This is a genomic window from Rhodococcus sp. UFZ-B548, assembly GCF_903819475.1.
In the GTDB taxonomy this organism is placed as follows: domain Bacteria; phylum Actinomycetota; class Actinomycetes; order Mycobacteriales; family Mycobacteriaceae; genus Rhodococcus_F; species Rhodococcus_F erythropolis.
The window spans coordinates 1-52,272 of the sequence record NZ_CAIJDS010000055.1; the positions used below are offsets into that span (position 1 = coordinate 1).

The following is a 52,272-nucleotide window of genomic DNA, read 5'->3' on the forward strand; positions in this document are numbered from 1 at the left end:
TCGGAATCGCAGATCAACTGAACGTCACTGTCTCACTTGACTTGACACATAGCGAGGAGGTGGAGGCGTGGGCCGCTCCGACGGTGCTGGCGCACAAGTTCCAGGCGAGTCGATGTGTGGTGGGGGTGTCGGGGATTTCGCCTGTGCTGATGGCGGTGTCGACGATTTCACTGATGGTGTTCACCCAGTGTGCAAAGCCGTCGGTGTTGTCGATGGAGGGTTCGAGAGTGAGCTTCATGCCAGCACGTAGGTTGATGTCCTCGGTGATCTGTCGTGCGAGGGACGTGAAGATCGCTGTCAGTTGCTCTGGTGATGTACTGCTCGGACCGGCCGTTGCGTCAGTGACGGTTTCGTCGACGGTGCGTTTCCAGTCGGAGAGGAGTTGGTTGCCGATCGCGTCTTTGGATGGAAAGTGGTAGTACATCGCGCCTTTGGCGAATTTTCCAGCGCGGGCGATGGTGTTCATGCTGGTGTGGCCGTACCCGTCGGTGTCGAAGTGACGGGCCGCAACGGTGATGATCGCGTCCCGTGTTCGCACTGCGCGAGCCTGGGGCTCCGCGTTCTTGCTGCCGGGGGCACGGCCGATCCGGGGGCGGGTTCTCGCGGCGGTGTCTTCCGGCGTGTTCGCTGCCTCGATGGGGCTGGTCATCGTGATGTTCCTTCGATCATGCGGACGGTAACCGGATCAGGTGTGCACCACATCAGCAGCCGTTCGTCGACGTGCAGGTGCGAAGGTCGGCGATAACGTGGAGTCGTTCCGGTTCGCTGAGTAGAACCGGCAAGGGTGAGAGGTTGCGCATTTCACGGGCAGTCTCGGTGTCGGAGGCTTCGATCTCTCGGACGGCGTCGATGTCGTTGTTGCTCACGATGTGTTCCCACTGGTCGAGGCATCGGGTCAGTGAGGCGCCGGTGACGTGCTGGCGCAGTCGGTGCAGGCTGTGGTGGACCTGATCGGTGTCGAGGTTGAGGTGTTCGCGTTCTATTTTGTCGAGGACGGCGGTGTGCAGGAGCTTCTTGCGGATGACTTTGCGTGGGACTACGGACATCGTCAGCTCCTTTCACGATGCTGCGGTGATTGCCTACGACCTGGTAAAACCGCGTTCAATGTAGCGGATGCCCGCCACTGTCGGCGTCTACACTTGATTGGGGTTCTTCGTAGAATACGATGGTGTGATGTTGATTGGTTACGCACGGTGCGCATCGTCTGGTGACGATGAGCAGGTCGAGCGTGACCAACTCGTGAAACTCGGGGTCGAGCCAAGTCGGATTCATGTCGATCATGGTTTGAGCGGTATTGATCGGCCGCGGCCGGCACTTGCAGCGGCACTCGGCGCGGTGTCTGCGCGTGACACGTTGGTGGTCACCTCGCTCGACCGGTTGGCGCGTTCGGTGCCGGATCTTTCGGATATCACTTCTGACTTGTCGCGTCGGGACGTGTTGTTGATGTTCGACGGTGTCGTGCACGATCCGAAGGACCCGATCGGTGAGACCGTGTTTTCGATGCTGTCGACGACGTTCGCGCAGTTCGAGTCCGGTCTACTGCGGTTGCGGCTACATGAGAGTGTTGCCCAGAGGAAAGCATCGGGTGCGTTCAAGGGACGTAAGCCGAAACTCACTCCGGAGCAGCAAGCGGAGATGTTCGACTTGTACGAACGGCATGAATCGTCCGTCCCCGAATTGATGAAACGCTTTTCTCTCTCTCAACCTGCGGTCTACCAGTACCTCGCACGCGAGAGAACCCTTCGATCCTCACCTGATCCAACTCCCGACCACTGACTGACGCACCCAGAATCCTTTAGAGGGCAAGGCATCACGAAGTGGTGTCGCGGCAGACCGTTTGTGCGCTGTTCGCTTTGTCTGGTGTTCAGGCGTTGCGGTGTGGGCCGATGAGACTGTCGAGGTAAGCGACCTGGGCGTCGAGACCGGCGCGGACGTCGTCGATGTCGTCTCGCATGGCGGTGGTGTGCCCGGCGGCGTATTCGGAGCCGGTGATTTGCCTGAAGACTCGGTCCACGTCCCCTCCCCCGGCTGCCAGCTCGGTCACTGCCTGCAGATTGTGCAGTGCGGCCCCGATCGGGGTGAGGGCTTGTTCGTAGGCGCGTAGCGCGGCGATCCGGTCGACGAGTGCAGCTTCTGCTTGTGCGGCAACGACGTGCCGTCTGTCCCACTCGGCCCGTGCTCGGGCGAGTTGGTCGGTGCCGTCGTCTATCGGCAGCGTCGGCGTATTGGATCGCACACGGAGTAGTTCATGAGCGGCGGCCGCGATCATGTGCAGTTCCATGGTGAAACCGAGAACGGAACGGTGCCCGTCGAGCATGGGGTGCGCCCAGGCTGGGTCGAAGATGATCCGTGCGACAACATTTTCCGCAACTGCAACGAGCCGGATCTCGGGGCCTTCCCCGCGCAACGGCCAATGCAACGAGGAGTACGCACTGCGCAGTTCCTCACGCTGCTGCGTGGTCAGTTGTGTGAAGCCGCGAGGTTTCCCTGTGAGAGTGCGTCACCAGCTCGGTTGGGCGACAAGTTCGTTCGGGTCGACGATCGTGGTCGAGAGTGCCGCGGCGGTGGACTGCGTGGAAGCACTGACGACTGCCCAGTCGAAGACTGCGGTGGTGAGTGGGGATCGGCGAGGGAAACCGAGTCGCCACCATCGACCCGGCGACCAGATGGCACCGATTCCTCCCGAGCCAACGAACCGATGAAATCGCTCATGCACTGCGCAAACACACCGAGGCCGTGGTGTGCCAAATTCCGGTCCGGATCGATCCGGCTCACCGCGATCCCGCCCTACGCGCGTGAGCCGACGCTCAGAGCGAGGTCCCGAACAACATGCCGAGCAGATACGTCGCGCCGGCAGCGCCATAGCCGATCGTAAGTTGGCGTAGGGCCCTCTTGAACGGCGACCCGCCCGACAGCAACCCGACCACAACGCCCGTCGTCAGCAACGCGATCCCCACGAGTACGGACGCGACGATCAGAGCCGTCATGCCTTCCAGGCCGAACAGATACGGCAGCACCGGAATGATGGCGCCCGAGGCGAAGAAGCAAAAACTTGCCGCCGCTGCGCCCAACCCGGTTCCGACGGCTTCATGGTCGTCGACAACGTCAGCGGCGCCGAAGGTGCTGTTCGCGAGGACCTCGGCGGCGCGCTGGTCCGCTTCCTCGGCGGACATGCCGCGGGCCCGGTAGACCAGGGACAATTCGTTGGCGTCGACGTCGAGCAGTCCGACGGCTTCGCTGGCCGCGGGACCAGGATTGGACGCTTCCAACAACTCTCGCTGCGAGCGGACTGAAACGTACTCGCCGGCTCCCATCGACAGGGCGCCGGCCAGAAGCCCGGCCATGCCGGTGATCAGAACGATCTGGTTGGAGACGCCGCTACCGCTGATGCCGAGCACGAGAGCGAGATTGCTGACGAGGCCGTCGTTGGCTCCGAAGACGGCGGCACGAAACGTCCCCGAAAGTCTGTTCCGACCCCGAGTGGCCAAGGCTCGCACCACTTCTTCGTGGATCTTCTCATCCGCGCCCATCGATGCGGTCGCGTCGGCGTCGTTCGGATACGGGGATCGCGTCTCCGCGCGCTGGGCAAGAGCGAGCACGAACACGGAACCGAAACGCCTGGCCAGAAAGCCCAGTATCCGAGTGCGGATATCGCCGCGTAGTGGTTTGCCGACGTGATCGCCGAGAAGCGCTCGCCAGTGCGCCTCGTGTCGGCCCTCCGCGTCGGCCAGGGCGAGAAGGATTTCGCGTTCCTCGCCGCTGCGCCTACTCGCGAGGTCGCGGTAGACGGCGGCCTCGGCTTGTTCGTCGGCGAGGTATCGTCTCCAGCGCTTGACATCTCGCGGGTCTGGATCGGGTCGTGCGGCCGGAACTGTGGACATCGTGTTCCCCTTCCGGTGAGGCGGTCACGCTTCAAGTACGCGATCCATCCACGTCGTCAGATCATTGATGACGTCGTCGCGGTTGGTCTCGTTGAAGATCTCGTGCCTGGCGCCCGGATAGGTGTAATAGGTGACGTCTTCGATCCCCGCCGAGTTGTACCGTTCGACTGCGACGTCGGTACGGCTCAGCGCGGCGTTGAGAGGATCCGAGGTGCCGACGAAGACCAGGATCGGAAGGTCTTGTCGCACACCCTCGACGTCGACGAACCTCGGTCCCGCTGCGATAAGTCCGCCCATGCCTGCGTCGTCCAGGCTGAAACCGCACAGCGGATCGTTGATGTACAAATCCACCTGCGCTTCGTCACGGCTGAGCCAGTCGTGCGGAGTGCGGGCCGGTTCGAATTCGGCGTTGAACTGGGCGAGGACGTCCGGGCCGTCGTTGACGAGGCTCTCGATCAGTTGATCGACCGCGGTAGTCCCCGACAGTGCGACGGCGTCGATCAGGTGCGAATGATCGAGGATGTACTGCTGCGAAGCGAACGAACCGAGGCTGTGGCTGAGCAGTACGACGGGCAGGCCGGGGTGTTTGTCGCGGATGATGCCCGTGAGGGTCACCATGTCTGCCACCAAGCGGTTCCAGCCGTCGTCGCCGATGTTGCCTGGGCCGGCGTGCATGCTCTCACCGTGGCCGCGGTGGTCCGCCGCGTAGACGTGGAAACCGCGAGCATTCAGGGCTTCGGCGACGTGTGCGTAGCGTTTTGCGTGCTCACCCATACCGTGCGCGAGTTGAACAACCCCTCGAGGTTCCTGCTCGGTGGGCCATTCGTGGACATGAATGACCACTCCGTCGTCGCTGGTGAAGGTGAACATGCGCTACTCCCGGTGGTCGCGATCCGGACAGGTTATTTCTCATGCTAGATCCGCAGCGGCAATCCATCCGGGAAGTAGGTCCTGATCACCGGCGAGCCTGATTCGTTTCTGCACATCCGGCCTCGGATTCGGATATACCGGACACGGATGTTCCGGAGCCAGTTGTCGACCAGCTTGAGGAGTACAGAGCGATGAATCCCAACCGCATGCGCAACGTCGGCTTGTTGGCGGCTCCACTTGCTGCTCTCGCCCTTCTCAGCGGTTGCGGCTCGGACGAAACGGGAACGGCCGAGAGTTCACCGGCACCCGCCTCAACCACGAGCGCCTCTGCGCCGACGACCCAGACCGGTACTGCCGCACCTTCGACGACCCATACCGACCACACCCAAACCACAACCTCGACGGCACCCAATCCCGAAGGCTGCGCGATCGGGGAGCTGAACGTCACCCTCGGCGAGTCGAGTGGCGCCGCCGGTTCTGTGGAGCTTCCGGTGGTCTTCACCAACACGGGCGGTCGCACGTGCACGCTCGACGGTTTCCCCGGCGTCTCGTATGTCACGGGAGCGTCCGGAAGCGAAGTGGGTGCTGCAGCCGGCCGCTCCGGATCCGGTTCACTCGTCTCCCTTGCCCCTGGCTCTGCCGCAACGTCTTTGGTGCGCGCCACGAATGTCGAGAACTACCCGGCAGATCAGTGCGGCGTGACCGACGTTGCGGGACTGAGGGTTTACCCGCCCAACAGCTACGACTCGGTCTTCCTTGCCTACCCCACCAAGGGTTGCTCGATGACCGGCGCGAACATCAATCAGCTGACGGTCGCGCCGGTCGCCCGCTGAGTCACGGCTTGAGGCGTCGTAGGCCCCAGAGCGCCGGCAGGAGGAACAATCCCGAAAGGATCAGGACGAGTGCAGCTTCCGTGAACTGGAAACGCCAGAACCGATCAGCTGAGTGGTAGCGAACTTCGTAGTGGTCGACGCCGTGTTCCCGCAAACAGATCTCCATCTCTCTGTTCTGCTGCGCTGAGAGCACATCCATGCGGAGGCTGTACTCGGCGCCGGTCTCCTCCGGGCGCTGGTCGTATGGGTTCTCGCCGCCTGATCCACCCCACGTGCACTCGTCGTATTTGATGTCGACCCAGTTACCGCGGAGGTCGACATATCCCTGCGCGAGTTCCCAATTGACCGCGGGAATACTGGTATCGCTCGAATAGTAGGAACTGAATCCGGCGACGGGTGACGTTCGGACACTCGGCTCGGCGTAATCGGGTCGTGCAACCAACTGAAATGCTGCCAGGATCGCAACAACACCGACCATCGTGATCGCCATTGCGCCGATCGAACTACGCACCAGCAAAGCCAGAGCTGCTCCGAGCATGAGTGCCATGAATGTGTATGCACCCAAGACCAGTCCGCTGGATTGAAAGAGCGGATACGACAGGTTCGATATCTCGACGAAAGTCGAACGCCCGGCAACAAATCCATACCGGGAGTTGTCCGGGAGGGATCGAGCCCATTGCAATGCAAATCCGAGCAATGCGGAAGCCACAGAAATCGGCAGGAAGACGATCAACACACGGGTCCAGAACCACCGAGTCCGACTGACCGATTGAGTAAGCCCCAGTACGTGTGTTCCTTGTTCGACATCCCGCGAAAACACGGTTACCCCGATCAACACGCCGAGGAACACCGGCAGAGCAGTAGCAACCACTGTCGTCAGGGTGAGAGCCGTCTCTGCCGTGCAGATCGCGGTGATGTCGTCGAAGCAACTGAGTGGCGATCCGAAGCGTTGGGTTTGTCCGCTGCTCTTGATGATCGCACCACTCGACAAGACAATGACTGCTAGTGCCGCGATGAATCCCAATGACACAATGAGCGATGTCCGGTGGTGCCGCCACGTAACCCAGATCATGCCGCCACCATCGTTTCTGCGCTCAGGTGCCCGAGCACCACGTCGTCGAGAGTTGCGTCGTCGATCACCCAGCCGGCCCGAGGGCTCGGACGGATTCCCTCCACCACATGAGAATTCGACCGCATCCCCTTGTCGGTATGAATGACCGCACCGCCACCGACCACGTCCGAAGGATCGCCGTCCCCGATCAATACGTAATGGGCAGCGATCAATTCATCCAACGGACCGGATAATCTCGCGTTTCCGCCGCCCAGCAGAAGAAGTCGATCCGAGACGTCTGCCAATTCGGAAACGATGTGTGAAGACAACAGAACCGTGGTGCCGTACTCGGCAACGTCTTCGAGCAGAGTGGTCGCGACGGACCGCCGCGCCACGGGATCAAGATCCGCCAAGGGCTCGTCGAGTAGAAGCAACTGCGGTCTGCGCCCGAGCGCCAAAGCCAGTGCAACCCTGGTTCGTTGACCTGGTGACAGAGTCTTCGCCTTTGCATCGAGAGCAATCCCAGCGCGCTCCACCAGATCCAGAGCGTACTTCGCATCCCACTCGTCGTTGGTGTATGCGCCGAATCGAAGAAGTTCTGCAACAGTGAATTTGGGATACAGCGGCTTGTGCTGAGCGAGGTACGACAGGCCTGGGCAGATGCCGTCCTGATCCGGCGTGCTGCCCAGGACGGAGATCGAACCGTGGTCAGGCATCGTCAACCCGACCGCCAAGGACATCAGTGTGGACTTGCCCGCTCCGTTCACCCCGACCAGGGCAGTGATGCTTCCTGTCGCGACCTCGAATGTGCAGGCGTCGAGCACCTTCTTCTTGCCGAAGCGCTTGTCCACGTCCTGCATCGTGAGCGCCGATTCTTGCGCAGTCATGATGTCTCCCCCTGCTTTCCGGACGGATCCGATTCGATGAACGTCTTCTCGAGCTCCAAACTCACCAATGCTTCGATGTCCGTGCGCTCGAGTCCGGCGGCCACGGCATCTGCAACCCAACGCGCCAACTCACGACGTAGCGCAGAGCTTTCCGCCATACCGGGCTTGGCCAGGGACTTCACGACGAACGTGCCCAATCCGGGTCTCGGGGCGACAAGTCCGTCGCGCTCGAGTTCCTTGTAGGCCTTCAGGACTGTGTTCGGGTTGATCGCGAGCGCTCCCACGACGTCCTTGGCTGTGGGCAGCCGATCCCCGACTTGGAGATCACCGAGCCTGAGCGCCTGCTTCACCTGAAGGACCAATTGCACGTAAGTGGGAATGCCGGATCGGCGGTCGATACGGAAGTCGATCATCCGAACCCTTTCACTAGTTCATTAGTGGAATAGATATTTACCCTGCCTTGACCTCCCGGGTCAAGCCAGACGACCCCTGTAAAGTGCAGATGCCCCGGTTCACCGGGGTGCCACGCTGCTCGTGTGAAGTTCGGTGAAACCCCGGCACTGTCGACGCAACTGTGAATTCGCCCGTCACTACTCGCGGCGAACGAGTCAGGTCACCGGCCTCGTGGCGACACGATGGTTCTCGGACGAAGGACCGCTCGTGGCGCTTCGCCTCGCGGCCGCGCTGCTCGCGACCCTTCACCACTAGCGGAGGGGTGGCTGTGAGTACTCGGCCGACACATAGATTCAGATCTGTACTTGCAGCACTGACGGTGAGCACCGCACTGCTTGCCGGTGCCTGCAGTAGCTCGACGTCCGATGCACCCGCAACCACAGCCGCCTCGGACGGCTCGTTCCCGGTGACTGTTGTTTCCGGTCCCACGGATTCCGGCACGGACATCACCATCGAGTCACGTCCGCAGTCGATCGTGTCACTCAGTCCCAGCGCCACCGAGACCCTGTGGGCCGTCGGCGCGGGCGATCAGGTGAAGGCCGTCGACAATCAGTCCGACTACCCGGCCGGTATCCCGGTCACCGATCTCTCGGGCTTTCAACCGAACGTCGAAGCCATCCTCGGCTACGCACCGGATCTGGTGATCGCATCGGATGACATGAACGATCTTGTCTCCGGGCTGCAAAAGGCGAAGGTGCCGACACTCCTACTACCGGCAGCCACAAGCATCGACGACGTCTACGCCCAGATCGAGCGCGTCGCGAAGGCCACCGGCCACGAGGACAAGGGCACCGAAGTTGTCGACACCATGCGCTCGGACATCGACGCCGCTGTCGCCAGTGTTCCTGCGCGCCAACAGCCGCTGACGTACTTCCACGAACTCGACTCCTCGCTCTACACCGTCACGAGCTCGAGCTTCGTCGGGCAGATCTACTCGCTGTTCGGAATGAAGAGCATCGCCGACGCCGCGGGGCAGGGCGACTATCCGCAGCTGTCCGCCGAATTCGTGGTGCAGGCCAATCCCGATCTCATCTTTCTCGCAGACTCCCAATGCTGTGGAGTGACAGCAGAATCCGTCGCCGCCCGGCCCGGGTGGAGCGGCATGAAAGCGGTTACCGGCAACCAGATCCATGTGCTCGACGAAGACCTTTCCAGCCGCTGGGGACCTCGTGTCGCCGATCAGGTGAAGGCCGTCGCGGCCATCGTTGCCCAAGTTCCCGCGGCCTGAGCACTCGATGATCAAAGCCGGTATCTCCCAACATCGGACCGTCGTTCTGCTCGGCGCCGCGCTGATTCTGTGCGCTGCCTTGCTGATCGGTGTTCTGGTGGGGCCGGCCGGATTGACGCCTGATCGGACCATTCTCGAACTTCTGGACGGAATACCCGGCATCCATATAGATTCCGGCCTCACCGCAACACAGCAGGCGATTCTCTGGCAGATCCGGCTTCCGCGAGTAGTCCTGGGCGCGTTGGTCGGAGCAATGTTGGCCGTTGCCGGTGCCGCCTACCAGGGCGTGTTTCGAAATCCCTTGGCAGATCCGTATCTCCTCGGCGTTTCCAGCGGAGCCGGACTGGGCGCAACCCTCGCCATCGTTTCGGGTGGAGCGCTGGGCATGTTCGGAATTCCCATGGCCGCCTTCGTCGGTGGTGTGCTGGCCGTGTTCGCAACTTATTCGCTCGGCCGAAGCATAGGCGGGCCGCAGAACGCGGTAGTCATCATCCTCGCCGGTGTCGCAGTCGCAGCGTTCACGAATGCAGCGCAGACTTTTGTCCAGCAGCGGTTCGACGATTCACTCCGCGAGGTCTATTCCTGGCTGCTCGGCGGATTGTCCACCGACGGTTGGTCGGAAGTTCTGGTTGTCCTGCCGTACGTCGCGCTGGCATCTGCCGTCATCCTGGTACATCGACGCGTACTCGACGTGATGGCCGTAGGTGACGTCGAAGCCGCCAGCCTCGGCGTCGACCCGGCCAGATCACGCCTGGTACTGGTGCTCGCCGCAACTCTGGGAACGGCGGCGGTCGTGAGTGCAAGTGGACTGATCGGCTTTGTCGGAATCGTTGTTCCCCATGCGGTTCGACTGGTCGTCGGCCCGTCGCATCGACTGCTTCTCCCCCTGTCACTCATGCTCGGAGCGGCGTTTCTCGTCCTCACCGACGTCGCCGCCCGCACGGTCATGGCACCGGCCGAACTCCCCATCGGGGTTGTGACCGCGATGATCGGCGCTCCGTTCTTCCTTCTGGTTCTGCGCCGCAGCCGGGTCTCGGCATGACCGACAGCGCAGTGCGGTGCCGCGACCTCCGAGTCAACCTCGGCGGCAAAGACGTCGTCGACGGCATCGATCTCGATGTGGCACCCGGCGATTGGGTTGCCGTGGTCGGGCCGAACGGCGCCGGCAAGACAACCTTGATGCATGCCCTCGCTGGATTGATTCCGTCTACCGGTGAGCTCTCGGTCGGGGGACTGAGTCCTCGCAATTCCAGCCGCAAGGCGATGTCCGCCGTAGTCGCGTTGATGCCTCAGCGTCCGGTAGTACCCGAGGGCTCAACGGTTAAGGAACTGGTTGCGCTCGGCCGCACTCCCTATCTACGACGCTTCGGAACCGAAACCGCTACTGACCGTTCGGTGATCTCTTCGGTGATCGAGAGGCTCGACCTCGCCGAGTTCGCAGATCGACGAGCCACCGAACTTTCCGGCGGCGAATTGCAGCGCGTGGTCCTGGCTCGGGCATTGGCTCAAGAACCTCAGGTACTGCTCCTGGACGAACCCACCAGCGCGCTCGACATCGGTCACCAGCAGCAGGTTCTCGACTTGGTGGAGGAACTGCGTGAGGCGGACAACATCACGGTCATCGCCGCGATGCACGACCTCACTCTCGCGGGTCAGTACGGTCGACGAATCGTGCTGCTGGACAAGGGCAGCGTGGTTGCCGACGGCACTCCCTCAGCGGTGCTGGAGGCAGACCTCCTCGGCCGCGTGTACGGCGCCCGGGTCGAAATCCTGGACCGGCCCAGCGGTCCCATAGTTGTTCCGATTCGGCAGGAAGGCACCCGCTGATGGAATTGGTGATGCTCGGCACCGGTGCTGCCGACGGTTGGCCGAACCCGTTCTGTACTTGCCCTTCCTGCCTGGCTGCCCTGTCGAGTGAAACCATTCGCGGGCACACTGCCGCCCTGGTGGACAACAGAATTCTGTTAGACTGTGGACCCGAAGTACCGCGTGCCGCATCGCGATTCGGTCGCACGCTGGCACACGTCGAACACATCCTGCTGACGCATTCTCATCCCGATCACCTCGGCCCGATGGCATTGCTGTTCCGGTCCTGGGCATCGCGCACCGAACCACTACAGGTTCTCGGACCACCCGACGCGCTCGCTCTCTGCCGAGACTGGGTGGGCCCGGATGACTCGGTGACTTTCACACCGCTCGAGACCGGCCAGTCGATCATGTTGGGCACCTATCGTGTTCGCGCACTCGAAGCCGCGCACGAAGTACCCACCCTTCTCTACGACATCACCGACGCATCCGGAACCCGAATCTTCTGGGCCACCGACACCGGGCCTCTGCCCGAATCCACAGTCGACGCCCTTGCCGACGCCCGTTTCGACGCCGTCTTTCTCGAAGAGACCTTCGGCTACAAAACTGACCACGGCACCGGGCACCATGATCTGCCGAATTTCGCGGAGACGGTGTCGCGACTACGCAACTGCGACGCGATCGCCGATCGAACCGATGTGGTCGCCGTACACCTCGGACACCACAACCCAATCGAAAACGAACTCTCGGAAGCACTTCGCGTGTCCGGGGCGCGAGCGGTTCCGGATGGAGCTGTGCTCGAGATCGGGGTAGGACAGAGCCATCGAACTCTGGTCACCGGTGGCGCCCGCTCGGGCAAGTCCACTTACGCGGAGGGCCTGCTTGCCGGCTACCGGAACGTCACGTACATCGCCACCGGGGATCCGCAGGACGACGATCCCGACTGGATCGAACGAATTGCGTCGCATCGCGCGCGGAGGCCGTCGACGTGGACGACGGTAGAGACCTCCGAAGTCGCCGAGATTCTCGCGGCCGCAACAACACCGATACTGCTCGATTGCCTCGGCACGTGGTTGACCGCACGTCTGGACCGACATCAGGCGTGGGCGACAAAAGATCTCAGCGCCGTCCACGCAGATATCGACCGGTTGGCCGACGCCTGGACCGCCTGTCCGGTTCCGATTGTCGCCGTCACGAACGAAGTGGGAAGCGGCGTCGTCCCGGACACGAAGTCCGGGAGGCTGTTCCGCGATCTACTCGGTCTGGTGAACAGCCGAATCGCCAGTGAATCGGAGTCCGTGGTCCTGATGACCGCCGGGCTCCCACTGAGCCTGCGCGTGTGACGTCAGAGCAATCCGGTGAGCTGACGCGCACAATCGAGTAGAAAACCGACCAACTCTCGATCCTCATCCGTCACTCGCCCGCTCGCTCCTTGAACACACAACCCGCCGGCCACCTGGTCTGCGTGATCTCGAACCGGTACTGCTACCGCGGATCGACCCAGGCGGCATTCCTGGTTCTCGAATGCAAAACCCTGCAGGCGAACAGACCTCAGCTGCTCATACAACGCATCGAAATCATCGAGGGTGAACTCCGTGACCCGGCGAAGTTCCAAACCCGAAAGCAACCGCTCGTCGTGCGCCAACAGAACCTTCCCCAGCGCATTCGCGTGAAGGTTCTTGGCCAGTGCCGCTATTCCAATGATCTCGTGATCCGGATCCTTGTCGACGAACCGCAAGCGCCCACCGGCGAATGACGCGACGTGCAATCCGAACCTCGTGTGTGTCCGCATGTCCTCGACGCGCTCGTGCAGCGTCGGCGCCGGACCACTCGACGACGCCGCATGCGAGAGCTCGGCAGTCCGACGTCCCAACGCGAACCCTGACAGGTCCGGCACCCGCACGAGAAAGCCCTCCGCCACCAGCAGATTCAGCATCCGGTACGCCGTGGCCGATGGAACGCCTGCAAAAGTGGCGATCTCCTTCGCGGTTGTTCCCGGTCCCAGATGAGCCACCGCCTCGAGCATCCCCAGCGCCTTCTGAACCGCACGCGGTTGTTGTCCACTGAAGTGGGTCTCTTCGCCGATCTGTTTTCCTGATCGTGGACCAGCGGTTGCACGGTCCGTGGTCACCGCCCATGCTCGGGCGAGTCACCCTCGACGGTCCCACGATCCGGAACGAGTCGCCTTCGCCCGTCACCGTCGATCAGCAGAGTGCCAGCACCGGGCAACAGGTCCGCCGTCTCGACGCTGTCGAAAGCGCCAACCATCAGAAGGCTTTCAGGTCTGGCTCTACGGAGCAATGCGCTCCACACTGTCCCCGACACCACAACAGCAAGAGCAGCGATCGGCAGTGCCCACATCCCGTGAACCGCACCGTCGAGAACGATGTAGACCAGTAGACCAGCACCGGCGGTACTCACGGACAGGGTGCATATCCGGGTCAGCGACGTATGTTCCCCGATTCGGCGCAAGAACTTCCACGAAGCAAAGGCCACCAGCGTGTAAGCGCAGACCAACGCGGTCTCCACCACGCCGTCGAAGGATCCCGAATCGTCGCGAACCGTATCCGAATAGATGAATACTCCCGCCGCACTTACCGCGACGAACACAAGTACCGCAACGTACGGGGTACGGAACCGTCTGTGCACGCGAGCGAGCGGCGCAGGCAGTACCCGTTCGATCCCCATCGAGTACAACAACCGCGAACCCGCCTGCGCACAACCGAGAGTGGATGCGAACCAGGAACACGTCATTCCGATCTTGACTGCCAGAACCACCTCCGCGCTGGCCCCGGATGCCGTTCCCTCGAAGTACGCTCCGACGATCGTCGCGCCGTGGCCGGTCATCGCCGCCCAGGCCGCAAAAACGAAGAGGACCCCGCAGATGATCGGCGAAATGAGAACCGTGCGTGTGACGCTGATGAGTGGTCGCTTCGCTTCCGGGCCGAAGAAGGCCGAACTTTCGAAGCCCGCCATGCTGAGCACCGTCAGCATCGCGAGAAACGGAACTGCACTCAGCGACGGATTCGGCAGGGCAACAGCAGTTGTCGTGTCACTGTGCGTCGCCAGCATGACCACGACGATGAGAATCAACGAGCACGCTTCGACGACCAGGATCGCTCGGGTGGCGAACCGGACGCCGCGCACTGCAATCCACGCGACGGCCAGGGCAATCGCCACCGTCGTGATCACCGTCGCGGCAGTTCCTCGCACGTCGGGGCCGACAATGGCGATGGTATCGAGCAGACTCGGAACTGCCTGCGAGAAAACCGAAACCGAGATTCCGAGATACCCGAGTACCAGTGCGGCACCCGCCGTCAGTGTCGCCCGGATACCGGCGCCCGCCGTCAGGGTCGCCCGGATACCGGAGCCTTGGAAGACGAAGCTGTACAACGATCCTGCTGCGGCCAGTCTCCGCGTGAACTGAGTGATGCAGAACGCGACGAGAAACACCGCCGAAGTTGTCGCAGCAATCGCAGCCAACCCGACGTAGCCGGGACTGTAGGTGATCATCCACAGGGCGATGAACACCATTCCCGTTGCCGGCGCGATCGTGGAGAGTGATTGCCCCAACAGGTCGATCGGGGTCAGACGTCCTCGTCCGAGACCACGGAGCGGGGAGAACACGGGCTCACTGTGTTGATCCGCATTCTGCGCTCGCGTGATCGCTGCACGCAGTGCCGCACTCACGGCCATGTGTCACCGTCCGTCGCGTCCAGGCCCGAACCTACGAGCGAATTGTCAGAATTCGGTCAAGTTAGTCCGCTTATGTTTCCGCGCAGTTTCCACGATGGCGCGCACAGAACTTTCAAGTGAGAATCCGACTCTGTTTCCCACCCAGCGTCATGCCGGATCAAGGGCGGCCGACGGTATCCGGCCCCTCCGGGAGCACCTTGACCTGCGAGTTCTCCGATTCTCACACGACAGCTGCTCTCTCAGTTGCACCTCGTCCAGGCGTAGCGCGGTCGACGCGGGTTCGCAGCATCGCCCGTACAGGATGTGTCCCACACACCACCGGCACTACCCGAGAGGAACGGAGGAAGCATGGACTTGGTCAGCGCCACCACTTCGGCGATCATCGGATTTGTTCTCCTGCTCGCCGGCATTCCCAAGCTGAACGACCACGACGGGGTCCTTCGTTCGGTGCGCGGATACAAAGTGTTGCCGGTGCGACTCGAAGTACCGATCGCTCGCATCCTTCCCGTCGCGGAAACCGTCGTAGGCATCCTTCTGGTTCTCGGCGTGGTCCATCGCCTCGCCGCCTTGGTTGCTGCCGTCATGTTCGCGTCGTTCTTCACGAGCCTCACGATCAACCTCCTGCGTGGGCGACGCGATCTGGACTGCGGATGTTTTGCATTCGGGGTCGGCGAGATTCCGCGTATCGGATGGTTCCACGCCGTTCGCGCCGGAACACTCGCGGTGATCGCTGTGGCACTGTCGGTCACCGCCGGACAGGCTGAGATCGGCGTCCAGGTCGTGGCGGCGACCTTCGGATTCCTCCTCGTTCTGGCTGGAGTTGCTCTCGCACAAATTCGTTCGGTGGTCCACCTCGGACGACGCCCGGTCGACGACTACCTGTCGAGCGCCTCCATCCGCCTCCGAACCGCCGAAACCGCGTCCCGGTACGGCTCGTGACTCACATCCCCACCACTGAAAACTCGAAGGCAGGACTACCACGATGACCACTTTCCTCCTTGTCGCGACAGTGATCCTGGTGATCGCCGTAGCCGTACTGTTCTTGATGGTTCTTGCTCTGGCTCGTGAAATCGGCCGCGTACAAGTACGTCTCGGACCTCTCGGTGCCCGGATGATGGATACCGGCCCCAAGGTCGAACAGGCCGGCCCGTCGTTTGCCGGTCTCATCGATCAGGAAGGACGGACCGTCGGAGTCGGTGGTCACCGCGACAAACCTCAACTCCTGCTGTTCACAGCACCGAGTTGCTCGACATGCAAGAGCCTTCTTCCCGGCGTAAGGGCAATGGCCCGAGCCGAATCGGATCTCGACGTGATCATCATCTCCGACGGAACACCCGAAGAGCATCGCGAGTTCCTGGCCGGCAGCGGGATCGGTTCCGAGCTCAGTTACATCGACGCTCGAGACGTCGGTATCGCGTACCAGGTGGGCACCACTCCGTACGGCGTGATTCTCGACGAGCACGGCAAGATCCGAGGAAAGGGCCTGTGCAATCACATGGCTCAGGTGGAAAGCCTGCTCAATGCGCTCGAATCCGGCACCCCCTCACTCCAGCACCTTCATGCCCAGGCGAAATCCGGCAGCGCGGCCTGATCTTCCTGCACAGTTCGATCCTCTTCACGAATCAGGAGAAAATCGTTGGACGACAATGAATTCCCGCAGCACAACATGACGGAGAATCGATATCCCGTCGACGAGGCGACAGTTCAGGCCCAGGCCGAATGGATGGCGGGCCAGGGCGGTTCGCTCACCAGTCGAACCGGACGTAAACTCTCCGAACGAGTTTCGCGGCGATCCATGATCAGTCGGATCGGCAAGTGGACCATGGGTGTGTCAGGAGTGGCGCTGATCAGCACACTTCCTGTGACACGTAGTGCCTTCGCCCAAGAGCCCGAGGTTCCTGCGCCGGCACCTGGCCCCGAACCTCTTGTCCCTGTCTACGACGGTAAAGATCCGGCCGAGTGCGAGTACTGGCGCTGGTGCAACATGGACGGAACGTCCTGTGCCGCATGCAACGGCGGCGGTGTCACCACCTGCGCCCCCGGCAGCAAGCCCGGCGCAGAGTTCTGGGTCGGATGCTGCACCAACCCTGATACCGGCAAGACCTATCTGATCGCCTACTACGACTGCTGCGGGGCACCTTCGTGTTCCAACGCATTCTGCGGCGAACCGGACATGCAGGCCGTGATGTACAACCCGGTCTCCGGAAGCTACGACCAGGAAATCATCTGGTGTGTCTCCGACGAGTCTCAGGCATACACCTGCACGATGGCGCCCATCATCGGTGAGGACTGCCAGACTCGACCGGCCGAGCGCCCCAAGGTCGGTGCCGGATCATGAGCAGTTCGCGAACCCGAAAACTGGCGCGCCCGGCCGTTGCCGTCATCCCACTCACCGTCGTACTCGCGCTGGCCGGTTGCAGTTCGTCCGACAACGACGAACCTTCCAGCGCAGGCGATGTCACCTATCCGACAGTTCCGTTCACTGCTCCGGGCGAGGGGATCTCCCTCGGTCACGACGACCAGGAAATCGGCGATACCATTCCCGAGCCATTGCACGTCGGTTCGATCACCCCGATCGCAGCTGACCGCTTGCTGGGCGTCGAAGGTGGATTCGGCCAGCTCGAGCTCAGCGTCAACGTCATCGATCCGAAAACCGGTGTGGCCGAGAGCCGAATCACCGTCGGCCCGGGTATCTGGGATCCGGTCATTCACGGATTCGTCGGGGATTCCGCCGAGGATCCTGCGGTGCTCGCTGCCGAGGTGTGGCGCCCCCGAGGTTCCCGCGGCGCAGCAGATTTCACGGTCAGCACCTACTCCGGAAACCTGCTGGAACCAGCCGAGGTCATGCTTCCGGACGTCGCACGCGTACATTCCCGTCCCGGCTCGAACGCCGTGACGTCCGACGGCAAGTTCTTCGTCACGTGGGACGACGGTTTGTACGGAATCAGAGTGGTCGACCTCGAGAAGAAGGAAGCGACCGGTGCACTCCAGATAGTCGGCTGCGGTCCGTTCACGTGGATGGTCGATCACGAGCTGTACAGCGTCTGCGAGGACACCCGGGAACTGCTGCACGTCACGATCGGTGACGACGGTGTTCCGAAGGAAACCGCCCGAAGCAAGGTCCTACCCGAGGATTTTGTCTCCACCCGCAAGGTCACGTGGGCATCGGAAGCACAAAAAGCCTTGCTGGTCAGTGAGAACGGCGATGTGTACGTCTTCGACTTCTCCAACGGACTGCCTCAGGAAGGTGTCAAGCCGATCGGAAACGCCGGGCAGGACTCCGGTCGATTCTCGGAGAACGTCATCAATGCCGACGCAACCCGGCTCGCAATCGCGTACACGGACACGGCTATTCATCCGGACTCTGCTCGGGGAGGCTCACTGGTCAAGATCGACTTGTCCGACGCAACGACCTTCGCCCCGGTGAAGAGCTTGACACTGGCAGACCTCGGCTTGACAGACATCAAGAGCATGACCTTTTCCGTCGACGGCGCCACGTTCTACGTGCTCGGTTCGGGACCTGAGGTCGAAGGCTCCGCTCCGCAGAAGATCGTGGGTTACAACGCGAGCACCGGCGAGCAGGTCAGTTCCGTCGATGTCTCGGGCAACGTCGGTGATGTCAGCGGGTTGATCACACCAGAAGTACTCCGATGAGTCGTCCCGGATCCGGTGTGGTGATGGGCCGGCGCCGCTTCCTGAGTTTGGGAGCACTCGGCGCCGGAGCACTCGGGCTCGGCGCAATGGGGACGATTGCCGGATGCAGTTCCACTGCAGCATCTCCGACGCCCACGACCGATCTCGACTACATCCTGCCCACCGACCCCGAAGTTGCCGCCGCAGAATCGGCGCGAGCCTGGAACGGGACCACCGCCGCGTTTGCCCTTGCCGCCGGATTCTCGACGGTAGATCTTGGCGGACGCCTCGTGGACACGTGGACGTACGGAGGCGCTGCGGTGGCTCCGGAACTTCGGCTGAAGTCCGGTGACCGGGTGAACGTCAGCGTCCAGAACGGCCTCGACGCCGAAACAACACTGCACTGGCACGGAATTCGAATCCGCAACGACATGGACGGCGCGGCCCCCACCACGCAGGCCCCCATCGCCGCCGGTTCGAGTTTCGAGTACAACTTCATCGCACCGGATCCGGGAACGTACTGGTACCACTCGCACAGCGGATTACAAGCCGATCGGGGGCTCTTCGGCGCCATGATCGTCGAGGACCCGAACGACATCACCGGGGCCGACGTCGATGCCGTTCTGGTGCTCGACGACTGGCTCGACGGATTGGGTACCACACCGGATTCAGTCCTGATGGCCCTGAACCCGGCAATTTCGGGCGGGCACGGCGGACACGGCGGTGGGGCAACAACTCCGGCGGAACACTCGGAAGCCGACATGTCCGTCGCGCAACAGTTGGTGAGCGGCGGACACGGTTCTTCCGAACCACTCGGCGGGATGACTCAACACATCGCGTATCCACTGCACTTGATCAACGGGCGGCCACCCAACGATCCTGCTGTCGTCACTGCAGCGCCCGGTTCGATCCTGCGACTGCGAATCATCAACGCAGCGGCCGAAACTCCGTACCGGTTTGCTGTGGCCGGTCACGAGATGACAATCGTCGCTACCGATGGCTACGACGTGGAACCAACTCCCGCCGACACCATCATCGTCGGAATGGCCCAACGCTACGACGTACTGGTGACGGTGAAGTCGGGAACATGGCCGGTGGTGGCGAAGGTCGAGGGCCGAGATGGTTATGCGTCGACCGTCCTACGCAGCACCGACGCGTTGGCGCTGGCGAATCCGGATGTGGGCGGAAACCTCTCGGAACTGGCTGGCCGACTGGTCACCGAAAGCGAACTCCGACCCACGGAATCCGCACGGCTCGAGACGAAGTCGCCTGATCGCGACTACCACATCGAATTGATCCAGGCCGGCGATCGGTACGTCTGGGGAATGGCGGGAGCCGATGCGGGCAAGCTCGTCATGAAACAGGGCGAACGGGTCCGGATCACCATGAAGAACACGTCCACGATGTGGCACCCCATGCACACCCACGGCCACACGTTTGCGGTACCGGATTACGGCGGACTTCGCCGAGACACCGTCAACGTCCTACCCGGCACCGAGCTTGCCATCGAGTTCGACGCCGACAATCCCGGCGAGTGGATGTTCCACTGCCACAACGCCTACCACTTCGAGGCCGGCATGACGGCAAATCTGCGTTACGTCCGCTGACAAGTCGAAGAATGGAGAGAACACCTCATGAAGAAACTCGTTCCCGCTTTCCTGGCCGCGTGCGCTGCCCTGAGCCTCACCGCCTGCAGTAGTGATGCCGGTGCGTCGTCGGACGAACCTGCAGTCGTGATCGAGGTGAAGAACATGGCGTACACACCGGCATCGGTCACCATCGAGAAGGGACAGACCGTCGAATGGAAGTTCGACGACAGCGGACTCCCCCACGACGTGGTCGGCAACGGTGATCTCGACGGGAAACTGAAGAGCGAGTTACTCACCGAGGGAACCTTCTCGTACACGTTCGACGACGCCGGAACCTTCACCTACCACTGCACGCCCCATCCGATGATGGTGGGCACCGTGATCGTTCAATAGTGAGGAGGTGGATCGTCGGCTTCGGCCTCGCTGTCGCGGCGACGTGTGTCCCAGCTTGCGGCACAGAAGATCCCGTCCCCGACGTGGTGGTCGAGATCAGCAATGTTCAGTTCAGCCCGATGGACGTCACCGTGGAACACGGCGGCACCGTCGAGTGGCGCTTCGACGACGGTGGACTCCTGCATCATGTGGAATCACCCGGCTTGTTCGACAGTGGTATCACCGGAGACGGAACATTCCGGCACACGTTCGAGAGCGTCGGCGTCTACGAGTATTCGTGCTCCGTCCACCCGTACATGATCGGCGTCATCACAGTGCTGTGAACTCTGGCTCATCACTTTTCGCCGCGACTTCGGCTCAACACTTTTCCTGAACCACAAACACTTCGGAGGATCTGATGACTACTGTTCTCTCACACGGCCCACTACAGGCCGATGTCCCTGACATCCGGCCGACCCTTCAAGGCTCGGTCGGCACCGCGACCCGTGTCAGCCTCGTCGCTGCGGGCGCTGCTGCGGGTGCCGGCCTCACACTCGTGGCCACGCCATCTGCGACAACAGCTTTGACCACAGCTGTTATCGGCGCCGGCCTGGTTACGTCGCTGGCTGCGAACTGGTCGACCTGCGGAATGTCCGTCGCCGGAGTTGTTGCCGCACCGAAGCAGGTAGATCGGAAGGGATCCTCGACCCCCGTCCGCCGACTCGGCTGGCACGCTCTGGGTTCGGTCACGACGGGAGCCGTCACCGGGGCATTGATCGGCGCTCTCGGTGCGGCGATGTCCGGGTACGTCCCGATCGGCTGGGCGCTGGGCGTCTGGGCCGTCGTCGCGGTTGCGTACGGGCTGCACGAGTTGGGTGCGGTGAGGATGCCGACTCCGATGCGGCGCCAACAGCTTCCGCGCCATCTGCGCCGCACAATGGCGCCCTGGAAGGTCTCGCTGATCTTCGGCGCGATCATCGGTCCGGGATTTCTGATCTTCATCCGCTCGAGTGCGTACTACCTCCTGGCACTCGGCGTCATGGCTTCGGGTTCACCGGCTCTCGGGGCGGCGCTGTTCACGGTCGTATCCCTTGGCCGCTGCATGCCCAGCCTCGCGGCAATCGTGCACACCAAGCGTGGTGGCTCGATGCCGGGATTCCTCTCGATCATGTGCGTCGTGGACCGTCGCGTGCAGAGCGTCACCGGCGCGGCATTGATCGCACTGGGAGCATTCGCCGCCGCAGCACTGATCTGACTGTCGAGCTAGCACCCTTCACCTCGAGTGAACACACGCTCCGACTCTCCGGAGCGTGTGTTCACTCGACAGAAACCGTGCGCACTCACCCCGCGTCAGGGAATCGACAGCGCCACCTGGACCGAGTCCTCCGACGGCGACGTCACCTTTGCGTCCCGACTCCAGAGCATGTCCACCGCTGCCTTGGGCTTGGCAAGAACCCACTCCCGCGCGGCGTTCTTGATCAGCGTCGGAGTTGCGCACCCGCAATCGCTGTTCACACCGTCTGCGTCGATGCCGACGTCTCGGCACAACGCAACAGCGCGGGGCACGTGATACCCCTGAGTGACGATCAACGCCTTGGTTACCCCATACGTATGTATGGCCCGAAAGCAGGTGTCATAGGTGTCGAGGCCGTACGGATCCCCCACGATGCGACGCTCATCTATTCCCTGCTCCACCAGGTAGTTCGTCATCGCCGCGATCTCGTCACCCGAGCCGCCGTTCGCGTCGCCGGAGACCAGGACCGCTTTAGCCTTTCCCGCTTCCACCAGTTCGACTGCTGCGTCCAGCCGCCCTTTCAGGAAAGCCATCGGCTTACCGTCCTTGATCTGCGCGCCCAGCACGATCACAACCGGAGCGTCGGGAGCATCGGCGGCGTCTGACGTATGTCCGGCCGACGCCACGGAGATCCACACGATCGAGCCCGCGTAGACAACTGCTCCGAGCACCGCAATGCCTGCGACCCAACGAGGCCACCTGCGCTTGCGCGGCGGTTTCACTGGATCTGCAGCAGCTTCGTCCATTCGTCGATCAAACCACACGGTTTGCTCATGGCTCGAGTGCTCGGTCGATCCTCCATCCCTCCGCGCCACTGCGCTCGGCCCACAGACCCGAGTACTTTCCACCTCGCGCGATCAGGTCTTCGTGGGAACCGACCTCCTCCACCCCTCCGGCTTCGAGGTAGACGATGCGATCTGCTCCCTGAATAGTCGACAGGCGATGAGCGATGATCACCACCGTTCGACCACGGGCCAATCGGTGAATTGCCTCGGTGATGGCGACTTCGTTCTCTCCGTCGAGGGCGGAAGTCGCTTCATCGAGAAGAACAATCGGAGTGTCCTTGAGGAATGCCCGCGCAATCGAGACCCGCTGACGTTCACCGCCGGACAGCAGTGATCCGCCTTCACCTACCCTGGTCTCCTCACCGCTCGGCAAACGGTCGATCACTTCGCCTAGCCTGGAATCCACCACTGCTTGACGGACCTCCGAGTCGGTGGCATCCGGTCTCGCCAACCGAACGTTCTCCAGGATGGTTCCGTCGAACAGGTAAACCTGCTGTGAGACAGTCGATATCCGAGACATCAATGCTCTCGTTCCGATGTCGCGAACATCGGCTCCCCCGATGGATACCGCACCTTCGTCGACGTCCCAGAATCTGGAGATCAGCCGAACCAGAGTTGTCTTTCCGGAACCGGAAGGACCGACCAGAGCAGTGACCGAGCAGTCCGGGAATTCGAGGCTCACGTTACGAATCACGCGATCCGGGCCGTAGCCGAAGGAGACCGAATCGAACCGAATATCATACGAGGTAAGCTCTTTCGGCACCTCAGGCTCCGCCAGCACCGGTACATCGATCATCTCTCGGACAGATCCGAGCGACACCCGGGCCAGTGAGATACCTTCACCGAATCCTGCGAGCATTTGCATCGGCTCCACGAACCTCACGGCCAACACGAGAACAACGATCACGCTTGCTGTGTCGATGGACCCGGTGGTGACCAGCAGTGCCGCCAGAACCAGGACGGTGAGAAAGGCAACCTGAACGACGATCATGAAGCGCAGCAGATACTTGTCGACCGATCCGATTTCCTGCAGGTGTGCGTCCCGGTTGGACACAAGAGCTTCGTCCAACCGAGTCCAGCCTTCGCCACTCTTACCGGCCGAACGTAGAACTTGCTGCGCCTGTGCATATTCGACGACGCGCGATGCCAACTCGGATTCGCTCTTGCCGATCGCCTCGTATTCGGGAACAACCGCCCGTTGCACGTTGCGGTAAGCCCGAATCCCCAGTGGAACGAAGACGACCATCGCGAGAGACAGTCGCCAGTCCACAAACAAGACAGCGATCGCCACTGTCGCTGGAGTCACCGTGACGGTGACGAGTTGCGCGATGATCATTCCCGGGATGCTCATCAAGATAGCCGTGCCCTCGGTGACCAGGCGAGTGAACGCTCCACGGTTTGCCTTGCTGAACCACCCGAGCGGAACCTGCACCAAGTGCTCACCGAGGCGATGCATGATTCCACCGGCAAAACCCTCGATTCCGATGCGGTACGCCCGATTCTCGGCGATCCACCGTACGGCGCCACAGGCCACCGCCACGAGAGCAGCCGTGACAACCCACGGCACTGCGGCGTCGTAATCGCCGCGAACCACCGCTTTCAGGATCGGAATCATCAGTGCAAAGACGACACCCTCGAGTATCCCGGCGAGCGTGAAACCTGCTATCTGACCTCGCATCCCATTGTCGCGCCCGAGGATTTCGTCCAGGTCTCGAATCATTGCGGCGCCTTTCGCGGAGAGATGTCTTCGACGAGGGGGTTCCGGAGCGCCCACATCCGCGCGTAGGTTCCGCCGAGCGCCGACAACTGTTCGTGCGTACCCTTTTCCATGATCCGTCCGGCGTCGAGAACGAGTATCTGATCTGCGTATCGGACGGTGTGCAGTCGATGAGCGATCACCATCAGGGTGCCGCCGTCTGCACTGATCTCGCCCAGTGCGCGTTGAACGGCCGATTCACTGTGGGGATCGGCCTGCGAAGTCGCCTCGTCCAGGATGACGATCGGCGGGTTCTGAAGGATGGCGCGGGCGATGGTCAGGCGCTGCTTCTCCCCACCCGACAACTCACTGCCCGAACCACCACCGATCTCGGTGTCATACCCGTCCGGCAGTCGCATGATCACGTCGTGAATCTGCGCCCGCCTCGCCGCTGTCTCCACTTCCAGATCCGTTGCATCCGGTCGACCGAGCCGAATATTCTCGCGCACGCTGTCCCGCAGGAGCACAACATCTTGGAAGACGATGGCCATCGATCTCAAGACTTCACGACTGGACTGATCTCGTAAATCGCTTCCGCCCAGTCGAATAGACCCGTCCGTCACGTCCCAGAACCGCGGAAGTAGACGCGCCAAAGTGGTCTTTCCGGAGCCGGAGGGGCCAACGATCGCGGTCACGGTGCCCGGTTGCATCTCGAAGGAGATGTTCTCGAGGACGCGCTGCCCAGTGGTGTATTCGAAGCCGACGCTGTCGAATTCGACCAAAGTGCTGCGAGCAGGCACTGCATCCTGAGGTTCGGCCAGCTCTGGTTCGCCGAGGATGCTCTCGACGTGAGTCGCTCCCAGTTGGCCTTCGCGGTAGAGGTTGGCCATCGTTCCCATGTGCAGAACCGACGACGGAACACCGATTCCGACGACCAGAAAGGCAACAAGAGCTACCGGGGTAATCCAACCCCCGGAGAACATTGCAGTTCCCGTCGCCGTGATGACCACGATGAGTACCGCCGGTGAGAGGAGGATCGACATAGCGACCACCGGCCTTCCCATCCCCGACATCCATCGCACGCACACCGCAACCATCGAATCGACAGCGCTCGAGTAGCGCGCGAATGCGCGACTCCCACTCCCGTACGTCTTGACAACCTCGATACCGTCGCCCAGTTCTACTGTCGCAGAGGTCAATGTCGACATTGCAAGATTCCAGGAGTCGACGTTCGTTCGATAGGCTCTGCGCATCGACGGCGCGGCAAGAGCGAGACACACTCCGATGTAGCCGACCAGGACCAGGCTGAACTTCCAGTCCATCGCCACCAGATAGATCAGGGCCACTATCGGCGACAGGATCGCGGGCACCACGTCGGCGGGAAGGTGAGCGACGAGAAGATGCATCCGCTTCACATCGTCGGTCATCGCCTGCTTCACTTCACCGGTGCCACCATTTGCAAACCACCCCAGAGGAACTCGGGACAGATGCCGAGCGATACGCGAGCGGATCGAGTATTTGAAATGCGCGTCGGCGGTGTGGCACACGGTCAGCGCTGCGTTGTAGACGACAAAACCGAGAATTGTGCCCGCTGCACCGATTGCGGCCCACAGCCAGACCAGGTTCAACGACGAGTCGGTCAGGAGCACCCGCGCGATCTCGACCACCGAAACGTAGGGCAGGAATCGTAGCGGCACCGACAGCGCCGACAAACCCGCACCCAGGAGCAGGCGATTTCTCACGGGAGCGATCATGCGGCCCAAAGCGTCTCGGTCGACCAGACCAGGCGAGCCTTCGAAGGCCACAGTCTCCTTCACTGTCATCGAGTTACTCACTCTTCGACGATGATCGTGCCGGTCATGTTCGGATGTGGTGTGCACGTGTAGGTGAACGTTCCGGCTTTGTCGAAGGTCTGACTGTAGGTTCCGCTTCCTTGGAGATCGCTCTTGATCCCCAACTCGGCGAACACGACATCGTGCGGCATTCCCTGGTCCTCGAAAATCCACGTGACCGTCTGTCCTGTGTGCACAGTGACGGAGTTCGGAGAGTACGCAAGGTTCTTCACCGAGATCTCGACCGGCGCTTGCTCGGTGGAACCCCGTGATTCACCTCCGCACGACGTCAGCGTGAACACCGCTGCAACAGCGATCAATGTGGTCAACCCGGTGCGAACTGACATTCTGCTCTCCTCATCGAACGTAGTGGAGGTCGGCAGTCATCCCGGCCTCGAAGTGGTACGCGTTGTGACAGTGGAACATCCACCGTCCTGGATTGTCGGCGTCGAAGTCGATCGCCAATTGTGCACGCGGAAGCACGATCACGGTGTCTCGGCGAAGCCCGCCGTACGAGGGAACCGAGAAGGTGTGCCCGTGGGTGTGCATCGGATGCCACATATCGGTGTTGTTGTTCATGACGATTCGTATTCGCTCGCCCTGCTTCATGATCAACCGACCCACATCGGTGCCCGCCATTCCCCAGACGTATCGATCCCCGGCCTGGATGAGATCAACCGAATACTCACGATCCGGTACCCGCTGTTCCCACGCGCCCGACGGCCGAAGCGTCGGTTCCAGAACGAGTCGGCCGCCGGACCCTGACAGCACTGCAGGAGAAGTCAGGTCGACGCTCGCAACCGAATCCGGTGTCCGAAGCAAGCACGCGGCGCCACCTGGCTTCCCTTCCACCTTCGCGGCGATAGGCCACGAACCGGACTGCACCGTCACCAATACGTCGTATCGCTGCGCGGGTGCGATCAGAATCTCGTCTCCGGCTGTGTAGGCGATGTCCTGCCCGTCAGCACTGACAACGGTCAACTCGTGCCCGGCGACCGAGAAACGGTACGGAGTCTCCGCCCCGGCACTGATCACCCGCAATCGAAGCCGTGTTCCGGCCGCTGCACTGACGACGAAGGGATCTTCCACAGGCCGTCCGTTGATCAGGTGCAGTGGATACGTGATGTGCGTTGCCATTCCACCGAGCGCCTCGGAATTACCGTGACCGCTGGCGAGAAATTCTGCGGCAGAATCAATCTCTGCATCATCGACTTCCGGTGGAGCTCCGCCGTGCCCATGGTGTCCTCCCTGCACGTCCGGTGACAATGCGCGAAGCACTGCATCCGGGGTTGTTCCCAGCCCGTCGAGCCAGTCGTCGATCACGATGACGACGTCCTCGTCGGCTCCGGTCCGGTCGTTCGGGTCCTCGACCACGAGTGCACCGAATAGCCCTCGATCGGCCTGCAATCCTGAATGGGAGTGGTACCAATATGTTCCGTGATCCGGGGCCACGAAGTCGTAGGTGAACTCTGCACCTGGTCGGATTCGTTCCTGGGTGACCGGTGGGACACCGTCCATGTCGTTGCGGATCGCAATGCCGTGCCAGTGCACCGAGGTCTCCGCCGGAAGGTCGTTCTGCAACCGAACGTTGAGCCGGTCTCCCTTGGAGATTCGAATCTCCGGACCCACCGCTTCTGCACCGTACGACCATGTGTCCACCCCTCTGGCGCCCAGACTCACCAGAGCGGGTGCAGCTGTCAGATTCCGTTGGACTGTGTGCCCGCTACGAAATCTCGCCTGTTCGGCAGCACGTACTTCGTCGTCGAACGGTGAAATCTCAGAACTGGTTTCGTTCGCCGAGCCACGGCTGCACGCACTCAGTGCCACAGAACCCAAAGCCACAGAACCCACAGCCGCAGAGCCGAGAGTCACCGCTCCCCATCGCAGAGCCAGGCGCCGACTCAACGCACTCGAACTCATGCCGTCAGCGCCGTGAATTCCTGATAGCGCGTCGCGGCAACAGCTTCGGTTCCGGCGCCGGTCAGATTGCCGGCAGCCATGGCATCCATGTCCTCGATCATCCAGAAAGTGGCGAAGGGATGAGTGGCGAGCCACATGTCTCCGTTGACCTTGGCCACTCGGTTCTCCTGCACCGCTGAAAGACTCGAGAACCCGGGAACACCGGCAACCTTGCCGAACTCGTACACGCCCTCGTCGAACACGGCTACGATCCGAGCATCCTGCGCCGGGATCGCCTCGTCGGACAGGGGCGCATACGGCAGTCCTCCAGCGGCATTCGCTCGCTGGGATTCCGGACGCCCGAAGCCGCTCTCCGCCAACAGCAACGATGGCGGCGCCTGCTCGGTGGTGGTGGCAAGGATTCCAGAACTGCTCATCAACACCGACACGGTGTTCGCTTCACCACCGGACCGAGCAGAGACGTCAGCGATCTTGCCTTCCAAAGCGACAGTCAACTTGTCGGCAACCGACCGACGATCAAAAGCGCGTCCGAAGAAGGCAAGATTCTCACGCCACGGAGTTGTGACGGCCGGGACCGGCACTGTTGGGACGGTCGACGCGAGGGAGTCGTAGTAGCTCCGATCGCCCATCGACGTGAAGATGACCAGTCCAGGATCCTGGGCGAGGACCTGCTCGATCGGGGGTGCACCGAGCGGCGGCACCGTGACCACCTCGGTACCCGCTGACGCCAAGATGTCCTGGCCGATCTCCGATCCCCACGACGTGAAGACCACGTCAGGGGTGATGCCGACGGCAAGGAGACCGAGTGCGGCGTATTCGTCGAGGGAAACAATTCGCCCGAGGTCGCCTGGAACCGACGTCTCACCGAATTCGTGGGACACAACACGCGTTCCCTCGGCAGGTTCCGTCGTCGGTCCCGCCTCACTCGAGCTACAGGCGGCCGCAGTCAGGGCAACGACACTGACCAGCAGCGAAGCTCCCAGCCTCGATAGGTAACCGGGTCGCGTTTTCAACTTCATAATGTCCTTCAGCTTCGAAAAATCGGGGGTTCGATACAAATCGGAGCACTGCTCGGATTTGGCAAGTAAACCTCACCTAAGTTCATCCGTCAATCGGTTGCGTCGACTACGCGACCCGATCCGACGCCGCTAAGCTCGGTCGGACCATGACTGCGCCATCACCTGACAAGAAGTCCGCCGCGAAATCACAGCGCCGCCGGAGTTACAACACCGGGATCACTGCGGACGCCGTGCTGACCGTGGCGCTCGGGCTCAGTCGCGAGCACGGAGTCGAGGGCTGGTCGCTGCGGCAGCTGCTCAGCGAACTCGATACGTCGTTCTCCGTCGTCTATCGACTCGTCGGAGATCGGGACGCACTCTCGGCTGCGGTGGTCGACAGTGCGGTGTCGGCCGTGAACGTGCCATCCGCACAAGAAGATTGGCGTCAATGGCTGACGCATCTGCTCTTGCAGATGCGAGAGGCCTTGATCGAGTGTCCAGGCGCGGCACAGTGGCTGCTGATGAACGGAGTTGCCACCCAGCGCAGCCGGGAACTCATGGAGGCCGGATTGGCTTCACTGACCGCCGCCGGGTTCGGGGAAGAAGCCGCTCAGGCCTACACCGTCGCCTTCACTTCGACAACCACACTGATTGCCATGAACGACGCCAGGCGCATTCCCAGCGGACAGCCTTCACCCGATCACAGCGCGATGCTGGAACGCCTGAGCAACGACGGACCCTCAGATCCCCGTTCATCGATGGAGACACTGATCGGGAAATTTGCCGGTCCACCGGATGCTGCGGAAGCAACACGGGCAGAACACTATCGCTACACACTCGACCGTGTCCTCGACGGTCTAGAGGTGCGGCTGGACGCAATCAAAGAGTCACAGAAATGACCGCGGGGTCGCTGTCGCACTTGTGCGACAGCGACCCCGCGGATGATCTGGATTCTCGGTATGCCTAGCGGAACAGGTTCGCGACGAACGGAATCGTGTCGGCCTGCGATTCGACCAAAGCGCCGCTGTGATCGGTGTTGTAGGTCTTGAACGTGACCGGTTCACCGTTGGCGACCAACGCTGCAACCAGCGAAAGTGCAGACGGCGCAGGGACATCCACGTCAAGCAGGCCCTGGCCGATAAAGATAGGGCGGTCGTATCCACTGGTCGGTACACCCATGTAATCGTTCAGCAGACCCTGGAAGTTCGGGATCTGACTGAGCGGGCGGGAGAAGATGTCACCGAGGACCAGATCCTTGGATGCCTCGTCCAGGTCTGCGGCGCAGAGCTTTTCGGCCGAGTCGACCTTTTCCCTTCCCAAGTCGTTCAGGTAGGAATTCAAGTCGATCTCGGGGTGCGCTTCCCGCAAGCCCGCGAGGATGTAGAGCGCGTACGACGTCAACCCGCCGCCGAGGGCGATGGGAGGGAAGCCCGGACCGGCAGGCAGGAGGGTCAACTCGATGTTGGCCGGCACTCCGGTACCCACGCCACCGCGGTAGTCGAGCGAATCCCCTCCGTACTCGGTTGCGTAGCGGGCCGTCGTGATGGCCGCACCGCCGCCCTGCGACTGTCCGACCACTGCCCAACGATTCGAGATGGAGGAGTCGATGACCCGGGCCGCCTTGACCGAGTCGACTACGCTGTGCGCCTCCACCTTTCCGTCGAGGTACGGCATCAGCCCTGGTGTACCCAGACCGACGTAGTCGGTGGCGACGACGGCGTAGCCCTCCGAGAGCCAGCGCCCCAGGTACGGGTAGTCACGTTCGGGCAGGCCGGGACCGACCAGCGAAGGGGCACAGAAATCGTCGAGTCCGGTGGTGCCGTGCGCCCAGGCGATGACGGGCCAACCACCTTCCGGTGCCGGGCCGGCCGGGACGTAGTACGCGCCACTGCTCAGCGCGGGCCCGCCGTTGGAACCGATGGTCCAGTACGTGAATCGCTTGGCGTCGGCGGTACCCGGAATCCACAGATCCTTCGGTAGCGGCTCACTCGACACCACAGTGCCGGTGGCTTGCGACGCGCTCGGCGCCTGCGCGGACGCGATGGGCGCAGCAACGGCGGAGCCGATCGTTGCAGCACAGAGGGCTGCGATGGATATGCGGGCAAACGACTTCGACTGGAATTTCACGTCTGACGACTCCGGTTCGTGCGGTGGGCGACCTCGTTGGACGTTATCGTAGATTTTGTTTAACCGATCGGTCAAGCAAAATCTTGCAGCTTTGCGACACGTACATGTCGAGATCCCGGCCCCGACTCCGACCCAGTATCGAACCGGCACGAAGAAACAGTAGGAGGATGTGTCCATGGCACACGTACAGCGTTTCGACCACATCGGCATCACCGTCGCGGACCTCGAATCAGCGACGGCGTTCTTCGTCGTTCTGGGTCTCGAGGTGGAGGGCACCGGATCCGTGGAGGGCGAGTTCGTGGAAACCGTCTGCGGTATCCCTGGAGCAAAGTGTGAAATCGCCATGCTGCGCCCTCCGGGCGAAGGGTCACGGCTCGAGCTCTCGTCCTTCGTCAGGCCCGACCACGTACCCGGATCGCCTGCTCCGATGGCCAACGAGATCGGTCTGCGCAACGTGTCTTTCGAGGTGGGCGATCTCCAGGCGGCGGTCGACGCGGTGGCTGCGGATGGTTACGGGCTCATCGGCGGGATCGGCGAGTACGAGAACAGCGTGCGCATGGCCTACGTGCGTGGGCCGGAAGGGATCATCGTGTCCCTGTTCGAGCAGATCGCCTGAAGCGTCACGGCAATCGGACCGTCAGATCGCCTTCCACGAGCTGACCAGAGCGCCCATCGCGGCCGCGAATTCGGCAAACGCCGCGTCGATTCTGACGCGATCACCGGTCGTCACGAGATCGAGCGTCAACCCCCGAATCTGCGCCAACACGATCGTCGCGTAGCGATCAGCGCGATCGGGCGGACATCCATGCGCGAGCGCCGCTTCCGTCAAACCACCCAACCAGTCCCCCACCACATGATCGAGAAACTCGCGATACCGCTCCGGATGCAACAACGCCTGTCCGTAGATCTCGAACATCAACCGAAAGCTCGGCAACGATTCCGCTGATGTGCGCCCATTCCAGTAACTCGTCAACATCTCGACGATGTCGGTCCCGGAAGAGATGTCGAGAGAAGAGCTGTCTCGCAGGGTTGCGACTACTTCAGTGAGTAGTTGTTCCTTCGAACCGAAATGGTGGATGAGTGTCGCATGGCTGATCCCCAGGTCCTTGGCCAACGGCCGCATGGACAGTTCACCGACGCCGTTCGCCGTGACATACGCGGTTACCTGCTCGAGCAATTCGGCACGGCGATGCTGGTAACGCAGTTTCCGGCCGTCGATCGGCGTGCTGTCCTCCACCTGCAGGAGCCTACGCAGTACCGGAAACACAGCAGTACCGGTTACACGGTGACGTGGTGGCGATCCGATCGACTGATCGTGACAGCAGCGACGACGATACCGATCACCACGCCGATGAGAGTGTCCGCGACGCGAGCCACTGCCGCTTCGGTCCCGATCGGGGCACTGAAACCGATGAGAAGCAGTGCCATCGGAGTGACGGCGAGTGACGTCAGCGCATAGTTCTTGATGACGAGCAGCTCCGCAGCAGTCTGCAGAATCACGATCACGGCAACGGCTTGCCAGTAGCCGAGTGTCAATGCGATGAGCCCAGCGGCCACGACGGCGCCACCGACATTTCCCACCAACCGCTGAATCCCGCGCTGGACGGTCTGCTTGTAGTTCAGTCCCTGCATCGCGGCGATGGCACCCATCGACGCCCACAGCGGATGCTCCAACCCGGCTCCTGCCGCGAGCCAACCGGCCAGAGCCGAGGCCGCCACGATGCGGAGAGCATTCATCCGCACCGGGCGCGAATACAGTCGGCGCAATCCTTCGAGAAAATAGCCCTCGGGTGCGGCAAGCGTGGGCGCCGGCGCGAGGTCGTGTTCGATCATGCTGGAGCGCTTGAGCTTCCGAAGTTCCTTCTCGTGCTGAGCAATACTCCGGATCAAAGTCGCGTCGCCGTGCAACTGCCATTGCTGTACTGCCGCTTCTGCTTCGTCGAGCACTGCCACCAGTTCGCGTCCGTGATCGACGGTCGACTTGATCCGACCGCTCGACGCAATGACCAAGCGGGCGTTGGCAATCGATCCGAGCGCCGGTTCCACTGCGTCTGTGCCGGACTGTTCGAGACGCCCCACCGCGGAGACTGCACGAGCAACTGCCAGACGGGCAGGCCCCATCGGCAGTACGAGCGCTGGGAGCATCGCGGCCACCCAACCGACCACAACTCCGAGCGCACCGGCAGTCACCAGCCTCGCCAGATCATCGACACTGGAGGCATATCCGGCTGCACCGGTCGCCGCGAAGACGAGGATGACGGGCCCTGGTCCGGTGATCCGGAAGCCCGACATGAAGCAGTACGACGCACCGGCCAGCAACGACAGGATGCCGATCTGCAACCACATCGGAACGCCCACAACACCCATTGCGCTGCCGAAAGCGATGGAAGCCACCAATGCGGCACCGACCATCGCCAGCTTGCCCGCCAACCGGGGATACGGCTCGTACCTACCGAACGCGGCGCACAGCGCGCCCAAGGCCGCGAAGCCGGCCAACTCCCGATGCCCGAGCAGTCCGCCGACCACGAGGACTACGGCGGTGGCGAGCCCGACCCTGATCGCGGGGGCGATGGTCGCGTCGGCGGATCCGACGCGAAAAGCCGCTCGCCACGTCGCCCCGGAGACCGTATGTGCAATGGCCTCACTCGAATGAGTGAGACGGCTGGGCGTCCTGGCTGCGGTTTCGGTTCGGGTCACCGACTCAGCATACATTTATTTCACCAGTAAATTACTTGTGAAGTAATGTGAATTCTGTCGCTAAGATGGGGCCATGGGTGCGACTGACAGATCCGAAGACGACTTCATCGACAAAGTCCGTCGCGAATGGAAGCGCGCCTACCCGGAGTTCGACACCGCTCCCGTCGAAGTGATGGGCCGGATCGCCCGCATCAACGCGCAGTCTCTTCACCAGCTCGATCGCGCCCTGGCGTCCAGCGGGGTCTCTCGCGCCGAATTCGACGTGATGAGCGCACTCGCTCGCAGTGACCGTCCCCTGCGAGCGAGCGAAGTCACCGCCGTCACGATGGTCAGCGGCGCCGCCACCACAAAACACGCAGACCGTCTGGCCAAGCTGGGTTTTGTCGAGCGTCAGCGTTTCGAACACGACGGACGGGTGGTTCTGCTTCAACTCACCGATGCCGGTCGCGCATTGGTCGAGGCAGAGTTTCCCCGACGCGTCGAGCGAGACCGTCAAGTACTGACCGGACTCGACGAGGACGAACGCGCCCAGTTGACGGCACTGCTCAAACGAATCTCACGCAACATCGACTCTGGAATCTGGGACTGACCTACTTCGGCAGCGGTACGTTCTGCAATCGCACCTGACCGCGAGCCACCTCTTTGCCCGATTCCGGATCGGTGATGACCACCGACCACAACTGCTGAACGCGTCCCTGCTGAATCGGCACAGCCACGACGTCCACGCGCCCACCCGTACGCGCCCGCAGGAAATCCGTTCCGTTGTGGACGCCGACGGCGAATTCGCCACGATCCGCCACTGCAGTGCTGGCTCCGATGCTCGCGGCCGACTCGACGGCGGTCGTGTAGACACCTCCGTGGACGACACCCCACGGCGTGTGATGCGCCTCGGACAGATCGATGTGCCCGACGACCTTCGTGCCGGACACCTCGTCCAGTTGCAATCCGGCAGCGCTGACAAATCCGCTTGCTGCCTCGAGATTCAATTCCGTCATGACGACCCCTCATCTGCTCCGTTGAATTTCTCGACCTACCTTCCGCCCTCGAATACATACCGTCAAGTGCTAAGTTGGAATTCCCAACTAACTTCTCCAACTAACGGGGGCCCAGAGATGACGGCGACAAAAGGACGCAACTGCTCCATCGCCAACGCCTTGGAGGTCGTCGGCGAGAAGTGGTCACTGTTGGTGCTCCGAGAAATCGTCCTCGGGCAACGACGGTTCGACGAGATTGCCGCGGGCACGGGTGCGAGCCGCGACATCCTCGCCGCGCGTCTGCGCACCCTCGTCGAGGCCGACGTCCTCACGAGGCGTCGCTACGAAGACCATCCACCGCGCTACGAATACGTCGCCACCGAATCAGGGAAGGCGCTCTACCCGATCCTGATGGCACTCATGGAATGGGGAGATACCTTTGCGACGACGGGTCCGCCGCCTACCGTCGTCGAGCATCGTTGCGGTGAGATCCTGCACGCCCAAGTTGTGTGCGCACACTGCAAAGAACCGCTGGCCGCCAGAGATGCGCACGTAGTCGAACTCTCGCCACCTGCTCGATAGCGTCAGCGTCCGGGCGGAAACCCGCCTGTTGCGATCGGACCCCAGGAGTCGACGGTGACGCGGATCAGGCTCTTACCCTGCTTGCGCATGGCTTCGCGGTACTCGTCCCAGTCGGGATGATCACCGGCGATGGATCGGTAGTAGTCGACCAACGGTTCCACCGAGTCCGGGAGGTCGATCAACTCCGCGGTTCCGTTCACCTGGACGTACGGACCGTTCCACTCGTCGGAGTGGATGCACAGAGACACCGCCGGGGTGCGGCGAACGTTCGCGGCCTTGGCCCGTTCCGGGTACGTGGAGATGACGATCCGGCCCTCGTCGTCGACTCCGCACGTCACCGGCGAGATCTGCAACTCGCCGGATTTCTTCACCGTGACGAACGTGGCCCGATGGCGCGGCCTGATGAACTCGAGGAGTTCGGCAAACGAAACACGATCTGCGCTGGCGATCTTGGACATGACCTCAGCCTAATTCGATTTACGAGCTGACGCTCAGGGCATCTCGATGGTCTGAGCACGTGCGATTTCGTCGATTGCGCGAATGACGTACGCGCTCTGAGCTTTCTTCACTCCGGTCGACAAACTCCCGATGACCAGAACCGCCGAACGCAGGTACGCGCCGTGCCCGATGCGGAACGAATCGTCCTCCAGATCCGAAATCCCGAGCGCCCCGGTGTAGACCGCAGCGAGCGCCTGCACGTCCAGATCCGGCAGCCACACGATTGTGGACTTGGCGCAAACAGTGAGCGCATCCTGCACGTCCTCGCTGGACAAGCCGTCCGGATGCGTGTCCTCGAGCAATTCGCGCACGATCGCCGCGTGAACCGAGCTGACCTGCTCGAACGAGAGCCCGCGCAGTTCCTCGACAGCCACGAGCAGTCCGTCACGATTTGCCGCCCGCACCGCGGCGAGTGCGTCGGCCGTGGCATCGGCGATGTCACGGGCGACCTTCGGCCAATGCGTCGGCCAGCTCTGTTCTGGCGTCCGCTGTTCCGGCGTCCGCTGTTCCGGCGTCCGCTGTTCTGGCGTCCGCTGTTCTGGCGTCATCGTGGTATCTCCTCGGTCCTCGCGTTCATGCGGAAGCCTTCCACATCCCACCGACAGGCCAGGCGATCCGTCAGCGCAGCCGCTCCAACAAGGACATTGCGTTGTGCGGCGCAAAGCCTTTCATGTCGTTGTCGAAGTAGACGTACACGTCGAGGCCTTCGTCCATCCAATCCCGAAAGCGCTTGGACCACTTGTCCAGAGCTTCGTCGGTGTACCCACTCGCATACAGTTCCTTGTCCCCGTGCATCCGCACGTAGACAAAATCGGTAGTCGGAGTGGTGATGCGGGGATATCTGCCGGCGGTGTCTGCGACGACAAAACCGATGGAGTGCTCGCGCATCAGGTCCACGGCTTCGTCGGTCTCGAAGCTGGCGTGCCGCGCTTCCACCGCGTAGCGAATCGGCACATCCCTCTCGGTCTGGGCGAACACTCGGTCTTCGGTGAGCTTGTCGTCGTGCTGTGCTGCCAGATCGGCTGCAGCCTGGGTGGTGCGGGGAAGACCGTCGAAGAAGTCGGTCAACCGCTGCGGTTCGAACTGCAGCGTCGGAGGTAGTTGCCACAGGATCGGTCCGAGCTTGGGACCGAGGGCGAGTGTTCCGGCGGCGAAAAAGTTGGCGAGTCCGTCACGGGCGTCGAGCAGTCGTTTCATGTGCGTGATGTACCGGCCGCCCTTGATCGCGAACACAAAATCTTCGGGAGTTTCACTGCGCCATTTGGTGTAGCTTTCCGGCTTCTGCAGGGCATAGAACGAGCCGTTGATCTCGATCGACGTCAATCTCTCTGCGGCATAAGATAATTCTTTGCGGTGAGCAAGACCTTTCGGATAGAAATCTCCGCGCCACGCGGGATACGTCCACCCGGAGATACCTACCCGAATATCTGCCATCGATTCAGACTAAGCGGCACTCGAGCGTTTTGACACTCCGTGTTTCAAACTCCGGCACTGAGCGCGACGGATACCGGTACGACGGTCAGGCACACCACCGCGCCGACGAACAACGCGATCACGAGGCGACGGTCCCACTTTCCGCGTGCACCACTGGCAGCCAGCATGAAGATCACAAAACCCACACACACGGACACGATAGTCACGATCACCGGAGTTCCAACCATGCCGTGATTGTCCCCTACCCATTGCCACCGAGCGCCCTACGGGTACACGATCGAAGTACCCATCCCGAGCAAGGAGTGGAAATGCCGAAATACCTCTGGCAAGTGACGTACTCACCCTCCGGCGCCGCCGGTCTACAGCAGGAGGGAGGCACTGCGCGGCGCGACGCGATAACGCGAATGGTCGAAAGCATCGGTGGCACAGTCGAATCCTGCCACTTCGCGCTGGGCGGTCACGACATGTTCGTCATCGGCAACCTGCCGGACGACGTCGCGGCAGCCGCATTGAGCATTCGCACGGCTGCGGCAGGTGCAGCACGCTCGGAGTCGATCACGCTGCTCACGCCGGAGCAGATCGACGAGGCAGTCAAGCGACCGACCGACTACCGCGCGCCGGGCAAATGACGACGGAAGGAATAGATCCCGGCAGCAGCCGAGTTGCACCCGCTGTGACGGAGACTACGAAAACACCTGACCTGGGCACCTACGGAATCTGGCGAGGAGCGGCTGGTTTGCCGCCCGAACTGGGAACAGCGATCGAGAAACTCGGTTTCGGCACCATCTGGATCGGCGGCTCACCACGCGCCGATCTACGGATCGCCGAGAAACTTCTCGACGCGACCGAGCACATCACCGTGGCGACCGGAATCGTCAACATCTGGTCCTCACCTGCAGCTGAGGTAGCGGAGTCCTATCACCGACTCGAAGCCGCGCATCCGGGGCGATTCCTGCTCGGTGTAGGCGTCGGACATCCGGAGGCGACCGGCGACTACACCAAGCCGTACGCCTCGCTCGTGTCGTACCTCGACGAACTCGACGAGGCCCAGGTCCCGGAATCGCGGCGCGTCCTCGCCGCACTGGGACCGAAGGTGTTGAAACTGTCCGCAGATCGCGCTGCCGGCGCGCATCCGTACCTGACCATCCCCGAACACACCGCCGAAGCTCGTGAAATCCTCGGCCCTTCGAAGATTCTTGCCCCTGAGCACAAGGTTGTTCTGGAAACCGATCCGGAGAAGGCCAGAGCAATCGGTCGCCCCGCCGTCGCCAACCCGTATCTGTATCTGCGCAACTACACGAGCAATCTCGAGCGCCTCGGTTTTGCGCCCGAAGAGTTGGCGAACGAAGGAAACGATCGCGTCATCGACGCTCTGGTTGCGCGCGGTACCGCGAAGTCCATCGCGGATCGACTTCGGGAGCATGTCGCGGCAGGTGCCGATCACGTTGCGATCCAAGCACTTCCCGCCGAGGGTGATCCGCTCGCGACCTACGAAGCACTCGCAGCCGAACTCTTCGGCTGATCAGACAACCCTTGACTTGGATAAGTTGTGTCCGAGTATACTTGGACATAACTTATCCGAGTAAAGGAGAAAATCATGAAGATCGTCATTTTCGGAAGCGGACTGATCGGAAGCCAGGTCGCCGCCGAGCTCGCTGACGCCGGGCACGACGTGAAGGCGCTCGGTCGGGCAGACGGGATCGACATCACCACCGGCGCAGGAATCGCCGAAGCAGTCGATGGTGCCGACGTCGTCGTGGATCTGACCAATTCTCCGTCGTGGTCGGACGAAGACGTCTTGGCCTTCTTCCGTGACGGAACCAGCCATATCCTCGCCGCAGAAGAGAAGGCGGGCGTCGGTCACCACGTCATCCTGTCCATCGTCGGCGCCGATCGACTGCCCGATTCCGGGTACATGCGAGCCAAAATCGCCCAGGAAGACCTGGTCAAAGCCGGCCCGACCCCATACACGATCGTCCGATCGACCCAGTTCTTCGAGTTCGTCGCCGGAATCGCCGACGCCGGAACCACCGACGGCACGGTCCATGCAACACAGGCACATCTGCAGCCCATCGCATCACGGGACGTCGTTTCTCACGTCGCCGAGGTAGTGACCGGTGCGCCGCGTAACGGCACGGTCGAGATCGCCGGGCCCGAACCACTGGGCATCGACGAACTGGTCCGGCGCCTGTTCGTCGTCACCGGCGACAAGCGCTCGGTGATTTCCGATCCCGAGGCCGGGTACTTCGGCGCGAAACTCGACAACTCGGCACTCACCCCGACACCCGGCGCCGACGCATGGATTGCGCCGACAACGTACGACGCGTGGCTTGCCGAGAAGGCCTGACGTCGACCACTCGAGCGACGTCCGACCCCCATCACGTTCCACCACGTCGATAGAGTTCAACCATGAAGCTTTCCGGAGGCGTGGAGTGGTCACTCCACTGCTGTGTGGTTCTCAGCCAGGCCGAGGCGCCGGTACCCACAGCCAGACTCGCCGAACTTCACGGGGTGTCGAAGACATACCTGGCGAAGCATCTGCGAGCGCTCGCGCACGCCGGTCTGGTCAATCCGACCGAGGGCCGAGACGGTGGGTACGTCCTCACCCGGGCTCCCGAGAAAATCACCGTTCTCGACGTCGTCCAGGCCGTTGACGGCACCGAACCTGCGTTCCGGTGCACGGAGATTCGACAGCAAGGAATCCTCGCCGCTCCACCGGAGCAGTGCCGTTCCGCCTGCGGAATTGCCAAAGTCATGGCCGACGCCGAAAAAGCCTGGCGCGCATCGCTGTCGGGAGTCACGATTGCAGATCTTGCTGCAACCCTGGATCTTCCGGCACTCAGAAAGATCCTGACCACACCGATCGCACCTTAGAGCGGCCCACACCTCACGAGGCATCAATCCATCGTTCAACTATCGGGTACCTTGTTCGGGGATCAAATCTTGACGAAGAATCTTCCGGGAATTTTCGCAAGATCTCGGAGGGGGTTTCATGGGAGTCAGTGGCGCTGCGGGGTTGGGGCAGAACATTCGTCAAACAACTGGACTGTTGCGTCGCTGGTGGTCTCTTGCCTACGACGGTGAATGGTTCCCTCGGTTTCTGGCTGCTCGATCGATGTTGGGGACAGCCAGAGTGGTCGTCACCTTTTGGTGCGCCGTGTTCGTGGCACTCGCCGTACTGGCTCAATTCGTGAAGGGTGGCGCAACCGACCTCCCTGAACGGCTCGCGGCGGGCGCAGCATGCATGATCGCGCTCTACTGCATGATTCGCTGGTCACTCGGACGGTCCTGGCCGAGCCACCACCAATCCGTTCGTTTCATTTCGCTCACCAATATCTGCTTGTCCTTGATACTTCTCGCCGGAATCCATTCGAGCTTCCTGGCGTTGACCGGCGCCGTTCTGTTCGTGGTCGTCGCGAACTATTCGTCGGTATTCCACAGCCCTCGAATAGTCACGGCACAGATCGTCGGCGCGCTGTTCGTCGTTGCCCTACTGACAATTCGCGCTGTAACCGATCCGGATACCGATTCTTCGCTGTCGGTGTCCACTGGATTCGTCATCGGGTGTGTTATCGCGTCCGCCGCGATGACCGTGCATTTCCTCGTCTTGTACCTGACCGACGATGCACGACACTCTTGGCGCGATCCACTCACCGCTGCTCTGAACCGACGTGGGCTGCACAACGTCTGGCAACAGCTGTTCGGTGTCGGCGAACTCCAAGGACACGTTGTCCTCGCGGTGGTGATCGATGTCGATTCGTTCAAGAGCGTGAACGACAAACTGGGTCACGCAGAAGGTGATCGGATGCTGGTGGCAGTCGGTCGGCGTCTGAACTCAGCGGTCGGAGAGGTCGGGCTGGTTGCCCGGACAGGCGGCGACGAGTTCGTGATTCTCATGCCCGTGGAGCCACGTCGCATCGAACAAACCGTGGTGGACATTCACAATTCGATATCGCGGCCCGCCGGTCGGCAGTCGATTTCCGTGAGCGTCGGAGCCAGCGTGTGGCTGTCCTCGACAATCCCGGACGCTTCAGGAACCATCGATCGGATACTTGCCGACGCCGACAACGCGATGTATCGAGCCAAGCGACGGGGTGGAGACCAGGTGGCCTGGGCGGTAACGCATCTGAGCTGATCGACAGGTCTACTTGCCGACCGAACTCAGAGCGCCGCTTCGCTGTCGTTCGCCGGATCCAACTGATCCTGGGTTGCCGCCCAACTCGCCAAGAGTTTGAGTGCGTCAGCCGTGGGCGTCCCCGGCGCCGCGGTGTAGACCAGCAGCGTCAGCCCGGGATTGGACGGCAGTTCCATCGCCTCGAAGTTCAGCTCCAGGTCGCCGACGACGGGGTGACGAACCTTCTTGAATCCCGTCCGATGAAAGCGCACATTGTGCTTCGCCCACCGGGTGCGGAATACCTCACTGCGAGTGGCAAGTTCACCGATGAGCTCGGTCAGCGCCTTGTCATGGGGATTGCGTCCCGCTTCCGAGCGGAGCATCGCGGCGATGTCGTCTGCCGCGCGTTCCCAATCTACGAAGAAGTCCTGCGACGCCGGGTCCAGGTACACGAAGCGGGCGTTGTTCGCCGGCCTACGCGGATCAGCCAAGACTGGCGAATACAACGCGCGCGCCATGCGATTGGCCGCCAGCATGTCGTGCCTGGCATTGCGTACCCACGCCGGCGCGTCGGTGATGGCGTCGAGTATCTGCTGAATCGCCGGGCTCACGCCCTTGGGGGCGGGCCGCTTTCTACTCGGTGCGCCTGCACTGGCGGCCTTCGCGAGGTCGTACAAATGGGCAGTTTCGGCTTCGTCGAGTTGCAGTGCTCGGGAAAGACTTTCGAGCACCGAGTCCGACGCTCCCGCCAAATTTCCGCGTTCCATGCGCACGTAGTAGTCGATGCTCACACCGGCGAGCAGAGCGACTTCCTCACGGCGCAACCCCTTGACGCGACGGTTTCCGCCGTAAGCCGGGAGCCCTGCCTGCTCGGGTGTGATGCGAGCACGACGGGAGCTGAGGAATTCGCGGATCTCGGCTCGGTTGTCCATGCAGTTCACGTTACTCGAGCGGCGAAGACCGAGGGAGGTACTGCCGTTACCTGGAACAACAGACACTCCCGCGCCCGCGAGGCGCCGCGTTGACTGATTGCAGTCGACCGGTTCACGCAGAAACGTCGACTTCCAAGCACGCGACACCAGAAGCAAGAGGGGACACCATGCGAGCAACCATCATGTACGGCGCCGGAGACGTTCGGGTCGAGACCGTGCCCGATCCGGTACTGCAGCAGCCGACGGACGTGATCGTGCGGGTCGTCAGGGCCTGCGTTTGCGGCTCTGACCTGCACCCTTACCACAACATGCCGGCAACACCCGGTGGTTCCCCGATGGGCCACGAATTTGTCGGAGTGGTCGAAGAGACCGGTCGCGAGGTGTCCACGTTGAAGAAGGGCGACTTCGTCATCGCCCCATTCGCCTGGTCAGACGGGACCTGCGACTTCTGCCGCGAAGGCTTGCAGACGTCCTGCCGACACGGCGGCTTCTGGGCCGGAAACGGGATCGGAGGCGGGCAGGCGGAGGCCATCCGAGTGCCGTTGGCAGACGGCACCCTGGTCAAGGCGCCGGTCGGTGAGGATTCCGAACTCCTGCCGTCACTGCTCACGCTCTCCGACGTCTTCGGCACCGGCTATCACGCGGCGGTCAAGGGTGGCGTCAACCAACGCACGACGGTCACGGTCATCGGCGATGGAGCCGTGGGGCTGATGGCAGTGCTCTCCGCCAAACGCCTCGGCGCCGAGCGCATCATCCTCATGGGGCGCCACAAGACCCGCACGGATCTCGGTCTCGAGTTCGGAGCCACCGATGTAGTTGCCGAACGTGGGGACGAGGGCATCGAGAAAGTCCGCGAACTGACCGGAGGCGACGGCACTCATGTCGTCCTCGAAGCGGTAGGTCACATGCCTGCCTACGAGCAGTCACTCGGAGTTGTCCGACCGGGCGGCGTCATCAGCCGAGTCGGAGTACCCCAATACGAAGAAGCCCCAATCGGATTCGGGACGCTCTTCGGACCCAACATCACGCTCACCGGTGGACCGGCTCCGGTGCGCGCGTACATTGAAGAGCTGATGCCGGATGTGCTCGACGGAAAGATCGAGCCGGGCAAGGTCTTCGACCACACCGTCGGGCTCGACGACGTAGCGGAAGGCTATCGAGCCATGGACTCCCGTGAATCGTTGAAGGTCCTCGTCCGCCCGTAATCCATCACTTGCGAACGTCCACCACTTGCGAAGAAGAAGCGCGTGACCCACACTGCCAACCGTCCCGTTGCCGGTCGCATCAATTCCACCGCGATCCTGGCGATCATTCTGATCAGCTATTTCATGATCCTGCTCGACAATTCGATCATCTTCACCGGGCTACCCAGCATCCAAAGCAGCTTGGGTTACTCGGCAACCGGGTTGTCCTGGGTCCAGGACGCCTACACCCTGGTGTTCGGCGGCCTTCTCCTGCTGGGCGCTCGTCTCGGGGATATCTTCGGCCGTCGTCGCGTATTCGTCTCCGGTCTAGCAATTTTCGCGATTGCGTCGTTTCTCGTCGGGGTCGCGCCGAACGGTTGGTGGCTCATCGCGGCGCGCGCTCTCCAAGGCGTCGGAGCCGCAGTGGTGGCCCCGGCGTCGCTGTCACTACTGACCGCCAGTTTCCCGCCCGGGCCGGAGCGAACGCGCGCTGTTGCCTGGTACGGCGCTGCGGCGGGAATAGGCGCCAGCCTCGGCCTCGTGATCGGCGGCGCCTTTGCCGACTGGGTGTCATGGCGCGCAGGCTTTTTCATCAACGTTCCGATCGGAATCGCGATGATCGCGCTCGCTCCCCGGTTCATTCCGGAAACCGAACCCAACTCCGGACGTTTCGATGTGGCGGGCGCTGTTCTCGCCACACTCGGCATGACCGCACTCGTCTTCGGCACCGTCGACTCGGCCGAAGCGGGGTGGACCTCACCGATCACTGTTGCGACACTGGCGGCCGGGGCGATACTACTGACCTTGCTCTTCCTCAACGAAGCGAGAGCGGAGCAGCCGATCATGCCACTGCGGTTGTTCCGCAGCCGGGAGCGATCCGGGGCGTACGCCGCCCGAATGCTCTATCTGGGCGCCATGATCGGATTTTTCTACTTCACGACCTCAGCTACTCCAAGGCGTCATGGGCTTCAGCGCGTTCCAAGCTGGCATCGCCTTCTTCCCGATGACGATCGTCAATTTTGCTGTGGCGATGCTGATTCCGCGACTGACACCACGATTCGGAAATTCCGCAATTCTGTCGGTTGGCATTGCCGTCACCCTCGCCGGGATGGCGTGGCTCAGTCTGGTCCATCCCGGTAGCACGTATCTCACTGCGATAGCACTTCCGATGATATTGATCGGCGCCGGGCAGGGGTTGGCTTTCGCTCCGCTGACTTCTGCCGGTATCTCCGGGGTAGAGGCCGAGGATGCCGGTGCCGCATCAGGATTGGTCAACACTGCACACCAACTGGGCAGTGCTCTCGGACTCGGCATCCTCGTCGCAGTTTCCGCGGGCGCCGGAGCCTCTGCCGACGACGCTACAACGGCACTCACCGATCACGTATCAACGGCTCTCACCGCAGGCACCGCCCTGCTGGCCGCTTGTCTCGTCATCGTCCTCGCACTGATCGTCCCGGCTACGAGAACGCGAAGTACCACAAAGCAATTCGAACAGGAGAAAGGAAGCCGAGATGTCGCACTCGTGGACCGAGGCTGAACTGACCAAGATCGGTGGTGCCGAGGAATTGCAGATCTCCTCTAACCGCCGCGACGGCACCGCAAGGCCGTGCGTCACGATTTGGGTCGTCCGTGCCGACAATCAACTGTACGTGCGCTCGGCATACGGAACCGACAACCCGTGGTTCGTCCGAGCAACGGCAAGTGGAAGGGGCCGAATCCGCGCAGGAGGAATTGAGCGGGGCGTGGTGTTCGAGTCCGCCGCACCGGATGCGCACTCGGCGATCGACTCCGCCTACCACACCAAGTACGACCGCTACGGCCCGCAGATCGTCGGCTCCGTCACCGGCCGCGCCGCCGCACCCAACACCATTCGACTTGTTCCGCTGACGCAGAACTGAACCGCCCCTTTCGATTCCGAGGAGACCTCATGGAAATCTTGAAGCCCCAGCCCACCAGCAAAGCACCCAGCGACTGGTTCACCGGCGACGTCTGGTGGGACGTCATCTACGCCGGCCAGGAGCCGTCGAGGATGCGCGCCAACATGGTTCGCTTTGCACCTTGTGCGCGAACCGACTGGCATTCCCATGTCCTCGGGCAGACCCTCCACATCGTCTCCGGGACCGCGCTGGTTCAAGCTCGCGGCGGCGAGATCGTCGAAGTTCACCCGGGCGAGACCATCTATACCTCGGCAGGAGAGGAACACTGGCACGGCGCGGCACCCGACCGTTTCATGACCCACCTTGCGCTGTGGGAAGGACCCGGCGACGGAAGCACCGAAACGACATGGGGCGACAAAGTGACCGATGAGGAATACAACGGTCCCCGCGCCAACCATCGCTGAGACCGGACACCACTCAGATACGTCGCATCACGGAAACAACCTTGCCCAAGATGGCCGCGCGATCGCCGTCGATGACGCTGTATGCGGGATTACGAGGCTCGAGGTACACGTGACCGTCGCGGCGCCGGAGCACCTTCACGGTGGCCTCGCCGTCGATCATCGCGGCGACGATCTCGCCGGAATGGGCCTCGTCCTGGCGCCGCACCACGACGACGTCGCCATCGCAGATTGCTGCGTCGACCATCGACTCACCGCGCACCCGAAGTCCGAACACCGTGCCGGAGCCCACGAGCTCGCGAGGAAGCGCCAGCACCTCGTCGGCGTGCTCCTCCGCGAGGATCGGCGCGCCGGCCGCAATGTCACCGACGACCGGAACCGTCACGGTGTTCGACGACGACTGTTCCTTCGCTCCCACGAGGAACGGCCGCACGTCCAACTGCCGAGCCATGGCCGCTCCCCTACGGAGGAAGCCCTTCTCTTCGAGGCTCTTGAGGTGCTTGGATACCGTCGACGTCGAGCGCAGACCAACCGCGTCTCCGATCTGCCGTGTGCTCGGCGTGCACCCGTTGGCAGCCACGAGATCCCGGATGGTCATCAGAATCTGCTGCTGGCGGAGCGGCAGGGAGGAGGCGTCGAGGCCACCGAACATGTCGAGATCGTCGTAATCGGTCACGACGAGAATCGTAGTGAGGGGTCCCGACATCCAATCCGGGCAGCCGCAGCCTGCCAGAAACGGCACAGACAGTTTGTTTCCCGAGCGGCGCATGGCACGCTGAGCTCATGGAGCCTCTCGAACCGATGCGCTCGGTGAGCGTTCCCGCCGACACTTATGCGTCGACGCCGATCTGGAAGTCGGCGCCGGTCACATTGGCAACGGTGGGCGTGTTTGCCTACGCATTGATGTCCACGAGAACCGGCGTCGTCGAAGTTGCACTTGGTGCGGTGATCGCGATCGCCGGCGCCGCCCTCTACTGCATGTCAGTGATGCGCACGATCAGAGAAAACTCGGGCAGCCGCGTACCTCTGCTCGGAACCCCACCCGTCTCGCCCCGTGACGTCGACCTGCTCGCCGCGGCCGGGATGCCCTTGATCATGGGCGGATCGTTGCTGGTCATTCGAGCAGCGGGCTGGACCTGGCCCTATCTCTACCTCGGACTGCTTGCCGTGATCATGGTTGCTGTCTATGTTCTTCCCGTGGTTGTGCACAACCGACGAACGCGGAAGCGAACTCACCGATCACAAACCCCGTGACGCGCTCGGGGACGTCGACGCAACATCACCAGCCCATTCACCGACGTCCCTAGTGGTGCGACCGGTTCACCCCCGGTGGAGTCGACTATGCGCTGGCGACCTTGCTATCAGGCACGACAGGAATGTCTACCTTGCTGAACTGCAGCACACCGTCTTCGATCTCGGCGTCGTGCATCAGCTTGCGGTCGCGGTAGTAATTGTTGACCACTTTCCACGCGCCGCGGGCACCCTGACGCGGCATTTCTCCGTCGCCGCGCTGGATGTAGCCCGAGGTCAGGGCTCCGCCCATGAGAGATTCTTCGGCGAAGTCCTCGGGTTCGGCGTGAACCTCGAAAGTCGTGTAGCTGCGATCGCGCATGATCTTGAGCACGCGACACAGATAGGACGCGGCCAGGTCAGCCTTGAGCGTCCACGACGCGTTGGTGTAGCCGAGGATCATCAGGAAGTTCGGGATGTCGGAGTAGAGCACGCTCTTGTAGGCCACAGTCTCGTTGAGCTTGACCGGCTCGCCGTCGATGCTCATGGTTGCGCCGCCCAGAATCTGTACGTTCAAGCCGGTCGCCGTGACGATGACGTCGGCCTCGATTTCGCGGCCCGACTCGGTCACGATGCCCTTCTCGGTGAACGTGGCGATACGGTCGGTGACGATGTCGGCCTTGCCGCTCTTGAGCACCTTGAACAGGTCCCCGTTGGGAACCACGCACAGGCGCTGATCCCACGGGTTGTAGCTGGGAGTGAAGTGACGCAGGTCCACGTTCTTGCCGAGCTGCAGGCGGATCTGGGCGAGGAACAGCTTCTTGGCCAGCTTCGGGTTGGTGCGAGAAAGCTGAAAGCTGGCGCGTTGCAGTGCGATATTGCGGGCTCGACCAATCTTGTAAGCAATCTGGTCGGGAACGCGTGCGAGCTTGAGACCCTTGGCAACAGGGTCCTCGGACGGAAGCGCCTGGATCCACGTGGGCGAGCGCTGCAGCATGGTGACGTGACCGGCGGTGGGGGCCATCGACGGGATCAGCGTGATCGCGGTGGCGCCGGAACCGATGACCACTACCTTCTTTCCGGTGTAATCGAGATCCTCCGGCCAGTGCTGCGGGTGCACGATCTGACCGCGGAAGTCGTCCTCACCGGGGAAGGCGGGGCGGTAGCCCTTGTCGTAGTTGTAGTAACCACAGGCGCCGACGAGGACGTTCGCGGTCCACGTCTCGGTCTCCCCCGTCGACTCGACCAGGACGGTCACGGACCACTGCGCGGCGGTACGGTCGAAGTCCATAGACACGACCTTGCGGCCGAAGTTGATGTGGTCGGTGACGCCGTATTCCTTGGCGGTTTCCTCGACGTAGTCACGGATACTGGCGCCGTCTGCGAGCACTTTGGTGCCGATCCAAGGACGGAAACCGAATCCGAAGGTGAGCATGTCGGAGTCCGAACGGATGCCCGGGTACTTGAACAGGTCCCAGGTGCCACCGATGTTCTCGCGGCGCTCGAGGATCGCGTAAGTGCTTCCGGTCTTCTCACGAATGAGGTGGCAAGCCGCGCCGATTCCGGACAAGCCAGCGCCGATGATCAGTACGTCGACATGCTTTGTCATGGAGGAAACTCGTTTCGTAGGTCGTCGCGAAGCTACATCTGGCGTCGGCAGTGGCCGAGAACGATCGGCCGGTTCAGGCCGGGTTCCCTAAGGTCAGCGCCAATGTACAGGGTATGTGCAACTGACGGTAACAGTCAATATCTCGACCCGACTGGGTACAGAACATTGAGAGTGCGACGCACCGGCTCGCGGAAACTCGATCGAGACGACTGAATGCCGCCAACCACTGGAGAGTCGTTCACGTCGTCGACGGAACGTCCAATGGCTCGTCTACGCGGGATACTCATCGCCCAAATATTCAGCGCCCTAGCATAATTCGAAGGTCCACGATCAGGTGTCGGACGCGCGAGTCTCCATGGGCGGACGGACAACTGCGCTATCGCTGTCACCCTTCGTGCGCATCAGTGAAGAGGTCACTCCGATAACGAGCCCGCTGACGAAACCACGCTGAAACCAACGGTTTTGGATTCGCAACGCGGAAAACGGGCGGACTGGACCTCCGCCGGTGATGTAGTCGCTATGACACACTCCAGCACAGTCACGGTGTACACCACTCATAGCGATCGAGGGTTCGCCAATGCAATCGCTGCCGGAATAAGCGCCGGGGCTTATTCCGCGCCACAAACCGCAGACATGAGCCTGTTAAGGCACCACACCAGCGATCACGGTAGAGCGCTTGTTCTCCTACCCAGCGGGGGCGTCGATTGGCAGGTGAAGGAGCTTTCCGCACTCGAGGGATCGGTCCTGGTCGGCGATCTCAGTAGCGGCCGCTCCATGATTCGGGGGCTTGCTGCGGGCGCCCACTCCGCGCTCAACTCTCAACTCCCGTTCGCATCGCTGCTCGATGAGCTGCAGGCCGCACTCAACCCCAATTCCGCTCAACCTGCACACGAGAAGTCCTCGCTCGTACAACGCATCCGGTTGCGCACCGAAGAATCCGCACGAATCGGCAGTCTCACCGATCGCGAATTCGAGATCGTGGGTCTTCTCTACGGCGGTTCGAATGTCGACTCGATTGCTCGAACCGCCCACATCGCACCGACCACGGTTCGCGCCCACGTCCGAAGCATCCTGCAGAAACTGGGGGTGCACTCCCAACTGGAGGCATGCGCGATGCTCCGCCGCTCTGGTCACGACGCACGCAGACACCCGCTGGAACTTCGGATCGGACGCTTCTAGCAGGAAGTGCCCCAGACACACTCGTTGAGATGGGTGCTACCTCTGATCGAACTCGACCTTCGCAAAGATCGTCAATTTTGACGATTCGACGACGTGTCCGGACGTCGAAAATTGGTTCCTACACGACACCGAAGACACGAGCGAACATCGAAAGGTGCATTCAATCAATGGAATACACACGCACAGTGCCGCGGCATCTCGTCCACAGACATGCTGTTGCCGAGGTTTTCTTGACGGACTACCGGATCGAATCGGACTCGGCGTACCAGGTTGCTGTGCAACTCCCGCTCTCGCACCGGATATTCGACGTATCGAGCGAGCAACACGATCCACTCGGGGTGGCAGAAGCATTTCGACAGGCAGTGGTGCTTCTCTGCCACACCCGATACGAGATTCCACTGCACTACAAGTTCCTCATGGAAACATTCAGCTTCGAGATGTTGGATGCGCTCGACGTGCAACCAGTCGCGGAGCCGTTGAGTTTCTCGATGACAGCGGACAACCTCACTCATCGCGACGGAGCGGTCTCGGGTGTCGAAGTGTCGGGGATCCTCAGAGAGGGCAACCGGCACGTCGCCAGATGCAAAGCTGTTGCGCGAGGAGTCAGCCCCGAGGGATATCGTCGAATTCGGCAAGGACGAGAAGACCACCGCCCGAGCCGGCGCATCCTTCCTTCCGGAACCGCGGTGGTCGGATCGGAGCGAGTCGGACGCCTAACCGATGGAGATGTGCTCATCAGCACTGATCCTGCTCGGCACACGATGTTCTGCACTCCCGATCCGCGCAACCACTCCCTTTTCGACCACCCCGTCGACCACATCCCAGGAATGATTCTTTTCGAGGCCGCCCGACAAGCGGTCCGATTCCACATCGGCAACCCAGCAACCAAGATCGCCTCACTCTCGGCGGTCTTTCCGAGGTTCACTGAATGGGAAACGCCGTGCGAGGTGTCAACGACCCCCCTTGACGCGTCAGGCCATGTGCACCGAGTTCGGTTCACTCAAGAACTGGAAACCACCGCGGAACTTGAACTTACAGTTGCGGACCAATCATGAGAGGGAACGAACACGTTCTTCTCGTCGCGTCTTCCACGTCAAGCGCTCGGTGCTTCCCACTCTCTCGGTGCAAGCGCCGCCAGTTGCATGACGTGCGCCAACTTGTCCTCGCGGACGATCGTTGGCAGCACCAAGTTCCACATCTGACTCAACCGCTCGTACAGATCGGTTCTGCCCGTAAGCATTTCCGAGAGAATCTGCACTCCGGTGAACGACCCCACCACAAATCGAGCCAACGCGTCGATATCGGTGCCCGGGACGATATCGCCGGCTTCGGCGGCTTGGGTTGCCACCTGCTTGATAGCCTCGATCCAATCGAGATACGGCTGTTCGATGGGACCTTGAATACTGCCGATCTCCATCGTCAACCGCATGCCACCTCGCGCGATGGGCTCGGTCACAAGCTGCCGAGCCATCTCCTGCGAAACAAGCACCAGGGTTTCGACCGCGATGTCGGAATGCGCAGCAACCCTCCGGGTACCCTCCATCGCCATACCGTGCTGCGCTGCGATGACCGCGTGTGCAAGCTCCTCCTTCGACGCGAAATGAAAATACATCGCACCCTTGGACACGCCCCCGTGTTGCAAGATCGTGCCCAGACTGGCGGAGTACCCGAACTTCTCGAAGCTCTTCGCAGCACCCAAAATGACGGCCTGGCGCGTGAGGACCGCACGCTCCTGCATGATCTACCCAGCTCTCGTTGCCGACGGAATGAATCTCAACGATACGTCGAAAGACCCGGCAGCAACGCCCTCGACACGGACACACCATGACGACTCTGGTACTCGGAGCCACTGGTTTCATCGGCTCAGCAGTGATGAACCAGCTGGTTTCCCGGGACGGAAACGCTGCAATCGGTTTCGTTCGCACGGACAGCGCAGCCAAACAACTCAGCCGCAACGGAATTGCCGCCACTATCGGCGACATCAACGAAAGCGCCTCTCTACGAGTTGCAATGAGCCAGGCGTCCACCGTCATCTGCTGCGTGTCGTACGTGGGCGACGACGAACAACAGTGCGTTCACGTCAACGAACACGGCATACGAAACGTTGCGTCGATCGCCGCCACCGTCGGCGTCGAACGGCTGCTCTACGTCAGCACCGCCGCGGTGTACGGGCCAGGCCCGTTTCGAGACCTGCCCGTCAACGGCGCACCTCTCAAACCCCTCTCACCTGCCAGCCGCACGCGCGCCCTCGCCGAGGAGTTCGTGCGCGACGCCGGAGGCCTCGTCGTCCGGCCCCATCTCGTGTACGGACCCGGCGACAGATGGTTTCTGCCGACACTGACGCGAATCGTCTCTCGACTCGACTCGATCATCGACAATGGTAGCGCGATCCTGTCAGTAGTCGACGTAAACCTACTCGCCCGATCTATCTACAAACTGTCGACAGAACAACAATTTCGCTACGGCTCAACACTTCACGTCAACGAACCTGTCCCCCCTCTCTGTCAGGATTTAGTGAGACACTCGGAGGCAACCGAGATCACTCACTGA

59 protein-coding genes and 1 pseudogene are annotated in these 52,272 nt (G+C 62.0%); 32 read left to right on the forward strand and 28 right to left on the reverse strand.

The window, feature by feature from the left end:
* Positions 1-13: 13 nt before the first annotated feature.
* Both H7C86_RS30795 and H7C86_RS30800 read right to left on the reverse strand, forming a co-directional pair.
* Positions 14-649: a TetR/AcrR family transcriptional regulator gene (locus tag H7C86_RS30795; RefSeq protein ID WP_182262893.1), complete on the reverse strand. Its 636-nt coding sequence runs from the start codon at positions 647-649 to the stop codon at positions 14-16.
* 52 nt (positions 650-701) lie between these two features.
* Positions 702-1,046, reverse strand: a complete 345-nt coding sequence (locus tag H7C86_RS30800) for a hypothetical protein (protein WP_182262894.1) — start codon at positions 1,044-1,046, stop codon at positions 702-704.
* Between the two features lie 127 nt (positions 1,047-1,173).
* Between H7C86_RS30800 and H7C86_RS30805 the strand changes: the two genes are divergently transcribed.
* The gene (locus tag H7C86_RS30805; RefSeq protein WP_182262895.1) at positions 1,174-1,776 is read left to right on the forward strand and encodes a recombinase family protein; all 603 of its coding nucleotides are present in this window, start codon (positions 1,174-1,176) and stop codon (positions 1,774-1,776) included.
* Positions 1,777-1,864: 88 nt separating this feature from the next.
* Here H7C86_RS30805 and H7C86_RS37535 read toward each other — a convergent pair whose 3' ends face one another.
* The 3 genes from H7C86_RS37535 to H7C86_RS30820 form a co-directional block, all read right to left on the reverse strand.
* Entirely contained in the window at positions 1,865-2,407 is a 543-nt protein-coding gene (locus tag H7C86_RS37535) for a hypothetical protein (protein WP_259349346.1), read from the reverse strand.
* A gap of 400 nt (positions 2,408-2,807) precedes the next feature.
* Entirely contained in the window at positions 2,808-3,881 is a 1,074-nt protein-coding gene (locus tag H7C86_RS30815) for a VIT1/CCC1 family protein (RefSeq protein WP_182262896.1), read from the reverse strand.
* A gap of 24 nt (positions 3,882-3,905) precedes the next feature.
* Positions 3,906-4,751, reverse strand: a complete 846-nt coding sequence (locus H7C86_RS30820) for an alpha/beta hydrolase (protein WP_003939910.1) — start codon at positions 4,749-4,751, stop codon at positions 3,906-3,908.
* Between the two features lie 191 nt (positions 4,752-4,942).
* Between H7C86_RS30820 and H7C86_RS30825 the strand changes: the two genes are divergently transcribed.
* Positions 4,943-5,584: a DUF4232 domain-containing protein gene (locus H7C86_RS30825; RefSeq protein ID WP_134998904.1), complete on the forward strand. Its 642-nt coding sequence runs from the start codon at positions 4,943-4,945 to the stop codon at positions 5,582-5,584.
* Position 5,585: 1 nt separating this feature from the next.
* Here H7C86_RS30825 and H7C86_RS30830 read toward each other — a convergent pair whose 3' ends face one another.
* From H7C86_RS30830 to H7C86_RS30840, 3 genes are read right to left on the reverse strand one after another with little or no spacing between them, the layout of a single operon-like run.
* Entirely contained in the window at positions 5,586-6,656 is a 1,071-nt protein-coding gene (locus H7C86_RS30830; protein WP_020970981.1) for an ABC transporter permease, read from the reverse strand.
* Complete coding sequence (locus H7C86_RS30835) at positions 6,653-7,522, reverse strand: ABC transporter ATP-binding protein (protein WP_182262897.1); 870 nt, start codon at positions 7,520-7,522, stop codon at positions 6,653-6,655. The genes H7C86_RS30830 and H7C86_RS30835 overlap by 4 nt, the downstream gene beginning before the upstream one ends.
* Positions 7,519-7,935, reverse strand: coding sequence for a GntR family transcriptional regulator (locus tag H7C86_RS30840; protein WP_007729675.1), 417 nt, complete (start codon positions 7,933-7,935; stop codon positions 7,519-7,521). Before H7C86_RS30840 ends, H7C86_RS30835 begins: the two co-directional genes overlap by 4 nt.
* A gap of 308 nt (positions 7,936-8,243) precedes the next feature.
* Between H7C86_RS30840 and H7C86_RS30845 the strand changes: the two genes are divergently transcribed.
* The 4 genes from H7C86_RS30845 to cobU are packed head-to-tail and all read left to right on the forward strand — an operon-like array spanning position 8,244 to position 12,352.
* Positions 8,244-9,203, forward strand: coding sequence for an ABC transporter substrate-binding protein (locus tag H7C86_RS30845; protein WP_182262898.1), 960 nt, complete (start codon positions 8,244-8,246; stop codon positions 9,201-9,203).
* 7 nt (positions 9,204-9,210) lie between these two features.
* A complete protein-coding gene (locus tag H7C86_RS30850) occupies positions 9,211-10,245 on the forward strand; it encodes an iron ABC transporter permease (RefSeq protein ID WP_182262899.1) in 1,035 nt (344 codons plus the stop codon).
* A complete protein-coding gene (locus H7C86_RS30855) occupies positions 10,242-11,030 on the forward strand; it encodes an ABC transporter ATP-binding protein (protein WP_182262900.1) in 789 nt (262 codons plus the stop codon). The genes H7C86_RS30850 and H7C86_RS30855 overlap by 4 nt, the downstream gene beginning before the upstream one ends.
* A complete protein-coding gene (gene cobU / locus H7C86_RS30860) occupies positions 11,030-12,352 on the forward strand; it encodes a bifunctional adenosylcobinamide kinase/adenosylcobinamide-phosphate guanylyltransferase (protein WP_182262901.1) in 1,323 nt (440 codons plus the stop codon). Before H7C86_RS30855 ends, cobU begins: the two co-directional genes overlap by 1 nt.
* Before the next feature lie 2 nt (positions 12,353-12,354).
* On the opposite strand, the gene H7C86_RS30865 is transcribed toward cobU, so the two are convergent.
* The gene (locus H7C86_RS30865) at positions 12,355-13,140 is read right to left on the reverse strand and encodes an IclR family transcriptional regulator (RefSeq protein ID WP_182262902.1); all 786 of its coding nucleotides are present in this window, start codon (positions 13,138-13,140) and stop codon (positions 12,355-12,357) included.
* Entirely contained in the window at positions 13,137-14,705 is a 1,569-nt protein-coding gene (locus H7C86_RS30870) for an APC family permease (protein WP_182262903.1), read from the reverse strand. Before H7C86_RS30870 ends, H7C86_RS30865 begins: the two co-directional genes overlap by 4 nt.
* A 348-nt stretch (positions 14,706-15,053) precedes the next feature.
* On the opposite strand from H7C86_RS30870, the gene H7C86_RS30875 reads away from it, so the two are divergent.
* From H7C86_RS30875 to H7C86_RS30910, 8 genes are all read left to right on the forward strand, one after another.
* Complete coding sequence (locus tag H7C86_RS30875; RefSeq protein ID WP_182262904.1) at positions 15,054-15,644, forward strand: MauE/DoxX family redox-associated membrane protein; 591 nt, start codon at positions 15,054-15,056, stop codon at positions 15,642-15,644.
* Between the two features lie 43 nt (positions 15,645-15,687).
* On the forward strand, positions 15,688-16,296 hold the full coding sequence (locus tag H7C86_RS30880; RefSeq protein ID WP_019745575.1) for a redoxin domain-containing protein: 609 nt from the start codon (positions 15,688-15,690) through the stop codon (positions 16,294-16,296).
* 75 nt (positions 16,297-16,371) lie between these two features.
* A complete protein-coding gene (locus H7C86_RS30885; RefSeq protein ID WP_029256402.1) occupies positions 16,372-17,043 on the forward strand; it encodes a methylamine dehydrogenase light chain in 672 nt (223 codons plus the stop codon).
* Entirely contained in the window at positions 17,040-18,359 is a 1,320-nt protein-coding gene (locus H7C86_RS30890) for a hypothetical protein (protein WP_042447108.1), read from the forward strand. The genes H7C86_RS30885 and H7C86_RS30890 overlap by 4 nt, the downstream gene beginning before the upstream one ends.
* Positions 18,356-19,945: a multicopper oxidase family protein gene (locus tag H7C86_RS30895; RefSeq protein WP_182262905.1), complete on the forward strand. Its 1,590-nt coding sequence runs from the start codon at positions 18,356-18,358 to the stop codon at positions 19,943-19,945. Before H7C86_RS30890 ends, H7C86_RS30895 begins: the two co-directional genes overlap by 4 nt.
* 27 nt (positions 19,946-19,972) lie before the next feature.
* Entirely contained in the window at positions 19,973-20,320 is a 348-nt protein-coding gene (locus H7C86_RS30900; RefSeq protein ID WP_003940240.1) for a plastocyanin/azurin family copper-binding protein, read from the forward strand.
* On the forward strand, positions 20,320-20,643 hold the full coding sequence (locus tag H7C86_RS30905) for a cupredoxin domain-containing protein (RefSeq protein WP_019745578.1): 324 nt from the start codon (positions 20,320-20,322) through the stop codon (positions 20,641-20,643). The genes H7C86_RS30900 and H7C86_RS30905 overlap by 1 nt, the downstream gene beginning before the upstream one ends.
* 74 nt (positions 20,644-20,717) lie before the next feature.
* Positions 20,718-21,554, forward strand: coding sequence for a methylamine utilization protein (locus H7C86_RS30910; protein WP_182262906.1), 837 nt, complete (start codon positions 20,718-20,720; stop codon positions 21,552-21,554).
* 95 nt (positions 21,555-21,649) lie between these two features.
* On the opposite strand, the gene H7C86_RS30915 is transcribed toward H7C86_RS30910, so the two are convergent.
* From H7C86_RS30915 to H7C86_RS30940, 6 genes are read right to left on the reverse strand one after another with little or no spacing between them, the layout of a single operon-like run.
* Positions 21,650-22,339, reverse strand: a complete 690-nt coding sequence (locus tag H7C86_RS30915) for a vancomycin high temperature exclusion protein (protein WP_182262907.1) — start codon at positions 22,337-22,339, stop codon at positions 21,650-21,652.
* 25 nt (positions 22,340-22,364) lie between these two features.
* Positions 22,365-24,098, reverse strand: a complete 1,734-nt coding sequence (locus H7C86_RS30920; protein ID WP_182262908.1) for an ABC transporter ATP-binding protein — start codon at positions 24,096-24,098, stop codon at positions 22,365-22,367.
* The gene (locus H7C86_RS30925; protein ID WP_259349347.1) at positions 24,095-25,909 is read right to left on the reverse strand and encodes an ABC transporter ATP-binding protein; all 1,815 of its coding nucleotides are present in this window, start codon (positions 25,907-25,909) and stop codon (positions 24,095-24,097) included. Before H7C86_RS30925 ends, H7C86_RS30920 begins: the two co-directional genes overlap by 4 nt.
* On the reverse strand, positions 25,906-26,253 hold the full coding sequence (locus H7C86_RS30930) for a plastocyanin/azurin family copper-binding protein (protein WP_029256405.1): 348 nt from the start codon (positions 26,251-26,253) through the stop codon (positions 25,906-25,908). Before H7C86_RS30930 ends, H7C86_RS30925 begins: the two co-directional genes overlap by 4 nt.
* Positions 26,254-26,263: 10 nt before the next feature.
* Positions 26,264-27,826: a multicopper oxidase family protein gene (locus tag H7C86_RS30935; RefSeq protein ID WP_182262909.1), complete on the reverse strand. Its 1,563-nt coding sequence runs from the start codon at positions 27,824-27,826 to the stop codon at positions 26,264-26,266.
* The gene (locus tag H7C86_RS30940) at positions 27,823-28,707 is read right to left on the reverse strand and encodes an ABC transporter substrate-binding protein (protein WP_259349348.1); all 885 of its coding nucleotides are present in this window, start codon (positions 28,705-28,707) and stop codon (positions 27,823-27,825) included. The genes H7C86_RS30935 and H7C86_RS30940 overlap by 4 nt, the downstream gene beginning before the upstream one ends.
* Positions 28,708-28,991: 284 nt before the next feature.
* Here H7C86_RS30940 and H7C86_RS30945 point away from each other — a divergent pair, with 284 nt between their 5' ends.
* The gene (locus H7C86_RS30945) at positions 28,992-29,723 is read left to right on the forward strand and encodes a TetR/AcrR family transcriptional regulator (RefSeq protein WP_182262911.1); all 732 of its coding nucleotides are present in this window, start codon (positions 28,992-28,994) and stop codon (positions 29,721-29,723) included.
* 64 nt (positions 29,724-29,787) lie between these two features.
* Here the strand turns inward: H7C86_RS30945 and H7C86_RS30950 are convergent, their stop codons facing one another.
* Complete coding sequence (locus H7C86_RS30950; RefSeq protein WP_182262912.1) at positions 29,788-30,951, reverse strand: S9 family peptidase; 1,164 nt, start codon at positions 30,949-30,951, stop codon at positions 29,788-29,790.
* A gap of 175 nt (positions 30,952-31,126) precedes the next feature.
* Between H7C86_RS30950 and H7C86_RS30955 the strand changes: the two genes are divergently transcribed.
* Positions 31,127-31,567: a VOC family protein gene (locus H7C86_RS30955; RefSeq protein ID WP_020909353.1), complete on the forward strand. Its 441-nt coding sequence runs from the start codon at positions 31,127-31,129 to the stop codon at positions 31,565-31,567.
* Between the two features lie 21 nt (positions 31,568-31,588).
* On the opposite strand, the gene H7C86_RS30960 is transcribed toward H7C86_RS30955, so the two are convergent.
* Entirely contained in the window at positions 31,589-32,188 is a 600-nt protein-coding gene (locus H7C86_RS30960) for a TetR/AcrR family transcriptional regulator (RefSeq protein WP_182262913.1), read from the reverse strand.
* Positions 32,189-32,229: 41 nt separating this feature from the next.
* Positions 32,230-33,663 (reverse strand): FUSC family protein, encoded by a 1,434-nt coding sequence (locus H7C86_RS30965; protein WP_182262914.1) that lies wholly within the window; start codon positions 33,661-33,663, stop codon positions 32,230-32,232.
* Between the two features lie 58 nt (positions 33,664-33,721).
* On the opposite strand from H7C86_RS30965, the gene H7C86_RS30970 reads away from it, so the two are divergent.
* Positions 33,722-34,237, forward strand: a complete 516-nt coding sequence (locus tag H7C86_RS30970; RefSeq protein WP_019745590.1) for a MarR family winged helix-turn-helix transcriptional regulator — start codon at positions 33,722-33,724, stop codon at positions 34,235-34,237.
* 1 nt (position 34,238) lies between these two features.
* Here the strand turns inward: H7C86_RS30970 and H7C86_RS30975 are convergent, their stop codons facing one another.
* Complete coding sequence (locus H7C86_RS30975; protein ID WP_019745591.1) at positions 34,239-34,643, reverse strand: PaaI family thioesterase; 405 nt, start codon at positions 34,641-34,643, stop codon at positions 34,239-34,241.
* A 117-nt stretch (positions 34,644-34,760) separates the two neighbouring features.
* On the opposite strand from H7C86_RS30975, the gene H7C86_RS30980 reads away from it, so the two are divergent.
* A complete protein-coding gene (locus H7C86_RS30980; protein ID WP_046379405.1) occupies positions 34,761-35,204 on the forward strand; it encodes a helix-turn-helix domain-containing protein in 444 nt (147 codons plus the stop codon).
* Between the two features lie 2 nt (positions 35,205-35,206).
* Here the strand turns inward: H7C86_RS30980 and H7C86_RS30985 are convergent, their stop codons facing one another.
* The 4 genes from H7C86_RS30985 to H7C86_RS31000 form a co-directional block, all read right to left on the reverse strand.
* A complete protein-coding gene (locus tag H7C86_RS30985; RefSeq protein WP_007729721.1) occupies positions 35,207-35,662 on the reverse strand; it encodes a PPOX class F420-dependent oxidoreductase in 456 nt (151 codons plus the stop codon).
* 33 nt (positions 35,663-35,695) lie between these two features.
* Positions 35,696-36,250: a hypothetical protein gene (locus H7C86_RS30990; protein ID WP_182262915.1), complete on the reverse strand. Its 555-nt coding sequence runs from the start codon at positions 36,248-36,250 to the stop codon at positions 35,696-35,698.
* A gap of 70 nt (positions 36,251-36,320) precedes the next feature.
* The gene (locus H7C86_RS30995; RefSeq protein WP_019745594.1) at positions 36,321-37,136 is read right to left on the reverse strand and encodes a DUF72 domain-containing protein; all 816 of its coding nucleotides are present in this window, start codon (positions 37,134-37,136) and stop codon (positions 36,321-36,323) included.
* Between the two features lie 44 nt (positions 37,137-37,180).
* A complete protein-coding gene (locus H7C86_RS31000) occupies positions 37,181-37,363 on the reverse strand; it encodes a hypothetical protein (RefSeq protein WP_007729726.1) in 183 nt (60 codons plus the stop codon).
* Positions 37,364-37,444: 81 nt separating this feature from the next.
* Here H7C86_RS31000 and H7C86_RS31005 point away from each other — a divergent pair, with 81 nt between their 5' ends.
* From H7C86_RS31005 to H7C86_RS31025, 5 genes are all read left to right on the forward strand, one after another.
* Positions 37,445-37,765, forward strand: a complete 321-nt coding sequence (locus H7C86_RS31005; protein WP_007729728.1) for a GYD domain-containing protein — start codon at positions 37,445-37,447, stop codon at positions 37,763-37,765.
* A 44-nt stretch (positions 37,766-37,809) separates the two neighbouring features.
* Positions 37,810-38,658 (forward strand): LLM class F420-dependent oxidoreductase, encoded by an 849-nt coding sequence (locus H7C86_RS31010; protein ID WP_024487511.1) that lies wholly within the window; start codon positions 37,810-37,812, stop codon positions 38,656-38,658.
* Between the two features lie 75 nt (positions 38,659-38,733).
* Positions 38,734-39,483, forward strand: a complete 750-nt coding sequence (locus H7C86_RS31015) for an SDR family oxidoreductase (protein ID WP_029256415.1) — start codon at positions 38,734-38,736, stop codon at positions 39,481-39,483.
* Positions 39,484-39,545: 62 nt separating this feature from the next.
* The gene (locus tag H7C86_RS31020; protein ID WP_021331810.1) at positions 39,546-40,010 is read left to right on the forward strand and encodes an Rrf2 family transcriptional regulator; all 465 of its coding nucleotides are present in this window, start codon (positions 39,546-39,548) and stop codon (positions 40,008-40,010) included.
* Positions 40,011-40,128: 118 nt separating this feature from the next.
* Complete coding sequence (locus H7C86_RS31025; protein ID WP_182262916.1) at positions 40,129-41,271, forward strand: diguanylate cyclase; 1,143 nt, start codon at positions 40,129-40,131, stop codon at positions 41,269-41,271.
* A 26-nt stretch (positions 41,272-41,297) separates the two neighbouring features.
* Here H7C86_RS31025 and H7C86_RS31030 read toward each other — a convergent pair whose 3' ends face one another.
* Positions 41,298-42,182, reverse strand: coding sequence for a helix-turn-helix transcriptional regulator (locus H7C86_RS31030; protein ID WP_007729733.1), 885 nt, complete (start codon positions 42,180-42,182; stop codon positions 41,298-41,300).
* Between the two features lie 167 nt (positions 42,183-42,349).
* On the opposite strand from H7C86_RS31030, the gene H7C86_RS31035 reads away from it, so the two are divergent.
* The 5 genes and pseudogenes from H7C86_RS31035 (at position 42,350) to H7C86_RS31050 (ending at position 45,707) form a co-directional block, all read left to right on the forward strand.
* On the forward strand, positions 42,350-43,387 hold the full coding sequence (locus tag H7C86_RS31035; RefSeq protein WP_020971006.1) for a zinc-dependent alcohol dehydrogenase family protein: 1,038 nt from the start codon (positions 42,350-42,352) through the stop codon (positions 43,385-43,387).
* A gap of 123 nt (positions 43,388-43,510) precedes the next feature.
* Positions 43,511-44,242: pseudogene (locus tag H7C86_RS37540) on the forward strand (MFS transporter); the annotation flags it as partial.
* Positions 44,243-44,327: 85 nt separating this feature from the next.
* Positions 44,328-44,903 carry an MFS transporter gene (locus tag H7C86_RS37545; RefSeq protein ID WP_259349349.1) on the forward strand — a complete coding sequence of 192 codons (576 nt, stop codon included), beginning with the start codon at positions 44,328-44,330 and terminating at the stop codon, positions 44,901-44,903.
* Complete coding sequence (locus H7C86_RS31045; RefSeq protein WP_182262917.1) at positions 44,878-45,264, forward strand: DUF2255 family protein; 387 nt, start codon at positions 44,878-44,880, stop codon at positions 45,262-45,264. The genes H7C86_RS37545 and H7C86_RS31045 overlap by 26 nt, the downstream gene beginning before the upstream one ends.
* 29 nt (positions 45,265-45,293) lie before the next feature.
* Positions 45,294-45,707, forward strand: coding sequence for a cupin domain-containing protein (locus H7C86_RS31050; RefSeq protein WP_182262918.1), 414 nt, complete (start codon positions 45,294-45,296; stop codon positions 45,705-45,707).
* 13 nt (positions 45,708-45,720) lie between these two features.
* On the opposite strand, the gene lexA is transcribed toward H7C86_RS31050, so the two are convergent.
* Complete coding sequence (gene lexA / locus H7C86_RS31055; protein WP_020909365.1) at positions 45,721-46,410, reverse strand: transcriptional repressor LexA; 690 nt, start codon at positions 46,408-46,410, stop codon at positions 45,721-45,723.
* A gap of 77 nt (positions 46,411-46,487) precedes the next feature.
* Here lexA and H7C86_RS31060 point away from each other — a divergent pair, with 77 nt between their 5' ends.
* Entirely contained in the window at positions 46,488-46,958 is a 471-nt protein-coding gene (locus H7C86_RS31060) for a hypothetical protein (RefSeq protein ID WP_046379411.1), read from the forward strand.
* 85 nt (positions 46,959-47,043) lie between these two features.
* Here the strand turns inward: H7C86_RS31060 and H7C86_RS31065 are convergent, their stop codons facing one another.
* Complete coding sequence (locus tag H7C86_RS31065; protein WP_182262919.1) at positions 47,044-48,543, reverse strand: NAD(P)/FAD-dependent oxidoreductase; 1,500 nt, start codon at positions 48,541-48,543, stop codon at positions 47,044-47,046.
* A 633-nt stretch (positions 48,544-49,176) separates the two neighbouring features.
* Between H7C86_RS31065 and H7C86_RS31070 the strand changes: the two genes are divergently transcribed.
* On the forward strand, positions 49,177-49,722 hold the full coding sequence (locus H7C86_RS31070; protein ID WP_259349350.1) for a LuxR C-terminal-related transcriptional regulator: 546 nt from the start codon (positions 49,177-49,179) through the stop codon (positions 49,720-49,722).
* Positions 49,723-49,889: 167 nt separating this feature from the next.
* On the forward strand, positions 49,890-50,777 hold the full coding sequence (locus H7C86_RS31075; RefSeq protein WP_021345753.1) for a ScbA/BarX family gamma-butyrolactone biosynthesis protein: 888 nt from the start codon (positions 49,890-49,892) through the stop codon (positions 50,775-50,777).
* A 38-nt stretch (positions 50,778-50,815) separates the two neighbouring features.
* Here H7C86_RS31075 and H7C86_RS31080 read toward each other — a convergent pair whose 3' ends face one another.
* A complete protein-coding gene (locus tag H7C86_RS31080) occupies positions 50,816-51,460 on the reverse strand; it encodes a ScbR family autoregulator-binding transcription factor (protein ID WP_003940238.1) in 645 nt (214 codons plus the stop codon).
* Between the two features lie 86 nt (positions 51,461-51,546).
* Between H7C86_RS31080 and H7C86_RS31085 the strand changes: the two genes are divergently transcribed.
* Positions 51,547-52,272 carry an NAD(P)-dependent oxidoreductase gene (locus H7C86_RS31085; RefSeq protein ID WP_259349351.1) on the forward strand — a complete coding sequence of 242 codons (726 nt, stop codon included), beginning with the start codon at positions 51,547-51,549 and terminating at the stop codon, positions 52,270-52,272.

Coding starts and splice junctions, on each gene's coding strand:
- H7C86_RS30795 (WP_182262893.1), bottom strand. CDS start 649: ATGACCAGCCCCATCGAGGCAGCGAACACGCCGGAAGACACCGCCGCG.
- H7C86_RS30800 (WP_182262894.1), bottom strand. CDS start 1,046: ATGTCCGTAGTCCCACGCAAAGTCATCCGCAAGAAGCTCCTGCACACC.
- H7C86_RS30805 (WP_182262895.1), top strand. CDS start 1,174: ATGTTGATTGGTTACGCACGGTGCGCATCGTCTGGTGACGATGAGCAG.
- H7C86_RS30815 (WP_182262896.1), bottom strand. CDS start 3,881: ATGTCCACAGTTCCGGCCGCACGACCCGATCCAGACCCGCGAGATGTC.
- H7C86_RS30820 (WP_003939910.1), bottom strand. CDS start 4,751: ATGTTCACCTTCACCAGCGACGACGGAGTGGTCATTCATGTCCACGAA.
- H7C86_RS30825 (WP_134998904.1), top strand. CDS start 4,943: ATGAATCCCAACCGCATGCGCAACGTCGGCTTGTTGGCGGCTCCACTT.
- H7C86_RS30830 (WP_020970981.1), bottom strand. CDS start 6,656: ATGATCTGGGTTACGTGGCGGCACCACCGGACATCGCTCATTGTGTCA.
- H7C86_RS30835 (WP_182262897.1), bottom strand. CDS start 7,522: ATGACTGCGCAAGAATCGGCGCTCACGATGCAGGACGTGGACAAGCGC.
- H7C86_RS30840 (WP_007729675.1), bottom strand. CDS start 7,935: ATGATCGACTTCCGTATCGACCGCCGATCCGGCATTCCCACTTACGTG.
- H7C86_RS30850 (WP_182262899.1), top strand. CDS start 9,211: ATGATCAAAGCCGGTATCTCCCAACATCGGACCGTCGTTCTGCTCGGC.
- H7C86_RS30855 (WP_182262900.1), top strand. CDS start 10,242: ATGACCGACAGCGCAGTGCGGTGCCGCGACCTCCGAGTCAACCTCGGC.
- cobU (WP_182262901.1), top strand. CDS start 11,030: ATGGAATTGGTGATGCTCGGCACCGGTGCTGCCGACGGTTGGCCGAAC.
- H7C86_RS30870 (WP_182262903.1), bottom strand. CDS start 14,705: ATGGCCGTGAGTGCGGCACTGCGTGCAGCGATCACGCGAGCGCAGAAT.
- H7C86_RS30875 (WP_182262904.1), top strand. CDS start 15,054: ATGGACTTGGTCAGCGCCACCACTTCGGCGATCATCGGATTTGTTCTC.
- H7C86_RS30880 (WP_019745575.1), top strand. CDS start 15,688: ATGACCACTTTCCTCCTTGTCGCGACAGTGATCCTGGTGATCGCCGTA.
- H7C86_RS30885 (WP_029256402.1), top strand. CDS start 16,372: ATGACGGAGAATCGATATCCCGTCGACGAGGCGACAGTTCAGGCCCAG.
- H7C86_RS30890 (WP_042447108.1), top strand. CDS start 17,040: ATGAGCAGTTCGCGAACCCGAAAACTGGCGCGCCCGGCCGTTGCCGTC.
- H7C86_RS30895 (WP_182262905.1), top strand. CDS start 18,356: ATGAGTCGTCCCGGATCCGGTGTGGTGATGGGCCGGCGCCGCTTCCTG.
- H7C86_RS30900 (WP_003940240.1), top strand. CDS start 19,973: ATGAAGAAACTCGTTCCCGCTTTCCTGGCCGCGTGCGCTGCCCTGAGC.
- H7C86_RS30910 (WP_182262906.1), top strand. CDS start 20,718: ATGACTACTGTTCTCTCACACGGCCCACTACAGGCCGATGTCCCTGAC.
- H7C86_RS30915 (WP_182262907.1), bottom strand. CDS start 22,339: ATGGACGAAGCTGCTGCAGATCCAGTGAAACCGCCGCGCAAGCGCAGG.
- H7C86_RS30920 (WP_182262908.1), bottom strand. CDS start 24,098: ATGATTCGAGACCTGGACGAAATCCTCGGGCGCGACAATGGGATGCGA.
- H7C86_RS30930 (WP_029256405.1), bottom strand. CDS start 26,253: ATGTCAGTTCGCACCGGGTTGACCACATTGATCGCTGTTGCAGCGGTG.
- H7C86_RS30935 (WP_182262909.1), bottom strand. CDS start 27,826: ATGAGTTCGAGTGCGTTGAGTCGGCGCCTGGCTCTGCGATGGGGAGCG.
- H7C86_RS30945 (WP_182262911.1), top strand. CDS start 28,992: ATGACTGCGCCATCACCTGACAAGAAGTCCGCCGCGAAATCACAGCGC.
- H7C86_RS30955 (WP_020909353.1), top strand. CDS start 31,127: ATGGCACACGTACAGCGTTTCGACCACATCGGCATCACCGTCGCGGAC.
- H7C86_RS30965 (WP_182262914.1), bottom strand. CDS start 33,663: ATGTATGCTGAGTCGGTGACCCGAACCGAAACCGCAGCCAGGACGCCC.
- H7C86_RS30970 (WP_019745590.1), top strand. CDS start 33,722: ATGGGTGCGACTGACAGATCCGAAGACGACTTCATCGACAAAGTCCGT.
- H7C86_RS30975 (WP_019745591.1), bottom strand. CDS start 34,643: ATGACGGAATTGAATCTCGAGGCAGCAAGCGGATTTGTCAGCGCTGCC.
- H7C86_RS30980 (WP_046379405.1), top strand. CDS start 34,761: ATGACGGCGACAAAAGGACGCAACTGCTCCATCGCCAACGCCTTGGAG.
- H7C86_RS30985 (WP_007729721.1), bottom strand. CDS start 35,662: ATGTCCAAGATCGCCAGCGCAGATCGTGTTTCGTTTGCCGAACTCCTC.
- H7C86_RS30990 (WP_182262915.1), bottom strand. CDS start 36,250: ATGACGCCAGAACAGCGGACGCCAGAACAGCGGACGCCGGAACAGCGG.
- H7C86_RS30995 (WP_019745594.1), bottom strand. CDS start 37,136: ATGGCAGATATTCGGGTAGGTATCTCCGGGTGGACGTATCCCGCGTGG.
- H7C86_RS31000 (WP_007729726.1), bottom strand. CDS start 37,363: ATGGTTGGAACTCCGGTGATCGTGACTATCGTGTCCGTGTGTGTGGGT.
- H7C86_RS31005 (WP_007729728.1), top strand. CDS start 37,445: ATGCCGAAATACCTCTGGCAAGTGACGTACTCACCCTCCGGCGCCGCC.
- H7C86_RS31015 (WP_029256415.1), top strand. CDS start 38,734: ATGAAGATCGTCATTTTCGGAAGCGGACTGATCGGAAGCCAGGTCGCC.
- H7C86_RS31020 (WP_021331810.1), top strand. CDS start 39,546: ATGAAGCTTTCCGGAGGCGTGGAGTGGTCACTCCACTGCTGTGTGGTT.
- H7C86_RS31025 (WP_182262916.1), top strand. CDS start 40,129: ATGGGAGTCAGTGGCGCTGCGGGGTTGGGGCAGAACATTCGTCAAACA.
- H7C86_RS31030 (WP_007729733.1), bottom strand. CDS start 42,182: ATGGACAACCGAGCCGAGATCCGCGAATTCCTCAGCTCCCGTCGTGCT.
- H7C86_RS31035 (WP_020971006.1), top strand. CDS start 42,350: ATGCGAGCAACCATCATGTACGGCGCCGGAGACGTTCGGGTCGAGACC.
- H7C86_RS37545 (WP_259349349.1), top strand. CDS start 44,328: ATGGGCTTCAGCGCGTTCCAAGCTGGCATCGCCTTCTTCCCGATGACG.
- H7C86_RS31045 (WP_182262917.1), top strand. CDS start 44,878: ATGTCGCACTCGTGGACCGAGGCTGAACTGACCAAGATCGGTGGTGCC.
- H7C86_RS31050 (WP_182262918.1), top strand. CDS start 45,294: ATGGAAATCTTGAAGCCCCAGCCCACCAGCAAAGCACCCAGCGACTGG.
- lexA (WP_020909365.1), bottom strand. CDS start 46,410: ATGTCGGGACCCCTCACTACGATTCTCGTCGTGACCGATTACGACGAT.
- H7C86_RS31060 (WP_046379411.1), top strand. CDS start 46,488: ATGGAGCCTCTCGAACCGATGCGCTCGGTGAGCGTTCCCGCCGACACT.
- H7C86_RS31065 (WP_182262919.1), bottom strand. CDS start 48,543: ATGACAAAGCATGTCGACGTACTGATCATCGGCGCTGGCTTGTCCGGA.
- H7C86_RS31070 (WP_259349350.1), top strand. CDS start 49,177: ATGAGCCTGTTAAGGCACCACACCAGCGATCACGGTAGAGCGCTTGTT.
- H7C86_RS31075 (WP_021345753.1), top strand. CDS start 49,890: ATGGAATACACACGCACAGTGCCGCGGCATCTCGTCCACAGACATGCT.
- H7C86_RS31080 (WP_003940238.1), bottom strand. CDS start 51,460: ATGCAGGAGCGTGCGGTCCTCACGCGCCAGGCCGTCATTTTGGGTGCT.
- H7C86_RS31085 (WP_259349351.1), top strand. CDS start 51,547: ATGACGACTCTGGTACTCGGAGCCACTGGTTTCATCGGCTCAGCAGTG.